Source organism: Imbroritus primus (assembly GCF_964332355.1).
Lineage (GTDB): Bacteria > Pseudomonadota > Gammaproteobacteria > Burkholderiales > Burkholderiaceae > Imbroritus > Imbroritus primus.
Genome location: NZ_OZ201293.1, coordinates 1,195,711 through 1,253,191, shown reverse-complemented (window position 1 = coordinate 1,253,191; position 57,481 = coordinate 1,195,711). Strand labels below are relative to the sequence as shown.

Here is a 57,481-nt window from a genome sequence, read left to right as displayed (position 1 = left end):
GCGTCAGCCGATCGTGGCGGTCGCCATCATGGTGAGCCAGCCTTCGTGATCCTGCGCCCACAGGCGCACGGTCTTGCCATCCTCATCCAGCGCGCCGCTAACGCGGAACACATGTGGCGTAAACGTCGGTCGTACCGCCTTGAAATCAAAGGTACGCACCGTGGCATCCGGCAGGTTGCGGCGCAACAGGTCCACCAGCAGCGTGGCGATCAGCGGGCCGTGCACCACCAGCCCGGGATAGCCCTCGACCTGCGTCACGTACGGCAAGTCGTAATGGATGCGATGGCCGTTGAAAGTCAAGGCCGAATAGCGGAACAGCAGCGTGGCATCGGCCACGATCTCGCGCGACCATTGCGCATCCTGAGGCGCCGGCTGCGGCTTGGGCGCGGGGTCGCCCGGCTGTGGCTGGGCGCGGTACACGATGTCGTGCTCCTCGCTCAGCAATACGCCCTCGGCATCGGCGACCTCATGGCGTACCAGCACGAAGGCCAGCGTACCGCTGCGGCCTGACTTGACCTGCACATCACCCACGGTCGACGTCCGTGTGACGGCACTGCCAAGCGCCGGCGCGCGATGGAATGCCAGCCGCCCGCCGGCCCACATGCGGCGCGGCAGGGGCACTGGCGGCAGGAAGCCGCCGCGGCTGGCGTGGCCGTCCGGGCCCAGTTCGGACTGGCGGTGCAGCGGCAGGAAGTAGAGCCAATGCCACAGCGGCGGCAAGGCATCGCCAGCGCGGGGCGCGGGATCATCCCGATCGAGCGTGGCCGCAAGGGCTGCCACCGGGGTCAGGGTAATCTGGTCGTCGTGCCGCTCGGTGCGGCCGATCCACTGTTGCAGGTGGGTGAGGTCCAGGTGGGTGGGGTCCATAAAGCAGCCAAAAGCACGGGAATGCGGCCACTATGCCCGCGCCCCCGAGTCTTGCCTATTCGCATGTGCCAAAGCGCGGGTTTCGCGCAGCTGAAGTCTCCCTGTGTTCCGCCGGCACGGAGACTCCGCTACACTCGGGCGTTGCTCTCATCATTTTCCCGGCACCTGCCTTCATGCACTACGACCTCACCGACCTGCGCCTCTTCCTGCACGTAGGGGACACCGAAAACCTGACACGTGCTGCCGAGCGCGCCTGCCTGTCGCTGCCGGCGGCCAGCAATCGCATCAAGCAGCTGGAGGAGGCATTCGAAACCCAGTTGCTGGTGCGCCAGGCCAAGGGCGTGCAGCTCACCCCCGCAGGCCACATGCTGTTGCAGCATGCGCGCGAGGTGTTCCGCGAACTGGAATGCCTGCACGCCGATCTGCAACCTTTTGCGCAAGGCGTCAAGGGCCGGTTGCGCGTGCTGGCCAATACCACGGCCACGCATTCCTTTCTCGCCGATGCGCTGTCGCGCTTCCTGACAGACAACCCGGGCGTCGACATCGAGCTGGAAGAACAGCTCTCGCAGGAAATCGTGGCGACACTGAATGCCGGCGGCGCCGACCTCGGCATTGTGGCCGGCAGCGTCGCCACCGAGGGGCTGGAGGTCCAATTGCTGGGTAGCGATGACCTCATCGTCATCGCCTCGATCAATCACCCATTGCCGAGCTTCAAAAAACTGCGCTTTGCTGACCTGCTCGACGCGCACCGCTTCGTCGGCCTGAACGAATTCAGCGCCATCCAGTCGTTTCTCGACGGCATGGCAGCCGGACTCGGCAAGCGCATCAGCCTGCGGGTACGCGTTGGCAGTTTCGATGCCGTGTGCCGCATGGTCGAAGCCGGCGCGGGCATCGCCATCGTGCCGCGCTCCTGTGCCATGCGCTATGCCAACCGCAAGGACCTGCGCATGGTACCGCTGACCGATACGTGGGCACGCCGCGAGATGCGCCTGTGCCGGCGCCCGGGCGGCAACCTGCCGCAGTTCGCGGACACCCTGATCCGCTACCTGACCGAGGCCGCCCAGGCGCCTGTCTGAGGTATCTGGCGCGGTTCAGCACCATCCGGCGTGGTCCGGCGCAGCGTTCAAAATCCACGAACGCAGCTTTCGAAAATGTGCGCTGGTCGCGCCACGGGCCGCTCCATATACTGCTCCGCAGAACGAATCGAGCGGAGACATCATGCTGCACAACGCCCTCCAGGGCATCAAGGTCCTGGACCTGTCACGGATCCTCGCCGGTCCCTGGTGCACCCAGAACCTGGCTGACCTTGGCGCCGAGGTGACCAAGATCGAGCGCCCCGAGGGCGGTGACGATACACGTGGCTGGGGCCCACCCTACCTCGAATCGCCCGACGGCTCGGCGCGCATGTCGAGCTATTTCATCTGCTGCAATCGCGGCAAGCGCTCCATGACGCTCGACTTCTCCACGCCGGAAGGCCTTGCCACGCTGCGTGGCCTGGCTGCCGAGGCCGACGTACTGGTCGAGAACTACAAAGCCGGCACGCTGGCGCGCTATGGCCTCGACTACGACACGCTCCGGGCGCTCAATCCACGTCTCGTCTATGTTTCGATCACGGGGTTCGGCCAGACTGGCCCGATGGCCGACAAACCCGGCTACGACTATGTCTTCCAGGGCATGGGCGGCCTGATGAGCTACACCGGCCAGCCCGATGGCATGCCGGGTGCCGGGCCCCTGCGCACAGGGGTGGCGGTGATCGACGTGACCACCGGCATGTACGCCACCACCGCCGTGCTCGCCGCGCTGTACCAGCGGCACGCCACCGGTACCGGCGCCTATCTTGACATTGCGCTGCTGGATGCGGCAGTTGCACTGAATGCCAACCAGGGCGCGAACTACCTGATCTCCGGCAAGAATCCGGAACGCAGCGGCAACGCCCATCCCAATTGCGCGCCTTATGAAGTCTTCCGCTGCGCAGACGGCTACCTGATCCTCGCCATCGGCAATGACACGCAGTTCGCCCGCTTCTGCGAGGTGGCCGGACTGGAAGCGCTGGCCGGCGACGCGCGTTATGCGCTGAACTCGGCACGCATCGAAAACCTGCCGGCCCTGCGCGCCATCCTGGCCGAGGTGTTCCCCATGCGCACACGGCAGGCCTGGACGGACGCATTCGATGCCGCCGGCGTACCGTGGGGGCCGATCAATACGCTCGAGGAAGTCTTCGCGCACCCGCAAGTCGTGCATCGCAGGCTGGTCCAGCATGCCGACCATCCGATACTCGGGCGCATCCCGATGGTACGCAACCCCATGCTGGCCGATGCACCCGAGGCCCGCTTAGAGCCGCCGCCGCTACTCGGCGAACGGTCATGAGTGATCCATTTTCTTTTTTAGTCACACAGTCACCCCCGCCCATACAACGATCGATGCAGGAGACACAATGAACAAGTACGCTGCCCTTACTGTCGCAACACTGGCCCTCGCCGGCTTCGCCACTGCCGCACAGGCGGAGTATCCGGACCGCCCAGTCAAGCTGATCGTGCCGTATGCGGCCGGCGGCACCACCGACATCGTCGCGCGCATCGTCAGCACCAAGCTGAGCACCATCCTCAAGCAGCCGTTCGTGGTAGATAACCGCCCCGGTGCAGGCGGCGCAGTGGGCAGCGCATTCGCGGCCAAGCAGACGCCTGATGGCTACACGCTGGTGATGGTGGTGGAAAGCTCGCACGCGGTGAACCCGAATGTGTACGTCAAGACCCCGTACGATCCGGTCAAGGACTTCGCGCCGATCAGCAACCTCGCTGACGTGCCGAACGTACTGGTGGTGAACCCCGATTTCCCGGCCAAGGACCTGCCGGAATTCATCAAGCTGCTGAAGGCCAATCCGGGCAAGTACTCGTTCGGTTCCTCGGGTAACGGCGGGCTGAGCAACATGAACGGCGAGCTGTTCATGCATGCCACCGGCACCAAGATGCTGCACGTCCCCTACAAGGGTCTCGGCCCGGCGTTGAACGATGCCGTCGCTGGCCAGATCCAGGTGGTGTTCGACAACATTCCGTCGTCGTCCGGCCTGATCGAAGGCAAGCGCCTCCGCCCCTTGGCCGTGGCGGCCAAGCAGCGGCTGAAATCGCTACCGAACGTGCCGACCTATGCGGAAATGGGTCTGCCGATCATGAACAACCCCTCGTGGTTCGGTCTCGGTGCGCCGGCTGGCACGCCTGGCCCGGTGCTCGATACGCTGAACAAGGCCGTGCGCCAGGCGCTGGCCGATCCGGAGGTGACCGCGGCCATCGAGAAGCAGGGCGCCTTCCCTGCTCCGATGAGCCGCAAGGCCTTCGGCGACCTGATCGAGAGCCAGAACAAGCATTGGCAGAAACTCGTGACCGACATCAAGTTCACCAAACTGCAGTAAGGCCAGCCATGACGCAGGACATCACGTTCAAGCATGCCGGCATCGCCGTCGACAGCCGTGGCATAGCCACGCTGACGATCCGTGACGCAGGCTCGCTCAATATCCTCGGCACGCCGGTCATCGACGATCTGCGCGCCGCCGTGGCGGCGCTGGCCGCCCGCGACGACATCCGCGTGCTGGTCGTGGCCGGTGCGGGCGAGAAGGGTTTCATCGGCGGCGCAGACATCAAGGAAATGGTGCAGCTGCAGCGTACGAGCGGCGAAGCCTTTATCAGCGGCTTGCGGGCCCTGTGCGATGCCTTGCGGCTGTTTCCTGCGCCGGTGATCGCACGCATGCCGGGCTGGTGCCTCGGTGGCGGGCTGGAACTGGCGCTGGCCTGCGACGTGCGGATCGCCGCCGACAACGGCCATTTCGGCATGCCCGAGGTGCGCGTCGGTATTCCGTCCGTGATCCATGCCGCGCTGCTGCCGCGCCTGGTCGGCCAGTCGCACGCCAACTGGATGCTGCTGACCGGCGAAGTCATCGACGCCGCCGAGGCCCTTTCATGGGGCCTGGTCAACCGTGTGGTGCCACTGGGCGAACTCGATGCCGAGGTCGGGCGTGTGGCCGGCATCCTGGCGGAATGCGGGCCGGTGGCGATGCGCCAGCAGAAACGCCTGCTGCGCGAGTGGGAAGACGAGCCGCTCGAAACATCCATTGGCAACAGCGTGGCGGAATTTGGCAGCGCCTTCGAGACAGGCGAGCCGCAGCACCACATGCAGACCTTCCTCAACCGCAAGCGCTGAGCACATCGCCCCGCGTCGCGACAACACGCGGATCGTTGACGAGGAACTGAATGAATGTTTCGGTAAACCCCGGCAGGCGGTCAGCCGGCGGTGCAATCAGCTGCAGTTCTCGCCGCGCCCACGGTTCGTCGAGCCTGGCAGCTGCGATACTGCCCCGCGCCAGCGCCTCGCTCGCCACGCTGCGCGGGACCAGCGCCACGCCCACGCCATCGGCTACCAGGGACAGCACGGCGTCGAAATCGTGCGCATGCAGCCGGACATTGGGATGCTTGCCGGCACGCTGCGCGGTCTCGCGCAGAAACTGAAAATTGCTGGTGCTGCGGTTGATCGACACGAAATCGCAGTCGAGCGCGGCTACGAAGCGAATCGGATCCGGGCCGGCCAGCGCATGTCCCGGCGGCGTGACGACCACCAGTTCATCGACGGCATAACGCAGCACGCGCATGTCGGCACTCTCGACCGTGCCGGCGCAAATGCCGACATCCGCTTCCTGCGCCACGATCGACGGCAGGACGGTGTGACTGGCGCGCTCCTCGAGTTCGATGTTGATATCGGGATTGGCAATCAGAAAACGGCTGACGGCCCGCGTGACGAAACCGTTCAGTGAGCTGCTGTTGGCCAGCAGGCGGATATGCCCCTTGAGTCCTGCGGAAAAGCGCCCCACTTCGCCATGCATGCGCTCGATATTGACGAACAGTTCGCGCACGTGCGCCAGCAAGGTTTCACCGGCTGGCGTCAGCTCCATGCCGCGCGCCGCCCGTACGAACAGCGGTGTATGCATGGCTTGCTCGAGATTCTTCAGGCGATAGCTGGCGGCGGATGCCGTGATGTGCACGGCCGCTGCCCCGGCAGACAGGTTCTGGGCTTCAGCAATCGCCAGGAACAGGCGCAGGTCGGTCAGTTCGTATCGCAAGACGGCTTCCGGAAGATAGGCGTACGGCGCATAGCTTAACCGAGCCCCAGCCACGCCCGCCAGCCTCCGGAGCGCGGCCGCACGTGCAACTTGCCAAATCCGTGCGGTGCACTACAGTGATAGCAGTCAACCTGTGCCATCGAGGTTCTCATGGATATCGAGTTTCCTGGCGTGGTGCCCGTCTATCATGGTGTCGATCTCCGCCTCGCCTTTCCGGCCATGGTGGATGGGCGACATGTCGAGTGCCGCATCAGTGCCGAGGCGCTGAAGGATCACTTCGGTGCCAAATCGATCCGCGAGACGGACCTGCATGATGCCTTCAAGGCACACCGCGCCGAGATCGAATCGGCCGCGCGCTGGATGCTGCTTGGCACCACCTCGAGTTGCATCGTACTGCGCAGCGGGACGCTGCGCTTCCTGAAGTGCCACTAAAAAGTCACTGAGCCGGACAACGGCTCTTCTTCGGCTGTTCGTTCGGGCCGGCCTGAAACGATACGGGCCGCCTCCTTGCGCCCGCGCCCGGAAGTTCCCCGCCTTGCTGATCGCCACCGGGCATCCATATGACCCGGACGCACTCGCCGCGGCAACGATTTGCTGGCACACTGGCGGCGGCTTACCCCTCTAAAGGATGATATTCATGACAGCCCCATGTCATCTGGCCCCCCATGCCCTTCGTGCACCCCATGCGACACATTCCTCATACGCCCTTTTTCTGCGGACATGCGCCCGCCACGCCGGACGCTGGCTGGCCGCGCTGAGCCTTGCGGCACTGGCCGCCTGCGGCGGCGGTGGCGGGGATGGTGGGACGACGAACATCGGTGGCGGGCAAGGTGGCGGTCAGAACGGCGGCGGCACGCCCCCGACGACAGTCTCGCCGCGCGGCATCGCCGTACCCGGACCTTGGGTGGCGTACTACAACACCGCGGGGGCGGCCGATCTGCCGCGCATGGCCAGTACCTTCCGGCTAATGGTCCTCGATCTCGATCCGGGCCTGCGCAACTTCAGCCCTGCGCAGGTCACGCAGCTCAAGGCCGGCGGTAACAACCGCGTGCTCAGTTATCTCAACATCGGCGCCTGCGAGCAGTTCCGTTCCTACTGGAGCACCGCGCCGGCCGGCATCGTCTCCTGCAATGCCAACACCTCGGCCAAGCGCGGCGCATACTCGGGCTTTCCCAATGAAGTCTGGATGAGCCCTGGCAATGCGGATTACCAGAAGCTCATTCTCGAGCATGTCGCGCCGGGGCTGGTCGCCATGGGCGCCGACGGCTTCTATCTCGACAATATGGAAATCGTCCAGCACAGCGCCACGGCCTCGAACGGCCCTTGCGACGCAACCTGCCGGCAAGGCGGGCTCGATCTGATCCGCAAGCTGCGCGAGAAATATCCGGACCTGACCATTGTCATGCAGAATGCGCTCGAGGACGTTACCCTGCAAGGCATGACCGGTGGCGTGCGCTTTGCCTCGCTGCTCGACGGCGTGGCCGGCGAAGGTGTGTTCGCACCGACCTACAGCGCCTACAACGACAACCGCCTGGGCCTATGGCGTGACGTGGGCTTCAAGCCCGGCGGCCAGGCGTTCTGGGTAGGAACGCTCGACTATGTCGGCAACTGCACGGACCGCACGGCGGCCAACAGCGTGATGGCGACCAGCAGTGCGCGCGGATTTTCGCCGTATGTTTCGGACTCGACCCACGGCCTGCAGGACATATGTTATTGGTAAAGCTGCATGGCCGGCGCATGCGCACCGCGGCCGCCCTGCTGGGGCTACTCATGGCGGGCGCCCCGCCCTGCGTCCACGCAGAAACGGCGCGCAGCCGCGGCATTGACGTGCCCGGCCCGTGGACCACTTACTACGGGGCAGCGTCGAAGCTCGATCTGCAACAGGTGGCGCGCACCTACCGGCTCCTGGTGATCGACGCCGACCCGGGGCAGCACAACTTCACCCCGGAACAGATTGCACAGCTGCGCGACGGCGGCCGCAACCGCGTGCTGAGCTACCTGAACATCGGCTCCTGCGAACGTTTTCGCACCTACTGGCGCACGACCGGCACGGCGATCCCCGGCTGCGGCGCGAACCGGCGGGCGCAGCGTGGCGTCTATCACGGCTACCCGGACGAAGTCTGGATGGATCCGTCCGACCCCGATCACCAGCGCCTGGTTCTCGACTACCTGGCACCCCGCCTGGTGGCGCAAGGTGTGGACGGCTTCTATCTCGACAATATGGAAATCGTCGAGCACGGGGTGCGCACCGACAATGGCCCATGCGGCGATGCCTGCCGCCGGGGCGGCCTCGAACTGGTGTACAAGCTGCGGGCGCGTTACCCCCAGCTGACCATCATCCTGCAGAACACGGCCGGCCCGGTCACGCGCATGGGTCAGGCCGGCGGGGTGCCCTTTCCGACACTGCTGGACGGTATTGCCCACGAAAGCGTGTTTGCCCCGCAGCACGATGCGGATGCCGATGCCCAACTCGCGCTCTGGCGGGCCTGGAGCAGTGAGCGCCCAGAGCAACGCTTCTGGATTGGCACGCTAGATTATGTCGGCAAGTGCGAAAACGTCGACCGTGCGCGCAAGGCAGCCGCCCGCAGCCGCGCGCGCGGCTATGTTCCCGCGGTTTCGGATGCCAGCGCCGGACAGCAGCGCATCTGCGACTGGCCGCAGCCACTGGCCGAATAGCCGGCTCCCCCGCATCGCCGGGCCTCCCTCGGGACGCCGGGGACCGCAATCCGGAACAAAGCGCGGGAAATCCCCCATATGTTGCCGCATGCGTCACTCCATACAATCAAACGTCGGTGACCGGAAGGCGATGTTCAGAAGGTCAGATGCGCCAGCTGTGGGACCGAACGGACACAGAAGACAGGGCCCGTCATAGCCCTGCATGTGTGTTTCCATCCAGCCACGAGGAGGTAGCATGTCAGCAGATCAGTCCAGGAAGGGGCGCGATTCTCGCCGCAAGTTTCTCGGTAGTGCAAGCGTCGCCACGGCAGCCGGTGCCGCCACAATGGGTTTTCCAAGCATCGTCAAGGCCCAGGGCCCGGTTACGATGCGTTGGCAAAGCACCTGGCCGCAAAAAGATATTTTCCATGAGTACGCCGCCGATTTCGTCACCAAGGTGAACGACATGACCGGCGGCGACATGAAGATCGAACTGCTGCCCGCCGGTGCGGTGGTCAAGGCCTTCGACCTGATCGACGCGGTCAGCAAGGGTACGCTGGATGGCGGCCATGGCGTATGCGCCTACTGGTACGGCAAGAACTCCGCCCTGGCGCTGTGGGGCTCGGGTCCGGCCTGGGGCATGGATCCCAACATGGTCCTGGCCTGGCACAAGTACGGCGGCGGCAAGGAACTGATGGCCGAGATCTACAAGGGCCTCAATCTCAACGTGGTGTCCTACCTGTACGGCCCAATGCCGACGCAACCGCTCGGCTGGTTCAAGAAACCGGTGACCAAGGCCGAGGACATGAAAGGGCTCAAGTTCCGCACGGTCGGCCTGTCGATCGACATCTTCTCCGGCATGGGCGCGGCGGTGAACGCGCTGCCGGGCGGCGAGATCGTGCCGGCCATGGATCGCGGCCTGCTCGACGCGGCGGAATTCAACAATGCCAGTTCCGATCGCGTGCTGGGCTTCCCCGATGTGTCCAAGGTCTGCATGCTGCGCAGTTTCCACCAGTGCTCGGAAACCTTCGAAATCCTGTTCAACAAGAGCAAGTTCGATGCGCTGCCGCCCAAGCTCAAGGCCATCATCAACAATGCCGTGGAAGCGTCGTCGGCCGATATGTCGTGGAAAGCCATCGACCGCTACTCCAAGGACTATGAGGCTATGCAGAAGCAAGGCGTGAAGTTCTACGCCACGCCAAACGCCATCCTGCAGGATCAGCTGAAGACCTGGGACGAAGTGGTCAAGAAGAAAGAAGCCGAGAACCCGATGTTCAAGAAGGTCAACGCCTCGATGAAGGCCTTCGCGCAGCGCACGACACGCTGGCAGAGCGACACGCTGGTCGACTTCCGGCTGGCCCAGACGCGCTACTTCTCGAAAAAGACCTGAGCCTGACCGGCTTCGTGTTTTGTACGACCTGCCTTCCGGCCCCGTGCCGGGAGGCAGTTTCCCGACACACTGAAGACGGCCATGCAAAAATTCCTGCTCTGTATCGATGCCATCAGCACCTTCGTTGGCAAGATCTTCGCGTGGCTGATCGTCAGCCTCACGCTGATGATCAGCTACGAAGTCTTCTCCCGCTACGCACTCGGTGAACCGCACGCCTGGGTGTTCGATGTCAGCAACATGATGTACGGCACGCTGTTCATGATGGCAGGCGCCTACACCCTGGCCAAGAAAGGCCATGTCCGCGGCGACATCTTGTACGGCTTTCTTACGCCGCGCGTCCAGGCCAGCATCGACCTGGTGCTCTACGTCGTGTTCTTCATTCCCGGCATCATCGCGCTGGTTTGGGCCGGCTGGGAATTCTTCGGCGATTCGCTGGCACAGAACGAGCGCTCATCGATTGCGGCAGACGGCCCGCCAATCTATCCATTCAAGCTCGTCATCCCGATTGCCGGAGCCTTCCTGCTGCTGCAGGGCGTGGCGGAGATCATCCGTTGCGTGATCTGCATCCGGGTGGGCGACTGGCCGCGCCGCGAGGATGACGTCGAGGAAGTGGACGTCGAAAAACTGAAGGAGAGCGTGCACGACGACATGGTGGATGTGGCCGCCCATGGCGATGCCGCGCCTCAAGCGGGAGGACGGATGTCATGAGAAAGGAACTGTGGTTCGGCTTTAGCATCATGGCACTGGTCGTCGCGCTGGCGGCGTACCTGATGCCCTCGCCCGAGAACATCACCAATGGCCACCTGGGCCTGCTCATGCTGGCCCTGATCGTCATCGCCATCATGCTCGGCTTTCCGACGGCCTTTACGCTGATGGGCATGGGTGTGTTCTTCGCCTGGCTGGCCTACCGGCATGCCAATCCGGATCTGGCCATCCAGCAGACGCTCGACCTGATGGTGCAGCGAACGTACGCGGTGATGACCAATGATGTGCTCATCTCGGTCCCGCTGTTCGTATTCATGGGCTACCTGGTCGAACGTGCCAACCTGATCGCCAAGCTGTTCAAGAGCCTGCACCTCGCGCTGGCCCGCGTTCCGGGCTCGCTCGCGGTGGCAACGCTGGTCACCTGTGCGATCTTCGCCACCGCCACCGGCATCGTGGGCGCAGTGGTCACGCTGATGGGCCTGCTGGCACTGCCGGCCATGCTCAACTCGGGCTACAACATCCGGTTGACGGCCGGCGTGATCACGGCGGGCGGTTGCCTGGGCATCCTGATCCCCCCGTCCGTGCTGCTTATTGTGTACGGCGCCACTGCCGGGGTATCGGTGGTGCAGCTATACGCGGGCGCATTCTTCCCCGGCATCATGCTCGCAGGACTGTATGTCGGCTATGTGATGCTCATCGCCAAGCTCAAGCCGGAATACGCCCCGCCGCTCTCGGAAAGCGAGCGTAAGGTGCCCCTGCCGGATTTCCTCGCCGCGATCGAACGCATGTTCAGCAGCCGTGCCCTGCCCTCGCTGGTCCGCGCCGTGGGCACGACTGGCCAGAGCTGGCGGCGCAAGGCCGCCGGCCAACTGCTGATCGCCCTGCTGCCGTTCATCGTCATCGTCGGCATGCTCGGCCTGACCTACGAAGGCGTGACTGCACCCGCGCGCATCGTCTCGACCGAAGGCCTGGTCGAAATGGGTGGGGGCATCCAGGACGAGGCACACGAGGAGCTGGACAGCCTGGCCCCGCCACCGGAGTCCGGAACCGCCACGGAGGTGGCACAGGAAGCCGCAACGCCGCCGGCCGCAGCCGCAGCGGATGCCCCGCCAGCTGCCCCAGCCGACGCCACGACAGCCAACGAGACCGCAGCCGCGGGCGACGAAGCAGCGCGCGAGCCAGTGCCGACCTGGTTGTGGATCACCTTTGCAGTTGCTGCCGTCGGCCTGCTGATCTTCTACGCCTTCTTCAATTTCGCCCAGCTTGAAGTCTTCAAGATGCTGCTGACTTCGTTCTTTCCACTGGCGATCCTGATCCTCGCAGTACTTGGCTCGATCGTGTTCGGCTTTGCCACGCCGACCGAGGCCGCGGCCATCGGCTCGCTGGGCGGTGCGCTGCTGGCGCTGATGTATCGCCAGATGACCATGCCGGTGCTGAAGGAATCGGTGTTCCTGACCGCCAAGACCAGTGCCATGGTGTGCTGGCTGTTCGTGGGCTCGTCGATCTTCTCGGCAGCTTTCGCCCTGCTCGGCGGGCAGGCGCTGGTGGAAGCCTGGGTGCTGTCGATGGACCTGACGCCGTTGCAGTTCATGATCATGGCGCAGATCATCATTTTCCTGCTCGGCTGGCCGCTGGAGTGGACCGAGATCATCGTCATCTTCATGCCGATCTTCATTCCGCTGCTGGCGCACTTCAACATCGATCCGCTGTTCTTCGGGCTGCTGGTCGCCATCAACCTGCAGACCGCCTTCCTCTCGCCGCCGGTCGCGATGTCGGCGTTCTACCTCAAGGGCGTGGCGCCGCCGCATGTCACGCTGAATCAGATTTTCGCGGGCATGATGCCATTCATGGGCATCCAGATCATTGCGCTGATCCTCCTGTACATGTTCCCGGCAATCGGCCTCTGGCTGCCTTCGGTGCTGTACAAGTAAGCTGTGCTGGGCATAGCGCGTCACGCACGGTCGCACGTGCGTGACGCCGCTTCCACACTATCCGGTCCAGCCTGCTCAGGACCGCCTGCCCACCTCTCTGGGCGTCCGGAACGCGGCCCCGGGTCAGGTATAGTTACGCCTGATTCCATGTGCAGAGGAAGCGCACCAATTGCCGCAAGTCAACCAGCTGGTAGACGCGGTGTACGTCCTGACCGTCAAGACCTACACCGACCGGATTGCCCACATCCAAGGCGAACTGCATCGTCACGGCATCGCCTTTCAGTTCATTTTCGACCATGATGTCCCCGACCTGACGGACGCCCAGCGTGCACGCTTCGTCCCGGACAGGCTGCGCCCACCGCACCAGTCGCTGGTGCTCAAGCACATCGCCGCATGGCGCGACGGCGTCGCCCATGGCCACCGGCGTATCCTGGTCTTCGAGGATGATGTCCTGCTCGTGCCGGGCTTTGCGGCCGGCCTCGCCACAGCGCTGCAAGCAGCAGATCGCCTGCCGCCTGGCTACCTGGTCTTTCTCGGCGGGGCCGACGCCAAGCTGCCGGATGCTTTTTTCCGCGAATCCGCGCCACTGTTCCCGATGCCCATCCCCACTGCCGAAGGCTATGTCGTCGATGCGCATGCCATGGCCCGGCGGCTGGCATGGCTGGATACCCATCTCATCGACCTGCCGGCCGACCACCTGCAAAACCGTATCGACCAGGAGCAGGGCATCGATCAGTACTGGAGCCGTGTACCGCTGGTGGAACAAGGCAGCGTGACCGGCATGTTCACCACTGCGCTCGACGGCAACCGGCTCAAGCATTCCCACTTGTACAACCGTCTGCGCTACCGCTGGAACAAGTTCCGCCGCCGTCGCCTGCGCGAATGGCTTTCGCACTGGAGACGGTCATGACCCCAGCCGCTTTTTCACAGCCGCGCGGCGGCTTGCGCGATCCGGTGACGCTGGCGCGCACGCTGATGATCGCACTGGTGCTGGCGCTGCTGTTTTCGCCACCGCTGGTTAACCTGTTCGAAGGCCTGCTGTTCGCCGTCGCCATCGTGTCGCATGACATCCGCAGCCGGCTTGCCGTGGTGGCACGCGAACCGATGGTCGCGGCTGCCATCGCACTGGCGCTCCTGATCGCCCTTGCCGCGACCTATAGCGTTGCCCCGCCAGCCGATGCCTGGCAGGCCGTCATCGGCTGGCGCAAGATCCTGCTGCTGCCACTCGGCGCCGCCCTGTTCGACGACAGTGCGTGGAAGGCACGGGTGGTGCACTGGCTGGTAGGCGCAGTGCTGGCCTGCATGGTGGCATCGTTTGTCTCGTGGGGACTGGGCGTGCCCCTGTACAAGCTCGATCTCGGTATCGCCATCCGCAATCATGCCACCCAGGGCATCATGTTCGCCGTCACCAGTTTCTGCATCGTGATTCTCCTGCGCGAAGGCTGGCACCGCATGGACCGGCGCCTGCGCCTGCTGCTACTCGCCGGGCTGGCCGGACTGCTGCTGAATATTGCCCTGGTGACACCGGGACGCAGCGGCTACGTGGTGCTGCTGGTCCTGGCAGCCGCCTTGCCGATGACCTGGACGCGCGCGCCGCTCGGACTGCGCCAGCTGCTGCTGGCCGGTGCCCTGTTTATCGCAGTGTGCGCGGCGCTCGCCACCATCCCGGCCACGCGCGACCGCATCATGCAGGGCGTGCACGAGATGGAGACGTACCGGCAGTCCCCCGAACTGACATCGATGGGCATCCGCGTCGTCATGCTGCAGCACACGCTGACCCTGCTGGAAGCGCGCCCGCTGCGCGGCTACGGCACGGGCAGCTTCAAGACCGCCTACCATGAACTGGTGAAGGACAAGCAAGGCTGGCAGGCAGTAGACGTGGCCGATCCGCATAACCAGTACCTGAAGATCTGGGTCGAACAGGGCATCGCAGGCCTCCTGCTGCTGTTCGCCATCCTGGTGGCCGCGCCCTTCCGCCGGGTATCGCAACCCTATCGCGCGCTCGGGCTGGCGGTAACTGCGGCATGGTGCGCCACCAGCCTGACCAGCTCGCACTTCTCCACCTTCTCGGAAGGTCGCTTCATCCTGGCGTGGATGGGTATCATGCTGGCCTTGAATTATTCCGGCAAGCCCGATCGCACGGTGTGAACCCGGGAATCGGCAGCGCTGTCAGCAACGATGTGAAGCACACCCGGAAAATCATCCATTGCGATTGCGACTGCTTCTACGCAGCCGTCGAAATGCGCGACAACCCGGCGCTTGCCGAGCTCCCGCTAGCGGTCGGCGGCCAGCCGGACCGGCGCGGCGTAATCGCTACCTGCAATTACGTCGCGCGCCGCTACGGCGTGCGCTCGGCGATGTCATCAGCGCAGGCGGTACAGCGCTGCCCCGGCCTGCTGATCCTGCCGCCGTCCATGGACAAGTACCGCGTGGCCTCGCGCACCATTCTGGCCATCTACCGCGACTACACGCCCCTGGTGCAGCCGCTGTCGCTCGACGAAGCCTACCTCGATGTCACCGACAGCCCGCATTGCCGTGGCAGCGCCACGCTCATGGCAGAGGAAATCCGCACGCGCATCCGGCAGGAAGTCGGGATTACCGCCTCGGCTGGCGTCGGCCCGAACAAGTTTATCGCCAAGATCGCCAGCGACTGGAACAAGCCGGATGGACTCTACGTAGTGCGCCCGCAGGACGCAGATGGGTTCGTCGCAGCCCTGCCGGTCGGCAAGCTGCATGGCGTCGGGCGGGTCACCGCGGCGCGTCTCGAGCGGTTGGGCATCAAGACATGCGGCGACCTGCGCAGCTGGAGCAAGCTCGATCTGCAGCAGACCTTCGGCGCCTTCGGCCTGCGCCTGCACAGCCTGTGCCGTGGAGAAGATGAGCGCCCTGTCTCGCCAGACCTGCCGCGCAAGTCGATCAGCGTGGAAACCACTTACGACGTCGACCTGGCGACACCCGAGGCCTGCCAGGCGGCGCTGGCCGAACTGCTGCCGCTGTTGACGCAGCGCATCGCCCGTGCAGCGGCAGGACCGCTGGTCCACAAGGCGTTCGTGAAGATCAAGTTCGACAATTTCCGGCAGACGACGGTGGAAACCGTGCATGGCGAGGTCACGCCGGCCGTGTTCGGTGAACTGCTGGACACCGGCTGGCAGCGGCATCGCCGGCCGGTACGTCTGCTGGGCGCGGGCGTGCGGCTGGTGGAAGCGGGAGATACCGCACAGCTCGGCCTGTTTGGCGAGCCACCGGCACCAGTCGCCTGAAACGCTTAGCGGAAGACCACGGTCTTGTGGCCGTTCAGCAGAATGCGATGCTCGGCATGCCAGCGCACGGCGCGGGCCAGCGTCACGCATTCCACGTCGCGGCCCATCGAGGTCAGCTGGTCAGGTTCCATGCTGTGATCGACACGGGCGACGTCCTGCTCGATGATCGGGCCTTCGTCCAGTTCGGCGGTCACATAGTGGGCGGTCGCGCCAATCAGCTTCACGCCACGGTCGTGCGCCTGGTAGTACGGCTTGGCACCCTTGAAGCTCGGCAGGAAAGAATGGTGGATATTGATGGCGCGGCCAGCCAGCTTACGGCACAGGTCATCGGACAGAACCTGCATGTAGCGCGCGAGCACCACCAGGTCGATGTTCTGCTCCTGCACCACTTCCCACACCTTGGCTTCTTGCTGCGCCTTCTGCTCGGGCGTCGCGCCGAGCAGCGGAAAATGCAGGAACGGCACGTCGTACGAAGCGGCCAGCTGGTAGAAATCGCGATGGTTCGAGACGATGGCCGCCACATCTACCGGCAGGCCGCCCGACTTGGCGCGGAACAGCAGGTCGTTGAGGCAGTGGCCGATCTTGGACACCATGATCAGCACACGCGGCCGCACACCCGCATCGTAGATGTTCCAGTCCATGCCGAAGCGCTCGCCCACGGGCGCAAATGCAGCCTGCAGGGCTTCCAGCCCGGTGGCCTGGTCCACGGCGAAATGCACGCGCATGAAAAAGCGGTTGGTGAAAGCGTCGCCATACTGCGCCGAATCGAGAATATTGCATTGCTGCTCGAACAGCAGGCCGGACACGGCATGCACGATGCCGGGACGGTCGGGACAGGACAGCGTCAGGATAAAGCCTGGGGTGCTCATAAATCGTATCTTTGGGTCGGATTGGTGCGAATCAATCGCGGTAACCGCACATGATAGCAAGTTGCCGGCCATTTGCTGGCATAAAGGCATCCACCGGCGCCCGCTTGTCCCCGCCGGCGGACTTCGCTACGCTAGGGCGTGCCCGCACATGAAACGCGCGCACCGGACACCCCGCATAGCGCGGCGTCCCACGCAATGCGCTGGCGCCATGCGGGGACACGGACGCGCATGGCGTATGCGGTCCGCTCCTGTGAGCACCGTTCCATTCGATTGCCGACAGGCCACCACGGAGGTTCTGCATGTCCCGCCCGCCGCCGTCACCCCTCCCAGCCGTGCCCGACGGCCAGCTCGTGCTGGCGCTCGACCAGGGCACGAGCAGCTCGCGGGCCATGCTGTTCGACCGGACCGGGACGATTGTCGCCAGCGCGCAGCGCGAGTTTGCGCAGCATTACCCCCAACCGGGCTGGGTGGAACATGACGTGCTGGCGATCTGGCAGGGCCAGCTCGACGTGGCCCGCGAGGTCCTGCGCAGCAGCGGCGTACCGTGGCAGCGCATCAGCGCCCTTGGCATCACCAACCAGCGCGAAACGACCGTGCTGTGGGACCGCGCGACCGGGCAACCGCTGGCGCCGGCCATCGTCTGGCAGGACCGGCGCACCGCCGATTTCTGCAGCGCGCTGCAGGCCGAAAGGCATGGCCCGCTATTCCAGGCACGCACCGGACTGGTGATCGACGCCTATTTTTCTGGCACCAAGCTGCGCTGGCTACTCGACCACATTCCCGATGCACGCACCCGCGCCCTGCGCGGCGAACTCGCCTTCGGCACCATCGACAGCTGGCTGGTCTGGCAACTGACCGGCGGGCAACGGCACGTGACCGATGTCTCGAATGCCTCGCGCACACTGCTATGCAATATCCATACGCTGCAATGGGATCCCGAGCTGCTGGCGCTGCTCGACATTCCACCCGGCCTGCTGCCCGAGATTGTGCCGTCCAGTGGCACGGTGGCCCACACAATGCCCGACCTGTTCGGCGGCCCCATCCCGATTGCCGGCATTGCCGGCGACCAGCAGGCAGCGACGTTCGGCCAGGCCTGCCTCACGCCCGGCATGGCCAAGAACACCTATGGCACCGGCTGCTTCGTACTCATGCATACGGGCACCGCGCCCGTGCCGTCGCGCAACCGCCTGCTGTCCACTGTCGCCTGGCAGGTCGATGGCCAGGCTGCATACGCGCTCGAGGGTTCGGTGTTCATGGGAGGCGCGACGTTGCAGTGGTTGCGCGATGAACTGCGCATCATCGACAGCGCGGCGCAAGCCGAAACACTCGCGCGACAGTGCACCGATACCGGCGGGATGGTGCTGGTGCCGGCCTTTGCCGGACTTGGCGCGCCTTACTGGGATGCGTATGCACGCGGCACGCTGATCGGCATGACACGTGGCACCGGCCGCCCGCAGATCGCCCGTGCGGCGCTTGAAGCCATTGCCCTGCAAAGCGTGGACGTACTCGACGCGATGCAGCTCGACGCATCGATTCCACTGGCCGAACTGCGTGTGGACGGCGGCGCTGCACGCAGCGATCTGCTGATGCAGATGCAGGCCGACCTGCTCGGCACGCCCGTGGTGCGCCCCCGCGTGACGGAAACCACGGCGCTCGGCGCGGCCTACCTGGCTGGCCTGGCCACCGGATACTGGCATAACACCGCCGAACTCACCGCGCAATGGCACGCCGAGCGGCGTTTCGAGCCGGCCATGTCCGCCGATCAGCGTGCAGCCGTGCGCGCCCGCTGGCATCGTGCCGTTGACCGCGCGCGTGACTGGGCACGCGAGGATGCCGCTACACCGCCAGCACCCGATACCGGCGCACCGTTACACGAGACACCCTGACATGCGCGCCGTCCTCACTGCAACGCCGCCGCCTCGGCCCATCGACCGTACCGCCCTACTGGACGAAATCCGCCAGCACAAGCGCTGGGATGTGATTGTGATCGGCGGCGGAGCCACTGGTCTGGGTACGGCCCTCGACGCCGTATCACGCGGTTATCGCACGCTGCTGGTCGAAGCCCATGATTTCGCCAAGGGCACGTCGGGCAAGGCCACCAAGCTGATTCACGGTGGCGTGCGCTACCTGGCCCAGGGCAATATCGGACTGGTACGCGAATCGCTACGCGAACGCGAGCTGCTGCTGCACAACGCCAGCCATCTGGTGTGGCCGCTCGGTTTCGTGGTGCCATCCTACAGCCATCTCGACACGGCCTTCTATGGCGCAGGACTGAAGCTCTACGACGCCATGGCCGGCCGCGACAGCCTGCCAGGCAGCCGCATCCTGTCCGCCAGCGAAGCGCAGTCCGCCGCGCCAGGGCTCGCCGCGCGCGGACCGCAAGGCACGTTGCGAGGCGGCGTGCTGTACTACGACGGACAATTCGACGATGCGCGGCTGGCCATCGCGTTGATGCGCACCATCATCGATCTTGGCGGGACCGCGCTCAACGCCATGGCGGTGCGTGCGCTGACGGTGCGCAATGGACTGGTCTGCGGTGTGGCGCTAGAGGACACCGAGAGCGGTGAACGCCTGCATGCCGTGGCGGACTGTGTCATCAACGCCACCGGCGTGTGGGTCGACGCCATCCGCCGTCTCGAGGACCCGGCCGCGCTGCCCATGGTTGCACCCAGCCAGGGCGTGCATCTCGTGGTACCGCGCCGTTTCCTGCCCGGCTCACACGCCGTGCTGGTCCCGCGTACCAACGATGGCCGCATCCTGTTCATGCTGCCATGGGGCGGACACACGCTGCTCGGCACCACCGACACGGCGCGCAGCGACCTGCCGCTGGAGCCAGTGCCGGGGGAGGCGGAAATCGATTTCATCCTGTCGACCGCCGCACGCTATCTCGCCGCACCGCCGACCCGCGACGACATCACCAGCATGTGGGCCGGGCTGCGGCCACTGGTGCGCGCCGGCGCAGACATGCCGACGCGCGCGGTATCGCGCGAGCATGCCATCCGCATGTCGCCCGGCGGTCTCTTGACCATTACCGGCGGCAAGTGGACCACCTACCGGCGCATGGCCGAGGACACAATCGACCATGCGATCCGCCATGGCCTGCTGCCGCCGCGTCCGTGCCGCACGGCCCATCTGCGCCTGCATGGGGCACCGGAAGGCGCCGGCAACGTCTATGGCACCGATGCGCCGCACCTGCTCGCACTCCCTGGGGCCGATGTGTCGCTGACGGGTGGCGGCGGCCTGACCGAGGCGCATGTCCGTTTTGCCGCGCGCTATGAGCAGGCGCGCAGCGTCGAAGATGTGCTGGCCCGCCGCTGCCGCCTGCTGCTGCTGGACGCTGCCAGCGCCCGTGCCGCCGCGCCAGCCGTGGCGCGCATTCTCGCCGACGAGCTGGAGCACGGACCGGAGTGGATCACCGGACAGCTGGCGACGTTTGCGGCCACGGCGCAAATTTATGGCAATCCGTCGCAAAACTGCCTGCAGGGCGATGCGACAGGCGATAATACGGCTGACGCAATCATCTCTGCTGGAGAACACAATGGATGAGATCGACGACTTGTCTGACCTGCCGACCCCGCGCTTCATCTGGGGCTTTGCCATCACCACGGGCAAGGGAGGCGAAGTGATGCACGACGAGTTCGAGTATCTGACACATACCCAGACGCCGCGCTTCTCCTGCCGCGTGGTCGAGCTGGAAGACATGCCGGCGGATGACGAGGAATCCGATGAAGTCGATGTGGATGGCCGCATCGTGCATTTCGACGACGCCGCACGCATGTTCTACATCACCGACATCGGCATGGCGCTGGTCAATTTCCAGCTGTTCGACCCGCCCGGCGACAAGGGCCGCCTCAAGAAGGTATGCGACGAAGCGATCCGCAACTGGCTGCTGCGCCGCGACTTTCTCGACGAAGACGATGACATGGCCGGCTGACGCCGTCCTCCTCCCCACATCGGCGGGACGCTCAGCCACAGCGTTGGCGCCCGCCCCCCCGGTTCCAGCATGCCCGGAGATCCGCCCCATGACCCAAGTGCCGCCCGCATCCGTCCGCCCAGTGCCGCTCCGCGAGGCCTTCTGGTACTGGCTACGCCTCGGGTTCATCAGTTTTGGCGGGCCGGCTGGCCAGATCGCCATCATGCATGAAGACCTGGTCGACCGGAAACGCTGGATCTCGGAAAAACGTTTCCTGCACGCCCTCAACTACTGCATGATGCTGCCTGGCCCGGAAGCCCAGCAGCTCGCCACCTACATCGGATGGCTCATGCACCGCACCTGGGGCGGCGTCATCGCTGGCGGCCTGTTCGTACTGCCCTCGCTGTTCCTGCTGATGCTGCTGACCTGGATCTACCTGCGCTTCGGCGATGTGCCAGCGGTCTCGGGCGTGCTCTATGGCATCAAGCCGGCCGTCACCGCCATCGTCATCGCAGCGGCGTGGCGCATCGGCACGCGCACGCTCAAGAACGCCTGGCTGTGGGGCATCGCCATCGCCGCCTTCGTGGCGATCTTCGCGCTGCGCCTGCCCTTCCCGGTCATCATCGCGGTCGCCGCCCTGGTCGGCTACGCCGGCAGCCGCCTCGCGCCCGGCGTGTTCCGTGGCGAGAGCGGCCACGGCACAACAGGCCACGCAGCGGCACCCAGCGCCCTGCTCGATGATGTGGCCGGCATTGCCCCGCACACGCGCTTCACCTGGCGGCGCTTCACGCTGGTCCTGCTCGCAGGGCTTGGCCTGTGGGCGGTGGCCATGCTGGTACTTGGGCTGGCATACGGATGGCGCGGCGTGCCGATGCAGATGGGATGGTTCTTCACCAAGGCCGCCCTGATGACATTCGGTGGTGCCTACGCGGTGCTGCCCTATGTCTACCAGGGCGCGGTCGAGCACTTCCAGTGGCTCAGCGCCGCCCAGATGATTGACGGGCTGGCGCTCGGCGAAACCACACCCGGGCCCCTGATCATGATCGTCGCCTTCGTCGGTTTCGTGGGCGGCTGGACGACGACCTTCCTGGGCACCGAGCACGCGCTGGCTTCAGCCATCCTGGCCGCCTGTGTCGTGACCTACTTCACGTTCCTGCCGTCGTTCATCTTCATCCTGCTGGGCGGCCCATTCATCGAGAGCACGCACGGCAACCTGTCCCTGACGGCACCCCTGACAGCCATCACGGCGGCGGTGGTCGGCGTCATCGTCAACCTGGCGGTGTTCTTTGCCTACCATGTACTGTGGCCCAACGGCGGCAGTTTCGACTGGTGGTCGGCCGCCATTGGCCTCTGCGCGGCCATCGCCCTGGTGCGGTATCGCGTGGGCGTGATTCCGGTGATCCTTGCTAGCGCCGTGGTCGGATTGGCGCTGACCCTGTTGCCAGCCATGCAGGCCGCGTAACCGCCTCGAAACAACGGCGCGCCAAACAAAACGCCACGCCAGCCCTGAACAAGCAGCTGGCGTGGCGTATCGACATGGCGACGGCCCCCGGGCCGCCGCCATGCCGGGTTCACAGATTGTTTTCGCGGTCCATTGGCGCGCTCGAAGGCGCACCGCCGCCCGCTTCCGCGCGCACCGACTGCGTGGTGCGCGAACGGCTGCTGCCATGGCTGTTACGCCCGCCGATGCGGCCGATCGCAGCCATATGCTCGCGATTCTGGCTCACGGCCTCGCCACCTTTGCGGCCCGCATCACGCGCCTCGTCGGACGTAAATTCATGTGCCGTGCCCTTGGCATGCGCTGCACGTCCACCGGCAGAAGCGATGGCGCGCTGGCGCGCCCTGTCCATCGCGGCAAAGCCCCGGTTGGACGACGGTCGGGAAGGAGTCTGCATCGGATTCTGGCTGGTATTGCTCATAAGCTCGCCCTTTCAAGGTTGTCGATGAATGAAGCGCCGATTCCGGTCCACAAGCGAAGCCGCCGGGGCATCGCCTGTCACCCGTCCTGCAACGGTATCCGGCACTGGAATCTGCTCCCTGCGATCTCGGAAGCGTGGTTTCATACTATTGGCTCTGCCGCGTCCGTCCTGTCAGACAATGACTGAAAAGGCTGTCGGACAGGTGCCCGTGCGAGTTCTGCCGTAGAGCGCCCACCGTTGGGGAGGTTCGCGCCGAACGCCTTGTATAACAAAGGGTTGTGAGTGTTCCAGGCAAAAAAAACGGCCCGGGGACAATTCCGGGCCGTTGCAGGCAATGTAGGACAAAATCGGATGTATGCCGTCAGCGCGGCCTATGGCAGTGCTATTGCAGCATGAAAGTATCGTATTCCAGCGATTCAAGCTTGCGATCCAGCACATAGACGGCCACCATCACCACGATCAACAGCGCCACGGCAAAACCGTAGCCATACCACGCGGGACCAAGCTGCAGCGTTGCCCAGGTCAGGAAGCCGTTGAGCACCACGAATGCCAGGGAAAGACCGAACACCGCGCGCCGCTGGTCAAGATAGAAGAAGATGTTGAGGACGCCCAGCAGCAACACCTGCAGGCTGGCCCCGATCACGTCCACATACAGCAGCGGCAGATACAGCTCGGAAATATCGAGCAGCCGCAGCAATGCCCCGCCGGCCGCGAACAGCACCAGCGCAGCAATGGCCTGGATCTTGAGGATTTCATACAGGCCGGTCCGTACGGTGCTCACCATCTGGTTGCGCAGCAGTTCGATCCGCTCCAGCGAGTTGCCTTCCCGCACCGCAGTGAAAAAGCCGTCGTAGGCTTCGGCAAAGTCGGTTTCGATCCGCACCAGAAACACGGCCATGCCCGGAATCACTGCCAGGTAGGCCAGGAAAACGGGAATATCGTAGATTACCGAGGCATACAGCGGACCGATTACCTGCTGGCCCGTCGCCGGGTTGTACCAGAACATCAGCTTGTCGATCCACACCCCGAGGTTGTAGAAGAGACCGACCGCCATCAGGCTGAAATAAAAGCTCTTCCGGTTGAACATCTCGAAGGAGATGAACACGCGACTGGTGTAGGAACGGTAGATCATGGTGGTTGTCGCCGCCAGCAGGACGAGTTGCCCGACCACGAAACCGAACAGCAATCCTTCCAGCCCGTACCTGCGCAGCCACAAGGCCAGCAGCACGGTCAGCGCATAGCCGCCAAAGAAGATCCAGACCACCGCGAGATATTGCTTCATGCCCGACATGAAGATGATCGCGATCCACACATTGCTCATCACCACGAAGCCGGCGACCATCAGCAGGCGGTAGAGCAACGATTGCTCGGCCATGAAGAAGCCGGCGACGACCAGTGCGAACAAGCCCGAGACAGCCGTCGCGATGAGCGACGCGCCGTGGTAATTGGGCAGGATCAGCTCTTCCTGTCGCTCGAAGATGCGGTCCGCTGCAAAGCGCGTGAATACCAGCTGCAACGGACCGGTGATGATCAGGCTACCCATGATGAGCGCTGTCACCGAGACCTGGAATTGTGTAATGAGGGTCGTGGGAATCACGAACGGCAGGCTCAGCACACCGATCATGAGGATGCCGAGAATCGACAGCACCCACGGACCTGCACTGATGATACCGGCGTAGGTGTACGCCTTCATCACCCCGAGCAGGGTGTCCTTCTGCAGCATCTTGCGCAATTCAAAACCGATGCCAGCCATCAGCGTTTCCCTCCGCCCATCGGACACACGGCGGGTGGCGTCTCGCCATCCGCATCGGCCAGATCCGGCATGGCCAGCAAACGGCTATAGCTTTCGCGATAGCTCTGCACCATGCGGTCATGCGTGTAGTAGCGCTCGACGCGGCGGATTCCCGCCTGCTGCGCAGCCTGCCAGTATTGCGGATCGCGCAGGAGTTTGAGCGCCTCCTCTGCCAAAGCGGCCGGATCGGCAATACGCACAACCCCGCCGGCTCGGCCGATATCGGCGTCGTCGCCATCCAGGCCATACACCAGCTGGCGGCATGCGCCAACATCGGTGGTCACCACCGGCACGCCGGCCGCGAACGCCTCCAGCACTACCAGCGGCAATGCCTCGCTGATCGAGCTCAGGACCAGCACGCCGACCTTCGGCAGAAGATTCTGGATCTGCTGGTAACCCAGGAACTGCAGGCTCTCGCCCATGCCCAGGCTCTTGGCAAGGTTCCGGCATTCCTGCGCGTAGTCAGGATCCTCGTTCTCGGGGCCGGCGATCCAGCACTGCGCATCCGGGAACTCGCGCGTCACCGTCAGCATGGCACGGATGAAGGTCTTGATATCCTTGATTGGCACCACTCGGCCAATCAGACATACGACACGTGGCACACCTGGGGCGCGCTGCTCGCGCAACTGCGCCAGGCGCGCCAGGTCGATGCCGTTGGGAATGCAACGCGTGCGCTCGGCCAGCGCGCCGTCAAGTACCTGGCGCTGGCGGTTGCCTTCGTACAGGGCGATGACTTCCTCGCTGGCGTCATAGCAGACACGCCCAAGCGTCTCGAAAAAGCGCACCCACAACTCGCGGAAGTAGCTGGTATTCGAGATATCCCGCTCGAAGATATTACGGTTATCGCGGATCCACTGGCTCTGGAACAGGTCGATCTTGCGTTCCTTCGTGTAGATACCATGCTCCGACGTGAGCAGTGGACGGCGATTGCGGTGGCGCAGCAAGGCGCCGAGAAAGCCCGCGTACCCCGTCGACACCGTGTGGTACATGCGCGCCGGGATCAGGTTGTCGGCAATCTTCACCAGTTGCCATAGCGGCTTGTGCATGATCCGCACCGACCAGAAATAATCGGTGAACGACGGGTCGGTGCAATGCTCGCGATACTGCTCGGTGATGTAATCCCACGCCTTGCGACTGAAGAGGAATTCTTCCTCGTTCAGTGCGCCGGTTTCCTTGAGCAGCGGAATGCTCTCGCGGATCAGGCGGCCCGATTCGCCGCGCGCGGCGGGATTGCGCAGCGACTCGTGAAGCCGCGCGGAATGCGCGAATGCGGCTTCGTCGCCGGCGCTGCGATGCACGGCCGGCGGCGCGGGAAAATCATAGAGATAGTGCTGCTCCATGTGCACGACATTGGATGGCAGCTCATAAAGCATTTCCTTGTAATCTTCCGCCCGGCTACCGATAAAGACGACGGCAAAGCGGTACTCGGGAAACGCCCGGATCATGTCGGCAACCCAGCTCGAGACCCCACCGCTGACGTATGGGAACGTGCCTTCGAGCAACAGGGCGATATCGGCCGACTCGGCGCGTGGCAAGGTTGGGCTCATGAATTCCAGTATCGCAGGAGAGGTTTCAGCAAAGGCAGCGGCGAATGGCTGGAGAACGAACCCATGATGCTGGCTGCGCGGGAAAAGTCACGCTGCAAGAACGCGGATTCGGCCATTGCCGGCACCAGGCGTTCGCGGGCGAAACCCTGCTTCTCGGCACGTTCGAGATAGCGGTCTGCATCTGCAAACTGATGGCGCGTGACCGCCAGGCGGCCCCGCATGTACCAGAGCGCCGCGTTGTTTGGCTCGATATCCAATGCCATGCTGGCATAGCGCTCGACCTGCTCGGCGGTGTAGTCATAGACATCGCCCTGCACCAGGCCCTGGTAGATCAGTTCCCAGTAAAGATCCGCCAGCCGCTTGGCAACAGCATAGCGTTCGCTGTCGGTATGGGCGGCTTCCAGGCGCGGAAGCTCCTGCAGGATCTTGCGCGTCAGGTCCTTCTCGGCTCGGTCCAGCATGCCATAAGCCAGGAGGCGGACGTCGTCGACCGGATCACCCAGCAGGTTACGCAGCACCGGCGTCGCCATGCGCGCCGGGACAGACTGCATCGCCACCAACGCCGTCATGCGCTTGGAAATCGGGGCTTGGGCATTACCGAGCTGGGCACGCAGATGCCCACCGGAGCCGTGTCGCACACGCGTCAGCAGATGGGTGACGAACTGCGGCAGCGTGATCTGGGCAATGCCATCGCGACTCCGGAGCGACGGCAGCACGCGTGCAGCCAGCAGGCTGCCGGCGCAAACCAGCCAGCCAAAGCCCGGGATCAGGAAACAGAGCAGTGCCAGGTAGCCATAGCTCCAGGCAAATGGCTGGCGATAGGCTTTCGGCAGCATGCACCAGGCCGCCGCGGCAAGCAGGAGCGCCGCCACGATCTGCAGGGCGAGGAATGCGGTGATGTCCGCAGCCCCCGAGCCGGTTCTGAAGAGCATGGCGAACGCGGCACCCTGCGCTACCGTTCCGCCGAGCAGCCATTTAAGCATCGAGATGGCACCTCGCAAGCAAACGCCGCAACGCGTCCCCTGGTTGATCGGCGGTGACGGTCAGCTTCTCGAAGGAAATATGGGCGGCTTCGAAGTTGACCCCGAACTGCGCCTCGAGGCTGTCCTCGATCCGCACCAGATAGGCCGCCAGGGCACTCTCGCCGGCGAATGGCATCAGCGTCAGGAAGGCACGGCGCGTCGTGCCCTGGGCTGCCCATGTGACATCCAGAGCGCGCGAGCTGCGGCGCACCTGCTCGTACAGCGCATTGCGCGACTCATCCATGTCGAACACCAGCGCCACCACGGTCGATTCGATGCCGGTATCGCGCTGCATGCGCGCCAGCCGGCTGTAGTCGAGCGCAAAATCGTACGGGCACTCTGGCAGCGTCTCGAGGATGGCACGCGTTGCATCCGCATGACGCACGCCGTCGGCATAGTAGCCAAGCAGCACCATCAGGAACTGCAGGTTTTCGTGGCTGACGGACAGGAACGGCATCTGTTCGATAGCCACCATGCCGATCAATTCCTGCTCACCGCTGAGCACGGGCGCCACCGCGAGATAGCGCGTGCCCGTCATGTCGCGCAGCTCCGGCACGCGGACATGGGCCAGCGTACGCGTGGCGAGGCAATACTCCACCAGGGGATCGCGGGGGTCGAGCGTTACCTTGCCGCCCAGCGAGACCAAGGCTTCGGTCGCGGGCTGCTGGTCCTTGACCTCGAACAACGCGGCCACTTCGAGCTGGCAGGCTTGCGCCGCCAGCTTGAGGAAGGCTTCGGCGCCGGGTAGCGTGGACTGGCTGTGGTCGTTCAGCGCCACGCGACGCAGTTGCGTCAGCGTATCGCGCAGCGTCGTCGGCCGCGCCAGCAAGTCGTTTTCCAGGCGGTCGTGGGACAGGCGCAGCAGGAAATGATTCTTGGTGAGCGCCGCGAGACGGTCGCCAAGATAGCCGTTAATCTCGTTCGCCCGTGCCAGCCGGGCGCTCCAGATATCGCCAAACTGCCCCGCCACCATCACGAACAGCAGTCCGCCGAGGAAAAAACGGGTCGGGAACGGCTGCGGTGCTGCGCCCATGCCATAGAACACATACCACCCGCCCAGCAGCACGGCGGCGCCAAGCGCGCCCATGAGCGAGCCATAGCGCAGCGCGATCACGAGCGGCAACAGCCATGCCCACGGGAACCCCGTATTGAACAGCAGCGGATTATCCGGCACCAGCACCGAGCCGATGGCCAGGGCCACCACCATGATCAGGACGGTTTCGCCAACCGCCCGCCAGCCGGTCGCAGCCGGAGCGATCCAGCGCCCTGCCGCACTGCCCAGGACGACAGACTTGGCGCGCTGGTTACTATCATCGATTGTGGTGGAATCCGTCATGTCGACTTCCTTGTGGATCCGATGGGTTCTGCGGGTTTCATCCGTGCACTCAACCGCGGGTCAGCGGCGACAGCATCTGCTGCAGCAGCGACTGGGCAACGCCAGACACCGATGAACGGCTCCAACCGGTGCGATTGCCAGTCGCGGTCCAGACGACATTGCCCGTCTGCACGTCCAGCAGTTGCAGTGTCACGCCCACGGCCGGTTCACCGTCGACACCGACCTTGTAGCGCCATTCCTGCACCGAACCCGTCAACGCATAGCGTGCGCGTTCGGTACGTGCCCATTCCAGCGCACGCGTCACGGCCTGGCGCTCGGCCGGCTCAAACAGTGTTTCCTGGCTGACGGTTGCCGGATAGCGCTTGGTATTGCTGATGCCGCCAGCCTTGAGCAGGCTCTCGGCGATGGCCTCGGCGCGCAGCCCGGCCTGCGGCGTCTCGGTGTAGTTCACGATCGGCAGCACGGCGATCGTATCCGTCGCTGCAATCGTCGGCGCGCCGGTGCTCGACACGCTTGCGCATGCCGCCAGTGCCAACCCCATCGCTACTATCGCCATGCGACGCAGCAACCCGCTCATTGTCGTTTTCATCTGATGCTCCTTCAGTCAAGTTGCCGGCTTAATACAGCCATCGATAGCGAATGCCAAATTCATTCAAAGGTGCGCCGCCGCCACGCGTCACGCCTTCGCGTGCGTAATAGACGGAGGCGTGATCGTTGCCGAGTACGCTGCCGCCCACGCCGAGCTGGACGCGTGTACCCCACCCTTCGCGGCTGTCACGCAGCAGGCCGGCTTCCAGGAAGGGACGCAGGCCGCGCGAGTATTCATCCAGGTGTTCGGTGCCAAAACTGAACAGCAGGCCGGCCTGCGTGAAGCTGCGCGGCATGAAGTCAGACGCCACGGCATTGGGATCCGGCGTCAGGCTGCGCAGCACGCGGCCGGCATCCTGCTTGCTGCTGTAGTTACCGCGCGTGACGACTGCGCGCACCGTGTAATCGGGGTACTCGATGCGGAAGCGATGCCCTGCCTCGAGTTCGAAGATCGTGCCGTGGCCGATGGACGTCCGGTCCTGGCCGAAGAAGCGGTTGCCTTCGACCCGCGCCGCCAGGTAATCGCGCGTCGAGACGCGCCAGTTGGCGCCGATGCCAGCCACGTCCTTCACGCCGCCGACCCGCAGGTAGGCGTTCTCGGTGGCCGCCTGGTTGACGCCCACGAAACCAGTGAAGCTGACGGGAATCTCCGGATTCCACGCAATATCGAAACGACCCGTGGTCACATCCTCGACACCCATGCGGCGACCCGCAGCGAGCTGCCAGTTCACGGCATTGATGCGATAACCAAGCACGGCCTCGAGATTGTGGTCAGCCGACGGCACGTTGACGAGGTTCTGCCCATCCGTGCTGCGCTGCTGGCGATAGCCGTAGCGTGCGCCGAGCGTGAAGCGGTCCGACAGGCGCACGCCCGCCCCCACTACCGTCTCGGTAAAGGCCAGCGGACGCTGGCGCGAGAAAGTCGTACCGATGGACAAGGCCTGGGCATTGACCAGCATGCTTTCGCGCAGGCGTTGATGCATCTCCTCGCTGTCCGGCGCGGTATCGAGCCCATTGAAGGCCAGGCGCTGCGCTTCACCGAGGCGATCAACATAGCGATTGGCATCGATACGGGTCGTCAGCGGCAGGCGGTCCGGCAGTTCGTCGAGGATCTTCTCCACGGCCGGGCGGTCGCGGTCCCCCAGCGCAATCGCCAGGTCGGCATACGCCGGGCGATCAAGGGTTTCGGCATAGTGGCGCGCCAGCCAGGCACGTCCCAGTTCGTTCTGCTCGCGCGACATGGCCCACGACAGGGCGACCTCGCGTGCGGTCTGCGAGTAACGCTCGGTCTGCGCGCCTTCCTGGGCACTGGCCGACTTGTCGCCCGCAGCGCGGTCAGCGCGCAGGAACTCAATCAGGATGCGCCGCGACAGGTCACCGGACTCGAACACCTGGGCCAGCGTCACGCTCTGCGCGCGCAGCTGTTCGCGGATATCGGCATCCTCGGCTTCCGAGGCACCACCCAGGCTCTGGCTGGCAACCTTGTTTGAGCGTGGATCGAGCACGCCCTGCGGAATGCCGGCAGCGCGCATGTCGAGCCACACCTTGCGGCGCACGGCCCATGCAACATCCACGTATCCAACCATCTCGGCGGCATCGGCATAGGCCAGCATCCACAACGGGTCCTGGCTGCGTTGCGCGGCATTCTTGCGCAGGTAGTGGAAGGCACGGCGACCATCGTTCAGACGCAGGTAGGCAGCACCGTAGGGGCCCCACAGATCAGGGTCGTCCTCGGCATCGGCGGCCCAGTTCTTCATCGCTGCCTTCAGGTCTTCGGTCTTGCCCTGGTCGACGAGCATCCACAGCAGGGCAGCCCGTGCATCCGTGCCGGCGGCATCCAGCGCGTTGGCCGCGGTCAGGTCAGCCAGTGCCGCGCTGCGCTGGCCGGTGGCACGCAAGTATTCCGCCCGTTGCACGAGCACCAGGGGCGATTTTTCGGCGGCGGCTCGCTGCTCTGGCGTCATGGAAGCGAACAGTGCCTCGATGCGGCCGTAGGCGCGTGCCTGGTTGTAGTACATCAGCGCCTGCTGGAGCATGAACATGTCACCGCTCATGCGGTAGCTCTGCTCCGCGACCCGACCTGCATCCAGCGGCCGGTCGGCATAGAGGTTGGCCATCTCACCGAGTTCCTTGGCATTGGCCTTGCCCGTTTCGGCCAGCTTGCCGTAGGCCTCGCGCGCGAGCGCTTCGCGGCGTGTCAGGGTGGCCATGCGGGCAAGCTGGCGCCAGTATTCTTCGTCCGTGGCCGTTGCCCGGTTACGCACCTGCACCAGCACGTCGGTGGCACCCTTGAGATCGCCACGGATATAGAGCATCCGCGACAAGCGGGTGGCGGCGACAGTGCCGCTACCGGGCTCCTTCGCCAGATCGCGATAGGTCTGGATGGCAATATCGTCCTTGCCGGCACGCTCTGCCAGCTCGCCGTAGCGCTCGAGCACTTCGCGGCGGCGCGGACCGGTGGCAGATTCCTTGAGAAAGGCCAGTGCAGCCTCGGGTTCGCCAAGACGTTCATAGGCGCTGGAAATCTGATCCACCAGTTCGAGATTACCCCGTTCCGTGCGCACACGATGCCGCAGGGCAGCCAGGTAGGCGCGGTCGTCGTTCAGCCCCGGCGCCAGACGTAGCACCGCCTGCCAGGCCTTGGTGCCACCGCCGTGCTCGGCCAGCCACAACCATTGTTCCAGCGCCTGCCCCGGCGAACCGCTCCACTCCGCCGTCTGCGCAAGCCGTTCGCGCCAGACGAGGGAGTTTGGCTGGTAACGCACGGCTGCCTCGGCGATGCGGCGGGCATCAACCGGCTTGCCGTTGCCGATGAAGACGTTATAGGCGAGCTCGTAGTCTTCCTGGTTGAAGCTCTTGCCGGGGGCCAGCACATCGCCCGCTCCAGCCTGGACATGGCGCACGCCGTGCTGCCCCATGGCTTCACGCATGGCCAGTCCGCGCGGGCCATCGAGGAAGACGAAACCGCGCTGCTCAAGCGGGGTCTGGCCGCGTGAGGAAATCTGCGGTTGGGCGCCGATCGACAGCAGGCGGCGCGCATAGCGCTCGGCCAGATCCGGTCGATTGGCTGACATGGCAAGGCGCGTGAGGAAGCGTAGCGTTTCCGCATCATTGCGCAGATCGCCCAGGCGGGCTTCGGCCTGCCGCATGGCTTCGTCCAGCATGTTGCCGGATTGCAGCACGCGCAGTCCATCGATGAAATAGCGACGACGCAGCGGCAGCGTATCGGCAGCGGCCTGCTGCGCGAACATGGCTTGCGCGGCGGACCGGTAGTCGCCAGTACCGAGGGCCATCTCGCCCACGGTTTTCTGCCACATCTCGGCGCGCGCCGTGTCGGTCTGGACCAGCTGCTTGTAGAAACCCAGGGCCAGGTCGCCGAGGCCAAGCGCCCGGGCGCGTGTCGCCAGGCCTTCCAGCTCGCCCACGCTCCAGTCCTTGTTGGCGGTCTCGCGCATCAGGCTGCGCACTGTATTGAGCGCCGCTGCGCGTTGGGGTGCGTCGGGTTCGATGGCGTAGGCACGCTGCTCGGCAATGCCGATCTGCGCCAGCAAGGCGCCACGACGCACCACCGGCTGCGGCATGGCACGCATGTGGCGGATCAGCGCTTCGGCATCGTCGAGACGGCCGATACTGACATACTGCTGGGCCAGGATCGCCAGGAACTCGGGATCGTCCGGAACGATCTGCAGCCATGCCTCGAGATAGGCAATACTCAGGCCATTGACGCCGCCTTCTTGCTTGAGCAGGCGCTGCTGGAGCGTTTCACGCGGAAACGCCAACGCCAGACCTACACCGATCAGCGCTCCGAAGATGCCGATCATCCACGGCGGCAGCAGCCGCGTCCGCTTATTCCGCGCAGTCAACATGTACTCGCCTGAAAGTCTGGGAAGATTGCTCGGAAGCCGCGACTTCGACACGTGTGCCACGCTGTGCCACGCCGTCGACGGTTACGCGGCATTGCGAACCGCCCGCGACCCGGAAGAAGGGCTTGTAATCACCACGAAAATCGAAACGCATGCTGTTGCCCGTGCGCACGAGGTTGCGCGTCACGCCACTGGCTTCCGCGATATACGGTTGCGCTGGCGTATTGCTGCCCACGCGGAAACGCGCGGTGCCGCCGTCGAGGTGGACATAGGTACCCTGCCCGCCGTTGGCCGTCGAGAAACCAACGACGCCTTGCGAGCCCGCGAGCTGAGGCGTAGCCTGGCCCGGTACACGCACGGTACGCAGATCACCGGCCCCACGTACGATCCATGTGTCACCATCACGCGCCACGGCAAACGTCTGGAAATCGAGCGCCTTGCGAATGTAGTCGGAAGCGTAGATCGGCATCACCGGCTGCGACATCGCATAGTCGTACACCTTGCGCAGCGCACGCATCGAAGCTGCCTTGGTGCCCGAATAGGTGTGGTAGTAGATGTTGAGCGGCTTGAAGCGGATCGGCTTGTCCGTCATCTCGAAGGTTTCGATCACGCGCTCGAAACCATAGTACGGGCCGCTCCACTCGTTGGTGTAGATGTTCTCGTTCTGGTGCGGCGCGAACACCTGGAAGGCGCCCTCGCCCTTGTTCAGGCCGATCGGAGCGATGGCGGTCCAGCTCGGATTGCTGCGCGAGATCAGCGTATCGCCACCATTCATATTGAGCATGCCGGCAGCATAGGCCTTGCGCACAGCCTCGGCAGGCGGCTGGCAATCGCCGCTCCATAGCAGCACCTTGACCTTCTTGCCCGGCGGAATCAGGTTCTGGTTGATGTAATCGCGCGTGCCGGTGATTTCGCGATCGAGATCCATGGAATAGCCAGGAATCTCGAGATGGAAACTGTCATAGCCAGCCGTGCTCCTGTCCTTCTCTTTCTCCAGCGTCCGCGCCCAGTCATACGGGTGCGAGAAGGTGTGGCTCGCTACCTCCACGTACGGCAACGCATAGATCTTGCGGGCGAGCGGCTCGAGTACCGGCGCCAGCTGCGGATACATGCCGGTCGCCGCGATCTCGCCCTCGATGACCGACCAGGTGGTCGGCACGCGGTAACGTTCGAGAATGTCCTTGAGGAGCGCGTCGGCACCATACTGCGCACCCGGGAATTCTGCACGGGAGGCAAAACCATCGCCATCGATGTGCGACAGCATCAGGCGGCGGCCGTTCTCGGTGGTGACATCGGGCACCGGCATGGGCTGCAGCGCCAGCGCCTGACGCAGGAAGTCGAGCGGCTGCACGACCCAGCGGTTCTGGTTGACGTCGTCCATGGTCATCACCACGAACGGTGCGAGCACGTATCCACCCCAGCGGGTGATCGCGGCAGCGTCCACCTCATACTGGCCGGCGCGCAGGCGCAGCAAAGAACGAGCATCGTCGCGCACGCGCACGCTCACGGCTTCGCGCCGGTCCGGCATGGGCTGCGTCTCAAAACCGATCATCGGGTCGCGCGATACGATCTCGAGCTCGCGCGTTGCCCGGCCACGTACGGCATCGAGGCCCAGGGCCTGCCCCATCGCGCCATCCACCGACATGCCGAAGCGTCCCATGAACGCGACACGGATGCCGTTATCCATCTGCTGGCGGATCCACTGCGCATAGCGTGCCTGGTTCGGTACGATGCTGTTGTTGAGCCAGACCACGATACCGGCGTAGCGGTCGTTCAGCACGCCTTCGGGCAACTGCTGCGATACATGCGCGTATTCAACGCTGTAACCCAGGTAGTTGAGCGGCATTGCGCCGATGCGATTGGCGGATGAATCATCGAGCGAGATATCGGACGGTGTGTCGATCACCATCAGGATCCGCCGCGGCATGACCTCGATCTGGCCAATGCCCACCTGGGACAAAGCCGGATCCGCAACGTACGGGATGATGCCAAGCGCCTTGATCTGGGCTGCCGTATTGCGCGCGCAGGCCCGGTCGGCCGGCGGGCAGTAGTCGATGGAGATCACAGGCAGGCGATAGGATTCGCGGATGGTGCGCGCCTGGCCGAGCAGCCAGTCACGATCGCTCGCCGAAACCTCGGTGAAACGGTTGCCACCCTGGTCCCAGCCGCGGAACAGCGACTCGAAGGCCACGGCCTGCACCAGCGTGTGGACCTGCGGCAGGATCTCGAAGCCGCGGTTCAGTACCAGCCTGGCCTCCGGATACTTGGCCTTGATGGCGCGAATGACCGCGACCATCCCGGCCTCCTGCTTGCGGCGGTCATCATCCGACTTGGCGACGAGCTGGTAGGAATCGAGCGTATCCAGGAAGAAGCCACGGAAGCCGCGTTGCCACAGCGGCGTGATGACCTGGTCCACATAGAAGGCTGGCCACTCGGGCGCAGCCTGATCGACCACGTGCGAGTTCCAGGCGGTGTTGCCGCCGATCAGCCAGGACTGGGGGATGGACTTGAAGTAGCTGCGCGACGGCAGGACTTCACCGAGGCTGACGTAGCTCAGCCACTGCGTGCTGGCCAAGGCGTGCTGGGTAGGATCGAAACCGCTGTCCGGCTCCACCACCACCATGTCGAAAGCCTGGAGCTCTGCCACAGGAGGCTTGGCGCCATAGTAAAAGGCGATGCTAGGCTGCTGCGCCGTCGTGGGCGCCCCTGGCGCTGCTGGCGCCTGTGCTTGCGATCTTGCAACATACCCCACGCCGAACACCGATGCGGTCAACGCAACGATGCACGCACACAGTCGGCATCGAGCCCACAGGCCCCCCCGTATCCGTGGCATACCCTCTCCCTGGCAGCTTATTCTTCGTTTTTTGCAAACGGAGCACAGTGTTTCAGGTCTGCTGGCTGGCGTCCTCCAAATCCAGCAGAAACTACCGTGTTCCGCCCTCTCCTCCAATGCGCATGGGCATCGCGGAGCGGTTTGATTTTTGACTTATGGAAACAGCGCGCTTTCTGATAATCGGTTGTCTATCACCTATATAGGTGAAAATATGTGAACGGCAGCCGCATGAACCCGCAACCACCATCCGAAATCAGAAAATTCTTGGTTCCCGGGCAGTATGCCTTGTAAGACATTGCAAAATCAAGTCACTACAGTGGGAAATGCTTGCCAGGCAGGCCTGCCGCCGATCAGGCCGCGTCGATATTGCGCCCAGAATATCAGAATAAGGAATACGCGCAGCGCGATTGCAGTGCACCTTGCCGGGTAATGATGAGTCCGCTGAATATGGTTTGATTTCAGGGCATTATTGGCGTTTTCTTCCGCGATTCATCATATATGTATCGATGCGTCACCCCACCGGTCGAAACCTGACTTCATCAAGCCGCCTGAACAGCGTGACATGCCAACAACAACGCCCCGATCTCCGGCACACACGAACCGCAGTTTCCACCGGCTTTGATACAGGCTGTCACCTCGGCGGCGGTCGACAGCCCATGCTGCCGGATCGCGCGACAGATCGTTTCGCGTCCGACGCCAAAGCAGGCGCAGACAATCTGACCGGTATCTGTCCCCGCCTCGAGCGGCTCGCCAGCGAGCAGGCTGGCACGTTCCGGCGTGGCCAGGGCATCGTTCTCCATCAAAACTGACAGCCATGTGCGTGCCGGCAGGTCAGGCCGCGGCGACAGAAACACACAAGCTTCGAGACGGCCGGCCACCACGCAGGCGGCACGGTAGACGCCGGCCGTGGCGTCCTCATACTCAAGCCATTCCGCTCCTGCAGCCTTGACATCCAGCAGCGCGCGCGCCCAGGCGCCCGCGTCGGCAATGGCCTCGCGGCCAGCCAGTTCGTAGCGGACAAACTGCCGGCCCTGGATACGCGTCCAGTAGGTCGCCGGCGTGGCCAACTCCTGCGTTCGCGTCAGCACGAAGGCATGCCAGGAGACTGGAAACGGCTCGACCTGCACGGGTGTGTGCTTGAATTCCGGCTCGCCCGACACCGCATCCACCGCCGCATTGACGACCGCGCCCACGCGCGCGTCGGAGGCAAACTGCGCATTCCAGTGAATCGGCACGAACACGCTGCCACGCGGCATGCCGCCGCCATGCCGTACGCGCGCCACCATCGCCCCCCAGCGCGAGCGCACGCGTGCCAGCTCGCCTTCGCGCACGCCGCATAGCAAGGCGTCATGAGGATGCATATCGACTGCCGCTTCGCTGGTATGGCCGGCAAGCCTGGGCACCTTGCCGGTACGCGTCATGGTATGCCAGTGGTCGCGCACACGGCCGGTATTGAGCACCAGCGGATAGTCGTTATCGATACCATGCGCAGGCCAGCAGCCCCGCACCGGGACGAAACGCGCCCGGCCATCGGCATGGCTGAAGCGGCCATCGGCATAGAGGCGCGCCGTGCCAGTCGGCCCTGTCCCCGTGGCCGGGCACGGTACAGGCCACTGGATCGAGGCAAGGGCATCGTAGGCAGCGCGGGACAGGCCCGTGAGGCCTGCCAGATTGAACTGGCGAGGTGCCACGCCGCCGGTCCCGTTGCCGACCGTACTCAGACGCGCATGCTCATCAAAGATGGCGTGCGGCCCTGGATAGTCAAAGCCGCGATAACCCATGCGCCGCGCCACATCGCAGAGCAGGTCCCAGTCCGCACGGGCTGCGCCCGGCGGGGGCAGGAACGGCCGCTGACGCGAGATGCGGCGCTCCGAATTGGTCACGGTGCCATCCTTCTCGCCCCAGGCCAGCGCGGGCAGCAGCACGTGCGCGAGATCCGCGGTATCGGTCCGCGCCATCACATCCGACACCACCACCAGCTCGCAGCGCGCCAGCGCCGCGCGCACGCGGTCGGCCTCGGGCATGCTGACGACGGGATTGGTGCCCATAATCCAGATCGCCTTCACGCGCCCGGCCTCGATGGCCTCGAACAGCGGCACGGCCTTGAGTCCCGGCTGCACCGCCATGCATGGCGCGCCCCAGAAATCCTGCACCAGAGCGCGGTGCGCGGCGTTGTCGAGTTCCAGATGCGCCGCCAGCATATTGGCGAGCCCGCCCACTTCCCGCCCGCCCATGGCATTCGGCTGGCCGGTGATCGAGAACGGCCCGGCACCCGGCTTGCCGATCCGGCCCGTCAGCAGGTGGCAATTGATGATGCTGTTCACTTTGTCCGTCCCCGAGGACGACTGGTTGACGCCCTGGGAGAACACGGTGACGACACGGCCGGTGGCCGCAAACATCTCATAGAAACGCCGCACGGTCTGCACAGCGAGCTTGCAGGTACGGGCCACGCTCTCGATATCGCCGCCATCCGCCGCCGCGGCGACCAGTGCCTCCGCCACGCCATGCGTGTGCGCTCCCACGAATGCCCGGTCTGTCAGACCTCGGTCGGCAAGATACGACAGCAGGCCGTTGAACAGCCACACGTCGCTGCCCGGCTTGAGCGCCACATGCAGGTCCGCGAGCTCGCAGGTCGCGGTATGGCGTGGATCGACCACCACCACGCGCACCGCCGGACGCTGCTCTTTGAGGCGAGCGATACGCTGGAACAGGACGGGATGGCACCACGCGGCATTCGACCCCACCAGAACGATCAGGTCGGCCGCTTCCAGGTCGTCGTAGCACACCGGCACCACGTCCTCGCCGAAGGCGCGCTTGTGTCCCGCCACTGCGGAGGACATGCACAGCCGTGAATTGGTATCGATATTGGCGCTGCCGATAAAGCCCTTCATCAGCTTGTTGGCCACGTAGTAGTCCTCGGTCAGCAGCTGGCCCGACACATAGAACGCCACCGCATCCGGTCCATGCTCCGCGATGACGGCGCGAAAGCCGTCGGCAACGGCATCGAGAGCCGTATCCCAGCTGACCGTGCGCGGCGTTTCCATGACATCGTTACGGGTCCGCATGGCTGGCGCGAGCAAACGCTCCTCCAGCCCGAGGGTTTCACCCAGCGCCGCCCCCTTGACGCACAGGCGGCCCGCATTGGCCGGGTGCAACGCATCGCCGCGAATCTCGGGCATCGCTGCCTGCGCATTCTGCTGCTTGTTTTCCGGCGCATGCTCCGGCGCACCTCGCCGCGCATCTCCCAGCGCCGTGACACACACCGCTTCCACGCCGCAACCGACACCGCAGTATGGGCATGTCGTGCGAACGGTGACGTGCGGCACGTCTACAGAACTAGTCGCGGAAACAAGCGGGATCACGGCGGCGTTCGACATGGTGGGACTCAGGCAGCTTGGGCTTCACAGAACAGACGGCCGAACAGCAGGCGATGGCGCCAGGCGGCAACCTCCACGCCATCGCGGATCAGGTCGGCGTACCACGCGCCATCGGCCACGTCGCCGTACAGCACCGCGCCGACCAGGCGCTGCTGCCGCAGCACGAGGCGCTTGTAGATGCCGCGACCCGGATCACGCATCACCAGATCCTCGCTGTCGGGTCCGCCGATGAAATCGCCGACCGAATACAGGTCGATGCCGGTCACCTTCAGCTTGGTGGCCGTGGCCCGCTGCACATAGCGGCGATGCCCCGCTCCGGCAAGATGCGTGGCGCATACCCGCGCCTGCTCCCAGAGCGGCGTGACCAGCCCGAACGTGGCCGCGCGATGCTGCACACATTCGCCGACGGCGTAGATACGCGGATCGTACGTCTGCAGCGTGTCGTCCACCACGATGCCGCGTTCGCAATGCAGGTGCGCCGCTTGTGCGAGGGCGATATTGGGACGCACTCCCGCCGCCATCACGACCAGATCGGCCGGGATCTGCTGGCCATTGGAGAACTGCACGGCATGGACATGGCCCTCTCCGAGCAAAGCAGTGGTGTTCATGCCCAGCATGAAGTGCAAGCCGCGCGCTTCCAGGGCTTGCTTGAGCAATGCGGCGGCTGGCGCGTCGAGCTGTCGGTCGAGCAGGTTGTCGCCGAGATGCACGACGGTCGCCTCCATCCCTTGGCGCAACAGGCCGTTGGCCGCTTCGAGCCCAAGCAGGCCGCCGCCGATGACCACCGCACGGCGCCGCGGGCTGCGCGCCACGCACAGCATGGCTTCGACATCAGCGATATCGCGAAACGACACGACGCCGGGAAGATCACTGCCAGGCACGGGCAGCATGAACGGTGACGAACCGGTCGCCATCAGCAAGCGGTCATAGCGCACTTCAAGCCCGGAGCGGGCGCGCACGATGCGCCGCCCGCGGTCGATCGCCACGACGGGATCGCCAGCGTGCAGTGCAATGCCGTGCTCGTCATACCACGCACGTGGATGAATCATGATGTCGGCCAGCGTCTTCTCGCCTGCCAGCACCGGCGACAGCAGGATACGGTTGTAGTTGCCATGCGGCTCCGCGCCGAAGACAGTGATGTCGTACAGCTCCGGGGCGAAGGCAAGCAGTTCCTCGACCGTACGCATGCCGGCCATGCCATTGCCAATCACCACCAATGAAGGTCTACGGATTGAAGGAATCATGCGCAGATCCACACCTTGCCCTCGGCGGTGCGCACCGGAAAGACGCGTACGGCATGCTCCGGCATCTCGAGGCATTGCCCGGTTTCCAGGTCGAAGTGATGCTTATAGAGCGGCGACGCCACCACCGTGCGCTCGCCAAGGTTGCCGACCAGCCCACGTGACAATACCGCGACACAGGCATGTGGATCATAGTTGTCGATCGCGAACAGCTGGCCACCGCGTCCGGCCACATGGAAGATGGCGACCTGCAGGCCATTGACCAGCGCGCAAACGCCGGTATCCGGAACGATCTCGTCGATGGCACAGACGGCGGTCCAGTGAAGATGCGATGTCATGGTGTACTCCGCTTATGCGTTGCGTTTGGGTGTTTCATCTCTGCCCCGAGCCTCATGCCGCCTTGACGACGCCGAGGCCGGATGCCTGCGTGCGTTCGTCCACGGTGGCCGGGCGGATCTGCCCGCGCGATTCGACGCACATCACATGTTCGTCAACCGCCTCGCTGTTGACGAAATGGCGGAAGCGGCGGCGCACGGCCGGCTCGCTCACGGCGCGCTGCCATTCGCAGGCATAGTTCGCGATTACATGCTGCATCTCCGCCTCGAGTTCGGCGCCGATTCCCAGGGTGTCGTCGATAATCACCGCCTTCAGGTAATCGAGCCCGCCTACAAGGCTCTCGCGCCATGTGCTGGTGCGCTGCAGGCGGTCAGCGGTCCGCACGTAGAACATCAGGAAGCGGTCGATATAGCGCAGCAGCGTGGTCTTATCAAGATCGCTGGCGAACAGTTCGGCATGGCGCGGTTTCATTCCACCATTGCCGCATACGTACAGGTTCCAGCCGCGTTCGGTGGCGATGATGCCGATATCCTTGCTTTGCGCCTCGGCGCACTCGCGCGTGCAGCCGGACACGCCGAACTTGAGCTTGTGCGGCGCGCGTAGCCCCTTGTAGCGGTGCTCCAGCTCAACCGCGAGACCAGCGCTGTCGCCCACGCCGTAGCGGCACCAGGTGGAGCCCACGCACGATTTCACCGTGCGCAGCGACTTTCCATAGGCGTGGCCGGTCTCGAACCCAGCGGCGATCAACTCCTCCCAGATCAACGGCAGCTGATCGACGCGCGCGCCAAAAAGATCTACCCGCTGACCACCTGTGATCTTGGTGTAGAGGCCATACTTGCGCGCGACCTGCCCCACCGCGATCAGGCCTTCGGGGGTGACTTCGCCGCCCGGCATGCGCGGCACCACCGAGTACGTGCCGTCCTTCTGGATATTGCCGAGGAAATAGTCGTTGGTGTCCTGCACGCTGGCATGCTCTGGCCGCAGAACGAAGTCATTCCAGCATGAGGCGAGAATGCTGGCGACGGCTGGCTTGCAGATGTCGCAGCCGAGGCCATGGCCATGTCGCTGCAGGAGTTCCGCGAAGGTGCGGATCCCCTCCACGCGTACGAGGTGGTACAGCGCCTGCCGCGAATGAGCAAAGTGCTCGCACAGGTGGTTGTTCACCGCCATGCCCTGCTTCTGCATTTCGGCTTTCATGATCTGCGTGGCCAGCGGCACACAGCCGCCGCAGGTCGTGCCCGCCCGTGTGCAATCCTTGAGTGCACCGATAGTCGTCGCGCCTGCCGCCACAGCAGCACACAGATCCCCGCGGGAAACGTTGTTGCAGGAGCAGATCTGCGCGCTGTCGGGCAGCGCGTCCACGCCCAGCGCCTGACGGACGGCCCTGTCAGTCTGCGGCAGGATAAGGATCTCGGGCGTCTCTGGCAGTTCGATGCGGTTGAGCATCATCTGCAGCAAGGTGCCATACTCCGCCGTCTCACCCACCATGACGCCACCCAACAGATACTTGCCACAGCCCGAGACCACGATCTTCTTGTACACCTGCCGCCGCTCGTCGGTGTACTGGTAGGCCCGGCTACCTTCGGTGTGGCCGTGCGCATCGCCCAGGCTCGCCACATCCACACCCAGCAGCTTGAGCTTGGTGCTCATGTCGGCGCCCCCAAAGCTTGCTGGTTTGCCCTGCAAGGCAGCGGCGACCGTGCGTGCCATTTCATAGCCAGGCGCCACGAGTCCGTAGACGCGGCCACCGGCGAGCGCGCATTCACCAATGGCGAAGATGTCCGGATCACTGGTCCGGCAGGATGCATCGACCACAATGCCACCACGCATCCCCACTTCCAGTCCGCAAGCGCGCGCGAGTTCGTCACGCGGCCGGATGCCAGCCGAGAAGACGATCATGTCAGTGTCGAGATGGGTGCCATCGCTGAATATCATGCGATGCCTGCCATGTTCACCGTCAACGATCTGCTGCGTGTTCTTGCCGGTATGCACGGCGACGCCAAGTTCCTCGATACGACCGCGTAGCACGCGCCCGCCAGCGGCATCAACCTGCACCGCCATGAGCGACGGGGCGAATTCGACCACATGTGTTTCCAGCCTGAGGTCGCGCAGGGCTTTGGCGCATTCGAGTCCCAGCAGGCCGCCGCCAAGTACCGCACCAACGCGAGCCCGCACAGCACAGGCCTGCATCGCTTCGAGGTCTTCGATGGTGCGATAGACGAAGCAGTCGGCTCGGTCGTTGCCGGGAATCGGCGGCACGAACGGCGCCGAGCCAGTGGCAATCACCAGCTTGTCGTAGGCCAGTACCTCGCCGGTGGATACCGTCACGGTCCGGGCCTGGCGATCGATGTACGCCGCGCGCGCATTCAGGCGCAGCAGTAGGTTGGCACGCGCGAAGAAGCCTTCCGGCACCAGCGACAGGTCCGCCGCTGACTTGCCCGCGAAAAATTCGGACAGATGCACACGGTCATAAGCGGGCCGGAGTTCTTCACCCAGTACGGTGATGTCGTAGTCCTGGGCGCCAGCCTCCACCAGCAGCTCCAGAAGCTTGTGGCCAACCATGCCGTGGCCGATGACGATGAGTTTCATGGAAGGCTCCTTGATTGGGGCGATATGCATGGGACGAGCTGCGTAATGCCCAGTGCATGAGACCGAATGCACGAGGCCACGACAGCGAATGGGTGTTGGGCGGGAGATTCATGTGGCGGCACCTGTCACAGACTCACCCGCGCGCCCCGGCACGCCACGCAGCGCGTTGCGGTCAATGAAGGTCAGCAGATCGATTCGGGTGGCTTTGCCATTCACGGTGGGTGGCCCACAAAAACAAAAAGCGTCCGCCAGACCGGTCACAGACCTTGCTGGGGGACGCCGTTGTCCGGGGCCTTGCGGCCCATCTCAGGAAATGAATCGTCGTTGATTCGTGCTTCAACGTTTGCAAGAGGTATGCCAGCGAATGCCCGGCACGATAGATCAAGGCTGCAGCAGGAATTCGCCGTTCCGCATTCGCCGGCCAGGGGAACGGCATGGCAAGATCCCCGGGCGTCACGCCCAGCGTTGGTGCAAGCGCAGCGCAATCGCGGTGCAGTGCCCGAGGCTGGCAGCGCGCGCCGGCCAGCGCGAACTCATTGATCGCCAGCCGGCGACGGGGTGCGATAATCAGCGCTTTATCTGCCGGCGCTACGCCACTGCCTCATACCCCCATGGAAACTGTCGCCGTTCTCGATTTCGAAACCACCGGACTCTCACCAGGCATGGGTGACCGCGCCACGGAGATTGCGGTGACGCTGGTGCGTGACGGTCACATCGTGGACCGCTACCAGAGCCTGATGAATGCGGGCAAGCGCATTCCTGCAGCCATCACCGCCCTCACAGGTATCACCAATGCCATGATCGATGCGGCGCCACCAGCGGCGACCGTGATGCGCGAGGCAGCGCGCTTTGTTGGCGACTGTCCGGTAGTCGCCCACAATGCGGCGTTCGATCGCAAGTTCTGGCAGGCTGAACTCGCCAGGGTGGATATGCATGCTCCGCAACGCTTCGCGTGTACCTTGCTGGTCTCGCGCCGGCTGTTTCCGCACGCCCCCGACCACAAGCTCGGGACCCTGATACGCCTGCTGGACCTGCCGCAGGCGGGGCGCGCCCACCGCGCATTGGCCGATGCTGAAATGGCGAGCCACCTGTGGGTGCGCATGCAGGAGGAAATCTGCCAGACCTACCGGATGCCGCGTGCCGACTTCGACCTGCTGGCACAGATACAAGCCACCAGCCGTGCGCACGTGCCGGCGCTGCTGCGCGGTCTGGCCAGCATACGCTGAAAGCTCAGCCAGGCAGTTCGGCGCTCGCCGAGGAAGCAGGCCAGGAATTATCACCATAGCGCGCCAGGCAGTGCCACACCTGCTTGAGGTGCTGCGGATCGTACCTGCCGGTGCGCGCCGCTTCACCGATCTGCAGCGGAGTGAGGACGCCGCCATTCGCCAGTGTCAGTCCAAGTTCCGCAATGTGCTCACCGCGATATGCGCCCAGATCGCACCATGCAGAAGCATCGAGGGCGAAACCGGCATGCCATTCCACCGCGCATCCCAGCCGCGCGGCCAGTGTTTCGATGGAGGTACCGCGATAGCAGGGATCGAGTACCAGCGCCTCGATGTCGCCCGGTATGCGCAGCGTGCCATGCACGTGGGCTTCGACGTAGTGATCGAGCCGGTCGCGCCGATCCCCGGCGGCGATCTCAACCAAGCCGCAGCGTGCGGCAACGCCGAACCGGGTCGGTTCGAATACGCTATCGGGAAAACAGAAGGTGGAGCGTTGCACAACGGACGCGGCCAGCCGCAGGTGCGCCGAACCGAAACGCGGCGAGCCGCCCACCCCGGTCCGCCGGTGATCGAGGGCGCCATACTTCGGCCGCTCGTGCGCCGGCGCGCCATCGTAGGCCCCGCCGAAGATACGGCTTTCCCACAGCCAGCGTGCGCCACCTGCATGCGCGGTAAGGCCGCCGTTGCTCGTGCCGGTCTCGAATTGCGAGCGATAGCACGCATCGTGCGCCAGCCAGTGCAGGACGGGTTGGCCCCGGTGAAGGCGGTCAGGATGGAAATTGATGGTCACACGCAGCTGCGGGTCCAGCGCGGGGCCGTCGCACCGATCGGCAAGAATCGCCAGCGCGTGCCGTTGCGTTGGACTCAGGCCGGTGGGTCTGTCGGTCGAGTCGCGCATCCCCGCATGGTACACCGCGACCGCTCGCCGGCGTCCACAAACCAGGTCAGGCAGGCTCCCGCCATGCCACCACGGAGGTAGTCCCTCAAGCCGATACCGGCTTGCAGCCGTGCGCGCTACGCTGTCTCAGGAAAGCGGCATGGAATCGGCTCCGCACCACGAAAGCATTCTCGGCGACGCTCAGGGGACATGCACGAAGACATGCCAGGCTGCTCGGCTGCCCTGCCCCACTGACAAGGATCTCTGCATGAAAGTCTGGTTGTTCCTGGTCATCGCCATCGTCGCGGAAGTCATTGCGACCTCCTGCCTGAAGTCGAGCGAGGGATTCACACGGCTGCTCCCTTCGCTGGCGACGATTACCGGCTATGCGATCGCGTTCTTCTTCCTGTCGCTCGCGCTCAAGGCCATTCCGGTGGGCATCGCCTATGCGATCTGGTCGGGGGTCGGGATCGTGCTGATCTCCACGATCGGCTGGCTGCTCTTCAAGCAGTCGCTGGACACGCCCGCGCTGCTGGGAATGGGATTGATCCTGTCAGGCGTGCTGATCATCAACCTGTTTTCGACATCCACGGCCTGAGCGAGCATATCAGCCCTAGGTCAGCAACCTGGCGCGATATTCTTCCAGCACCTTCTGCAAGGCTGGTTCGGCGGCCAGGGGAAAATCATCCATCCGCCGCAACTCGCCGAGCCGGTCGAGCAGATGCACGGCCTCCCAACGATGGCCGGCGTCAATCTCGGCGGCTATCCGTTTTTCGTACTCGGCAATCAGGGGAAGATATTTGGCAGGCATGGTGGCTCGGTCAAAGGGGGTACTTCATCATAGCCGATCCACCCCCGCGCGAGGCCATATTGCCGGCCTCGCACCTGTAAATATACAGCCACCCCCTCCTTCATGCGGGGAGGAGATGCACGCCGCGCGGGTCCTCTCCAGGACCACGATGCCAGTCACGCGCAGCAACCGCAGCCCCAAGCCATGTGTCGTCTAGAACATCACGCGCATGCCTAGCACGATGTTGCGCCCCATGAGCGGAGCAGCATTCTTGATGAATGACGTGTGCCGGTAGGCCAGCCTGTCGGTGAGGTTGTTGGCGCGCAGGTAAACCTGATAACCGGTCGACTGGAAGGTACCGTTGTATCCCACGCCGACATTGAGCATGCCATAGCCGGCCGTTTCCGTTTCGAAGTCCGCAACCTTGGACTGGCGACCCACCTGGATCCACTCGACCTGTCCGCTCCAGGCCTGCCACCTGGCGTCGACACGCAGGCCATAGCGGTGCGGCGCGATGCGCGGCAGATTGCGGTTGCCGCCTGGGTTACCGCTGGCGTCGTCCAGCCTGGCGCGTACGTAGTCGCCGAACAGGGTCACGCCGAACACCGGCGTAAGCTGGTGCCGCACCTGCCCCTCCACGCCGGTGAAGGTCGCATCCTGCTGCACGTAGTCGATCAGTTGCAGGCGATCCGAGGTCGCGGTGGTGCGGCCGTAGATGTAGTCGCCGATGCGGTTATGGAAAGCGCTGAGCGCGAATGTCGTGGGGCCTGCATGCTTGCGCAGCGTGATGTCGATGTTGCTGGCCGTCTCGCGCTTCAGGTTGGCATTGCCACGCTCGTAGGTCGTGGTGGCCAGGTGCAAGCCGTTGGCATACAACTCTTCGGCCGTCGGCAAGCGCTGCGAGCGCGACAGCGACATGCCGAGCGAATACTGGGGCGCGAAACTCCACACCACGCCCACGGATCCCGAGGTGCCGCGGTGGCTGGCGTCTGGCTGGTTCGATTCGCTCGTCACGGTTTGCCATTCATGGCGCAAACCGGCTTCGAAGCGCCAGTTGCCCATGCGGTATTCCTCCAGCACGAACACGCCGTGGTTACTGGTGACTGTCGGCAGAACATAGGCTTCCTCGCCAATGGCGCTGAAATCGCGGCGTGATGTCTGCGCACCGAACACGCCGCGCAAATTGCCGACCGGAACGTGCTCCAGCTCGACACGGGCATCGTGCGATTTATTGCGGAACGTCGTGCTGATGATGTCGTCGTCGATCTCGTCGTGCTTGTAGTTCGTCAGCCCCGCGCGAAAGCGGATCTTCGCGATGCCTGCAAACGGATTACGGGTCTCGCCGCGCACATCCCAGCGATCGCTCTGCATACGGACATACGGCGCGCCATGGACGTGATCATGATCGTGGTCGTCATGGTCGTCGCCATGATCATGGTCCTCATGGTCTTCGTCGCTGCCAGGGCAGTGCAAGCTGGCGCCGTGCGGGTGGCAGCCTTCGTAGCTATGATCGTGGCCAGCCAGACCGTAGCGGTTGCGCTGACGCGTGTAGGACACCCCCACAAAACCGCTGTCGCCGATATAGGACATGCCAAGACTCGCGGTTTCCGTCTTGTTGTAGGAACCGTCGACGCGCTTGCCGCCGGACCAGCCACGCCCAACCTCGTAGTCGCCGCTGTCGCGCTTGAGTCCTTCCGCGCGGATCGCGAAGCGCCCCGTGCCGGCCGTCAGGCCGAACGCCCCGGCGCCCTCGTTCGCGCCGGTATTGCCACGCACTTCGACTTCCCCCTCCACGCCGTTTTCCGGCACGGCGGTCGGGATCTTGCGGTCCAGCACGTTCACCACCCCGCCCACCGCGCCGCCGCCATACAGCAGCGCCGAGGGGCCGCGCAGGACCTCGATGCGCTCGGCCAGCATCGGCTCCAGCCCGACTGCATGGTCGGGACTGATCGACGAAGCGTCCTGAACCTCGGAACCGTCGGACAACACCTTGACGCGCGCCGCATCCTGGCCCCGGATGATCGGCCGGCTGGCGCCGCCGCCAAAATGCGTCGACGTGATACCGGGTTCGGAGGACAAGGTCTCGCCAAGCGTGGCAGAACGCCGGGCCATCAACGCCTGACCATCCAGCACGGTAACCGGCGTGGTCATGTCGCTGCTCGACAGCGACAACGCACTGGCGGACACAGTGACGGGTGCCAGCGTCACCGGCGCAGTGACGGGTGCGGTGACCGTGAGCGGCGCCTGCCCGTCGACCTGGACGGTCTCCTGGAAATGCTGGCCGTCACGCATGATGACCTCGATCACGTGGCGACCAGGCGGCAACTGCGGCAAGAGTGCCACGCCACGCGCATCCGTGGTGGCCGAACCATGCGGCGTCGACACGCGCGCGCCGCTTGCCGGTACACCGGCGTCGCGCACCATGATTTCCACCGCAAGCGCTGGGACGGATGACAATGCCAGCGCCAGGGCCAGCGCCAAGGGTTTTTTCTTGTGCTTCATATTGCGGCGTGTTCCTCATGTCGGGTTGCACGGCACCCATATCCGCCCTCCTCCAGGCAGATACCGGCTCATGGCCCTGCATTCTGCCGAACTCGCCGACTTAATGCAACTGTGTTGCTTTAGTATTTTTGTTGCATCAGTAACATAGTTGCATCCTTGCGGCAGCGTGGAATCCCTGCACTGCGTGTCCGCCCACGCCAACGCCCGACCATGCTTCGAGTGCCGTTATTCCAGGTGCCGGAAAAGTTTTGCCTAGAATCGAAAGACGTACCTGCGCTGGCGGCACCTGTCCGCCGTTGCCGGCGCGTCCGGTTGACGATTCGTTCTAGCTAGGGACACATGCTCGAATTCATCGAGACGCTCCATTGGGGCGCCATATTCCAGATCATCCTGATCGACATCCTGCTCGGCGGCGACAACGCGGTTGTCATCGCCCTGGCCTGCCGCAATCTCCCTGCGCAGCAACGCATGAAGGGTATTCTCTGGGGCACGGCTGGCGCCATCCTGTTGCGCGTGCTGCTGATCGCGTTTGCGCTGGCGCTGCTGGATATCCCCTACCTGAAGGTAGCAGGCGGGATCCTGCTTATCTGGGTGGGTATCAAGCTGCTTGTCCAAGACGACGATGACCACGGCAATATCGCCGGCGGTGCATCCATCCTGTCGGCAGTGAAGACCATCATCGTCGCCGACTTCGCGATGAGCCTCGACAATGTCATAGCGATTGCCGGAGCCGCGCAGAATGCCGATGCGGCGCATCAGCTGTATTACGTGATCTTTGGCCTGTGCGTGAGCGTGCCGATCATCATCTGGGGCAGCACGCTGGTGCTGAAGCTGATCGACCGTTTCCCCATCGTCATCATGCTGGGTGCGGGGCTGCTGGGCTGGATCGCCGGCGGCATGCTGGTCACCGATGTCTCGGTCGCCGAACACTTCGGCTCGCCGAGCCCGATGCTGAAGCTGATCGTGGAAAGCACCACCGCCGTGCTTGTCATGGCGGTGGGTAAATGGCTTGCCGTGCGCAAGCGGCGCACCCTTGAAGCCCGCGGCGCCCTTGCTGCAATCCAGGCGGCTTCGCACAAGCACCCTGAGCGCCGATAATATCCGACAAACTCATATGTGCTCCACGCGCATGCCAATAAAAAAGACCCGCTCGGGGAGCGGGCCTGCACAAAGCATGGTGAAGCCTTTGAAGGCTTCCGATGTCGGCACGCAAGTGAGCTGAATTGCTACAAGGACCGCACCAGGCATTCTGGCGGAGAGAGGGGCAGTTCATTGATGCCCGGAGAGCCGCGCTGGTTATGGATCCCCATAGCGCAGCCAGTCCCTACCCTCATTCCTACCCACATTCCGAGGAATGCAGGAAAGGCCGCATATTAGCACAAGGATTGCGTTTCCCAAGCCGAATCTTCACATCGCATATACTGTACAAACATACAGTTGTATTCGTGTGATGAATAAGATACCCCTACCCCTCACAAAGCGCGACCTCGATGACATGAAGAGGCACGCCAAGAAAATTGAAGATCCGTTCCAACGGCGCATGGTCACGCATCTGCTCTGGGAAGTCTGGCGCCTTCGGCAGCTCGCCCTGCGGTTCGGCCAGTTCGCCATGTCCCATCCTGAGATGTTCCAGGTCGGGCTGGGGAATGCCGCGCTGGGCGAAATGACGCACGAACCTATCGTCATGCACCACTACCCCGAAATCAGAGACATGTTCTACAACGCCAGCCGCTTGCCCCCGAGCCCGGAGGGCGAGGAAAAGCAGTGCAACACGCCCTACCCGCATCCGCGCACGGAAGTCACCCCCCAACCAGCATATGCGCCGCCTGACGTATCATCGGATGTCCTCGACCCCACGCGAGACCAGCCATGTGCAACAACTACCGACCCAGCAGCCGGGAAGATCTCGAGTCCTTTTATGGAGTGACGCCCGACCGGGACTATCCGGCCGAGACGTGGCCGGACTATATGGCACCGATCATCCGGCGCGGCGAGCGCCAGCGTGAGTGCGTGGTGGCGAATTTCGGGATGATGCCCAAGAAGCGGATCCCGCCAGGCGTCAGGGCGTGGGATTCGACCAATGCGCGATCAGAAACTGTCGGGGAGAAACGCACCTTCTCAGGCGCTTGGAAGGCTCTACAGCTATGTCTTGTGCCGGCTCAGCACTTCTACGAGCCGTACTACGCGCCAGGCGCTACCAAATCGGTCCGGCACCGGATCTGGGTCAAGGATGCCCCAACCCTGGCCATCGCCGGACTGTGGCGCGGCTGGCCAGACGGCGAAGCCTCGTTCACCATGCTCACGGTCAACAGCGACGAACACCCGCTGATGCGCAAGTTTCACAAGCCGGGGAAGGAGAAGCGATCGGTGGTGATACTGCCGCCCGACCAGTGGGACGACTGGCTGACATGCTCGAACACGGACGAGGCGCGGAGCTTCCTCAATCTCTACCCTGCTGACGAGATGGATTCGGAGCCTGCTCCAAAGTAGATGAGCCCATGCGGTGCGCATGGATAATCCCGTCGAAACGCACAAGGACATCACGCAGCCGAGGCTCGACCATAGGCGGGAAATCAGGCATGTTGGGAAGCTCTCGAATGCAATCAAGCAAGTGCACTGCTTCGGCAGTGTCACCATCTTCGAGAGCTCTTTCTATTCGGCTCTCATAGTCGGCAATGAGGGGAAGGTATTTCGCAGGCATAGCTACTCCAATAGTTTTGCGTGCGCCATTCTTGAAGTCAGCAGATTGTCAGACCGCGGGTGTCACACCTCAAGCTTGGGGTGGGTGTGCTGAACAGCACTTGCCTTCATTCTACCCAGGGAAAACGAAAGCACAATCATTATCGTTGCCGCGCTTGCTTGACACCAATTTTGGCAAACGTTAATTTTGACGCACATCTCTGTGGCTAGATTGCCAAGGTTGGGCCGCACCTGAGTGCGGCTTTTTTTTGCCCGTAGACATGCCAGACGCCTCAGTCAGTCAACTCAGACTGACAATCTCCGCTGCATTCGCCAGCATCGGCCCACAGAGGATTTTGTAGCCGTCTGCATCGAATCCGCTTGCGACGTTGGTCAACGCCGCGGCTTCCTCCACGCTGCCAGCGCTGCCCAGGTAGCACCAATTGCGGACAACATGAATCTGGGTCATGGGGCCAGGCTGCCCCTCGAAGCGCTCCACCAGGCCCACGGCGCCCACGTGCGGCCAGCACTGGACTCGCAAGCGCTCCAGCGCCACCATGAGGCGTGCATGATGGGCCTCCAGCGACTCCTCGCCACCACAGGCACCAAGGCATTGCCGCAACATCGAGCGGAAGCAGCCCCGCCCTTTGGTCAGCCTCTCCAACCCAAGCACGCCGTAACAAAGCTGGTTCTCATCGGCCAGGGCGCGCAGGCTATTCAGCGCAGACGTCCGGCTGCCGAACAAGCCAAACAGATCGGGCGTGGTAGCGAAGTCGATGTCCTTCGAATAGACAACCTCTGGCCGCCCGCGACTATCGATCCTTAGGGAGCACAGTTGCCGCGTGCGCCGCAGCCGCTGATTCAGGAGGGGGAACTGCTGCTTGATCATCGTGGCCTCGAGCAACAAGGCCCCGATCTCGCCCGCGGTGCGCTGGTGGCTGATCCTTACCGTCTGCCGCAGCATGCGGGCTTCATCGACGGTGCGCAGGTGGGCCAGGACGCGGGAACGCAGATTGACGCTCTTCCCGATGTACAAGGGCAAGTCGCCGTCTTCACCATGGAAGACATAGACCCCCGGCGCGGCCGGCAAATCGCTGATGGCGTCCCGCAGATGCTGGGGATACTCGTACAGCAAACTATCGTCGAACTCCGGCCTTGTTACCCGTCTTACCAAACCGCGTGATCCTTGATTCGCTGATTCCCCACGAACTTAGGGGGTAGATGGGGAGAATACCATGCCTCTCCGAGCGTTCTCCTGGACGGTCAGCGCGTCGTAGGAGCGCTCGAAGGCCTGGCCGGCGATTCGGGCGGCGTCAGCCTCTTCAGCCAGTTTTCCCGCTCGCGTCAGCTCTGCCAATTCGGCACAAGTACTCACTACAGCGGCCAGCGTTCCAATGCCTCGGCTACCAATTCATCAAACGTTGCTTCATTTGCCGCGTGGCGTTCTGCAATAAAGATCACCCGGGTTGTGTACTGTGCATTCTTCAACTGAGCCTCCTTCGTTCGCTCTCGCGAAAAATACTCCAAGAACTTGACGAAAGTCTCGCCTTTCAGATGGTGAAGCGCTCGGAGTTGATCCTCCGTGAATCCGTGTGCCTGCAAATAGGTGGCCGCAACTACAGCGCGAACGCGCATGTCACATGGCGGAAGTTCGAGTGCATCGTACACAGACATGCCGTCTCCTAGTCTTGGCCTCACTGCCAATATTAAACTAACGGCACCAGCTCTCTGCCTACTTCGGCCACGCCTCCACAACTTTTCTGTGCCTTGCCGCACAATCACCAAGCGCGCCCAGCACCTTAGCAATCCAGTCCTGCCACACGTCATAGTCAGCAGCCTCCGGCGCGTCCGGCACCACGCAGGGAGCTGCCAGCGCACTATCGAGTGGCGGCGGCCTGCTTGGCCGCGGCGACTGCATCGGAGAGCTTGCGCACCCGGAAATCATCAGGGCGGCAATCAGGAGGTAAAGGCTTCGCATTTTTCATGTCCTTCCGAATGGCCGCGATCTGGCCGCCGAGCGTGGATTGGATGCCCAGCAGTTCCGTGGCCTTCTGGTTGATGTTGGCGGTATCCTGGCGCAGACCGATGATTTCCTGCTGTGCGGCGGAGAGGTCTGCTCTGGCCTGCTCTTCGTTGATCGTGGCAATCTGCCGCTCGTAGGCATTGGCTTGCCACTGCCACGCCGCCCAGCCAGCGAACAGGCCCGCCGCGATGGCCACGGCTGCATAGCCTTTCCAGCCAAGAAGCCAGTTCATGTCACTCTCCCCATGAACAGATCACACTCAGCAGCACGGCGGCGGGCAAGGCCTGGGAGTGGTATGCCCTTGGCGTACTTCCATTTCGCCAGCTCGCCGCACACCGCACCGTACTGGCCAGCGTTCAACTTACGCACCAATGTGCTGGTACAGTAAGCCGCACCACCGACGTTGTATGTGAAGCTGACCAACGCCGCACGCTGCTTGTCATTCAGCGGCACATCAGTGCACTGGCTTACCTGGCGATTGGCGATCTGGAGGGAATCGGCAAGCATGGCTTCGCATTCGGCCAGGGTAGCGCGGTCGCCCATCTTGACGCCCTTGGTCTCCCCGAAGCAGATCGTAGGAATACCAACCGGATCACGATACGCGACAGTGCGCAGGCCTTCGAATGTCCCGACGATGGCCACAGCGATACCTATCCATCCAGCCTTAGTTTTGCTGTTCATCGGCAGGCTCCTCTTTCTTATGCAGGCCGTCTTGCGCGATGAACCGCGCCACATACGCGCCGCCAGTCACAGCCATGGACAGCCCCGCAAACATTCCCTTAGGGAACGCTGCCTCATACAGTGGGAGCACCACCTCCAATCCGCTCAGGACCACGGCAAGTAGCATCAACCAAGGCGAAAAGCCTTTCAGGGCGACAGCCTTGGCGTTCTCGATCAGCTTCATACGAACCTCACTTAGGAATGATCCAGCCCTTGCCTGTAGCAAACGCGACCGCTGCGATACCAACCCAGATCAACACCTTTTGGATCAGCGTTTTCCCGACCTGCATGTAGAACTCATTGCTAATTTCCTCGACTGCTATGCGGGCAGCCTGCTTTGCAATGGCCAGTTCTCGCTCTGTGAGGGTTATCGGTGGCTCTGTCATATGGACCCCGGAGAATGCGCCCGTCAGGGCAAAAAGAAAGCCGCCCGATGGCGGCTGAAACTGAAAGCGGTTGCGTTACCCGACGACCTCGACGGTCTCAACATCTGCGACCCATTTGATGTTTGTCGAGGCGGCACCCATCGCATCAACACGAAGGCATCCATTTGACGTATCCGCGACAGCTGCTACATCCCATGACGCAGCGCCAGTGCTCTCTGCAACAACCGTGACGGTCGGCGTTCCGACGAGCGCCGTCGTACCAGCGCTTGCGCCACGCTTGATCAATCCAGTGATGAGGTAGGCCGCTTCATCCGCGCTACTGCGAGCCACGACGCGGATGGTGAAGTGGAATGCGCTGGTGTTGGGCAGTACAACCTGGTTTGTCGTGCCTGCTGCAGCGCCGTCGGCCGTCAATTCGGTTGCCGAGGCACTGGCAGACGCGCGGCGCAGCACAAATCGCCGTCGCTGCGCATCGCCATTGGCTGCGTAGCGGCCAGACGCATGCGCCTGTGCACCGTAGATGCCTCGCACGCTCCCGTAATAACCGCCCAGGATCGAGGAATACGCGCCATCAGCCGTATTGTTCCGGCCGCCACCGACCGCTGCGTAGCCGCCGGAGTTCTCCGCGATGTTCGCCTCGCCGCCGAGCACCGCATTGCCGACGCCATACCAGATCCGGTTAGAGACGCCGCCGCAGATCACGCCATAGGACGTGTACGCAGCATTGTTCTGGCCGCCGCCGATGAAGCAATATGCGCCGAGCGCCACGCTGTCCTTGTCGGTACGGGATCGTTGCAGGTCTGTCGAAAAGTTGCCGCGCTTCGATCCGCCGGCCGTTGTGTTGTCCGCCACCTGGGCGACCAAGGCACCAGCACCTTTCGGCACCAAGGCTGCGTCGACGTTGGTCGCCGCATTTGTCGCTGTCAGGGACGTGACCGGAATCGAGGCATTCACGCCTGATGCGTTGACACCATCGGTCCAGTTCGTCAGTCCGCCGCCAGAACTGGCCAGCGCGGTGCCATTGGCCCGCTGATACACGGCGCAGCGCCAGTTACCGCTGCCTTCGGAGACGAAGATCGCCACGTCACCCGCCGCGGTGGTGATATTGGCACTTGTCGGCAGGATCAGCGACGTGGCATTGTGCGTCAGGGTCAAGATGCCATCGAATACCACGACTCGACGGGTGCCAGCCTGCACCGTGCCGAGTGCCGTGATGGTCGTCGTGCCGGTGACGTGCACCAGGTTGCCAGTCGCTGCACCGATATTGGTCGTGGCGGCCGAGGCGATGTTTGCGCCCTTGGCCTCATCCAGCGCAGCTGTCAGTGCCCCACCAGTGAACGTTCCGCCGCCACCGCTGCCACCGGCCGCTTCTCGGTGGTCCTCGTAGGACGTGACTGTGGCCGAGCCGGTAATGACTTTGTAGAGCCGCCGATAAGTCGCGTCATCGTCCCAGTTCGTGGTTGTCGTCGCGACCGACACAGCGCCGGTCGACAGATCCGCAACGATGTAGTTGGTCGCGCTGGCGGTGAGTGTCACTGTCCCGTTGGAAATCAGTGTGCTGGCCACCCGGCCGCCGTAATACCCCCAGGTAAGGCCTCCTGTTGCGGAGGCGCGCCGCGCGTACAGCATGGCTGGTGATGCCGCGTCAAACAGGTCATTCGCGGTCGTGGCTTTACCTGCCTGGGCCTCGCTGATGAGGTCAAGCAGTGATGTGCTGTCGGACATGGGATTTCCTAAACGGTAAAGGTAGCCGGGAAGCCCCGGCCCACGATTTCGGACATCTGGTACACGGTGACGGTGTTGCCGGCGGCAAGGCCTGCAAGATCGACGGACGGCCATTCGCCAGGCGAAGGAGCCGCGACAGCCAGCACCCGCAGCACGTCCTCACCCGACCGTACCTCGACCTCGTAGCGCTCGATCGCCTCCCCGAGCGGTGCGTCGACACCATCGCGCCATTCCGCGGAGAAGCGCGTGCGACGCTCCCAGCGTGCGCGATGCGTGCCATCGCCGAGCGGAATCACGGCCAGGCGCAGGGGCGCCAGCGGCTTGAGGCCGGCCGCCGTGTTGGTGAAGTCGTCCTGCATGGCGCTGGAGAGCGGCTGTCCGAGCGTCACCGCCTTGTATGCCGCAGGCTGGCCGATCTGGCTGCTCAGTTGGGCAATGCGGTGGGTGGTGGTCGGGCTGAGCAGCACGAACCGCTCATTGATCGCGTGCGTACCCATGTGCTGCTCGGTGCCGCGCCGGGCGCGCAGCAGGCCGCTGAGACGGTACGTGAGGCCTGAAACCAACGATGCGGTGCGGAACTGGATCAGCTCATCGCCCAGCAACGCCGTGTTCGCGCCGGCCAGCATCTGCTCGCGCGTCACGCTGGTCAGCTCACCACGATACAGGGTCACCTGCACGGAATTAAGTTCGTCGACCGTGTTCTGACCGGCGAACGTTCCTAGCACATCCAAGGCGTAGCCGATCGTGGCCGGCGTGTTGAAGATCTCGACCGCCGACCAGGTAGCCCCATCGTCCGCGCTCCGGAACAACTGGCCGCCGCGCCATTCCGGCCGGTAGCCGCCGGCTGCCGCGTAGAACCCCGGATCATTGGTATCGTCGACCAACATGGGGATGTCCATCAGCTCGACCATCGTTGGACCGTCAAAGCGGATCAGCTGGCCGCCGGCGACCGGCGCCGCGGTGACGTTGGGAGCATAGACACTCGGGCCATCATCCTCGGCCACCCAGTCAATGCGCCCGCCCGCCTCGGTCTTTTCGACCAGACGCACCGGCGTGAGCATGCCGTCACGTGGCAGACGCACCACGTCCGTGGGCTCGTAGAACGCGTATTTCCGTGTGGTTGAGAACGTGCGCTGGCTGCGCGATGCCCAGCCGGTGTACATCAACACATTGGCGACCTCGGCGGCCTTCTGGTCGGACAGCACAAGCGGCAGCTCAACACCAATCACCTGTTGGCTTTCACAGGTCATGCGCAGCGCGCTCTGCGCTCCGGTCTGGTAATCGGCATCCTTGGCCATGTAAGCCACATTGATGCGCGCCGGCAGTTCCGCTTCCTGAGTGCGAGTCGTGCTCACGAGCGTGGTGGGCTTCTCGTTGTCGGATGCGCCCAGATCGTCAGCCTCGATGTCGATCACGGGA

The 57,481-nt window shown here is 63.9% G+C and carries 48 protein-coding genes and 1 pseudogene (1 of these 49 cut by a window edge); 21 read left to right on the top strand and 28 right to left on the bottom strand.

All coding sequences use genetic code 11. The features are described 5' to 3' along the window. Positions 1–3 precede the first annotated feature (3 nt). A complete protein-coding gene (locus tag ACQ3C8_RS05765; RefSeq protein WP_428852787.1) occupies positions 4–867 on the bottom strand; it encodes an FAS1-like dehydratase domain-containing protein in 864 nt (287 codons plus the stop codon). Between the two features lie 173 nt (positions 868–1,040). Between ACQ3C8_RS05765 and ACQ3C8_RS05760 the strand changes: the two genes are divergently transcribed. From ACQ3C8_RS05760 to ACQ3C8_RS05745, 4 genes are all read left to right on the top strand, one after another. Then, complete coding sequence (locus ACQ3C8_RS05760) at positions 1,041–1,943, top strand: LysR family transcriptional regulator (protein ID WP_009522380.1); 903 nt, start codon at positions 1,041–1,043, stop codon at positions 1,941–1,943. 142 nt (positions 1,944–2,085) lie between these two features. Next, positions 2,086–3,234, top strand: a complete 1,149-nt coding sequence (locus tag ACQ3C8_RS05755; protein ID WP_428852786.1) for a CaiB/BaiF CoA transferase family protein — start codon at positions 2,086–2,088, stop codon at positions 3,232–3,234. 67 nt (positions 3,235–3,301) lie between these two features. Beyond that, positions 3,302–4,273 (top strand): Bug family tripartite tricarboxylate transporter substrate binding protein, encoded by a 972-nt coding sequence (locus tag ACQ3C8_RS05750; protein ID WP_428852785.1) that lies wholly within the window; start codon positions 3,302–3,304, stop codon positions 4,271–4,273. 8 nt (positions 4,274–4,281) lie between these two features. Continuing rightward, positions 4,282–5,058: an enoyl-CoA hydratase gene (locus ACQ3C8_RS05745; RefSeq protein ID WP_428852784.1), complete on the top strand. Its 777-nt coding sequence runs from the start codon at positions 4,282–4,284 to the stop codon at positions 5,056–5,058. On the opposite strand, the gene ACQ3C8_RS05740 is transcribed toward ACQ3C8_RS05745, so the two are convergent. Then, positions 5,042–5,971 (bottom strand): LysR family transcriptional regulator, encoded by a 930-nt coding sequence (locus tag ACQ3C8_RS05740; RefSeq protein WP_037029851.1) that lies wholly within the window; start codon positions 5,969–5,971, stop codon positions 5,042–5,044. The two genes, ACQ3C8_RS05745 and ACQ3C8_RS05740, sit on opposite strands and share 17 nt — an antisense overlap. A 150-nt stretch (positions 5,972–6,121) precedes the next feature. Between ACQ3C8_RS05740 and ACQ3C8_RS05735 the strand changes: the two genes are divergently transcribed. The 9 genes from ACQ3C8_RS05735 to dinB all read left to right on the top strand — a co-directional run bounded on the left by ACQ3C8_RS05735 (position 6,122) and on the right by dinB (position 15,912). Then, complete coding sequence (locus tag ACQ3C8_RS05735) at positions 6,122–6,403, top strand: DUF1488 domain-containing protein (protein ID WP_428852783.1); 282 nt, start codon at positions 6,122–6,124, stop codon at positions 6,401–6,403. 205 nt (positions 6,404–6,608) lie between these two features. After that, entirely contained in the window at positions 6,609–7,691 is a 1,083-nt protein-coding gene (locus tag ACQ3C8_RS05730) for an endo alpha-1,4 polygalactosaminidase (RefSeq protein WP_428852782.1), read from the top strand. Then, on the top strand, positions 7,679–8,647 hold the full coding sequence (locus ACQ3C8_RS05725; protein ID WP_428852781.1) for an endo alpha-1,4 polygalactosaminidase: 969 nt from the start codon (positions 7,679–7,681) through the stop codon (positions 8,645–8,647). The genes ACQ3C8_RS05730 and ACQ3C8_RS05725 overlap by 13 nt, the downstream gene beginning before the upstream one ends. 235 nt (positions 8,648–8,882) lie before the next feature. Beyond that, positions 8,883–10,016 (top strand): TRAP transporter substrate-binding protein, encoded by a 1,134-nt coding sequence (locus tag ACQ3C8_RS05720; protein WP_009522372.1) that lies wholly within the window; start codon positions 8,883–8,885, stop codon positions 10,014–10,016. Between the two features lie 81 nt (positions 10,017–10,097). Next, a complete protein-coding gene (locus tag ACQ3C8_RS05715) occupies positions 10,098–10,724 on the top strand; it encodes a TRAP transporter small permease subunit (RefSeq protein WP_009522371.1) in 627 nt (208 codons plus the stop codon). Next, positions 10,721–12,652 carry a TRAP transporter large permease gene (locus tag ACQ3C8_RS05710; RefSeq protein ID WP_009522370.1) on the top strand — a complete coding sequence of 644 codons (1,932 nt, stop codon included), beginning with the start codon at positions 10,721–10,723 and terminating at the stop codon, positions 12,650–12,652. Before ACQ3C8_RS05715 ends, ACQ3C8_RS05710 begins: the two co-directional genes overlap by 4 nt. 169 nt (positions 12,653–12,821) lie before the next feature. Further along, complete coding sequence (locus tag ACQ3C8_RS05705; RefSeq protein ID WP_428852780.1) at positions 12,822–13,562, top strand: glycosyltransferase family 25 protein; 741 nt, start codon at positions 12,822–12,824, stop codon at positions 13,560–13,562. Next, the gene (locus ACQ3C8_RS05700; RefSeq protein ID WP_428852779.1) at positions 13,559–14,800 is read left to right on the top strand and encodes an O-antigen ligase family protein; all 1,242 of its coding nucleotides are present in this window, start codon (positions 13,559–13,561) and stop codon (positions 14,798–14,800) included. The genes ACQ3C8_RS05705 and ACQ3C8_RS05700 overlap by 4 nt, the downstream gene beginning before the upstream one ends. Beyond that, positions 14,797–15,912 (top strand): DNA polymerase IV, encoded by a 1,116-nt coding sequence (gene dinB, locus ACQ3C8_RS05695; RefSeq protein WP_428852778.1) that lies wholly within the window; start codon positions 14,797–14,799, stop codon positions 15,910–15,912. The genes ACQ3C8_RS05700 and dinB overlap by 4 nt, the downstream gene beginning before the upstream one ends. Positions 15,913–15,917: 5 nt before the next feature. Here dinB and purU read toward each other — a convergent pair whose 3' ends face one another. After that, complete coding sequence (gene purU / locus ACQ3C8_RS05690; RefSeq protein ID WP_009522365.1) at positions 15,918–16,781, bottom strand: formyltetrahydrofolate deformylase; 864 nt, start codon at positions 16,779–16,781, stop codon at positions 15,918–15,920. A gap of 299 nt (positions 16,782–17,080) precedes the next feature. On the opposite strand from purU, the gene glpK reads away from it, so the two are divergent. From glpK to chrA, 4 genes are all read left to right on the top strand, one after another. Continuing rightward, on the top strand, positions 17,081–18,667 hold the full coding sequence (glpK, locus tag ACQ3C8_RS05685) for a glycerol kinase GlpK (protein WP_428852777.1): 1,587 nt from the start codon (positions 17,081–17,083) through the stop codon (positions 18,665–18,667). A 1-nt stretch (position 18,668) separates the two neighbouring features. Next, positions 18,669–20,327, top strand: a complete 1,659-nt coding sequence (locus ACQ3C8_RS05680; protein ID WP_428852776.1) for a glycerol-3-phosphate dehydrogenase/oxidase — start codon at positions 18,669–18,671, stop codon at positions 20,325–20,327. Further along, on the top strand, positions 20,320–20,715 hold the full coding sequence (locus tag ACQ3C8_RS05675; RefSeq protein ID WP_428852775.1) for a hypothetical protein: 396 nt from the start codon (positions 20,320–20,322) through the stop codon (positions 20,713–20,715). The genes ACQ3C8_RS05680 and ACQ3C8_RS05675 overlap by 8 nt, the downstream gene beginning before the upstream one ends. A gap of 88 nt (positions 20,716–20,803) precedes the next feature. Further along, entirely contained in the window at positions 20,804–22,156 is a 1,353-nt protein-coding gene (chrA, locus tag ACQ3C8_RS05670) for a chromate efflux transporter (RefSeq protein ID WP_428852774.1), read from the top strand. A 109-nt stretch (positions 22,157–22,265) separates the two neighbouring features. Here the strand turns inward: chrA and ACQ3C8_RS05665 are convergent, their stop codons facing one another. The 12 genes and pseudogenes from ACQ3C8_RS05665 to nirB form a co-directional block, all read right to left on the bottom strand. After that, positions 22,266–22,613, bottom strand: a complete 348-nt coding sequence (locus ACQ3C8_RS05665; protein ID WP_009522360.1) for a KGG domain-containing protein — start codon at positions 22,611–22,613, stop codon at positions 22,266–22,268. Positions 22,614–22,995: 382 nt separating this feature from the next. Further along, a complete protein-coding gene (pelG, locus tag ACQ3C8_RS05660; RefSeq protein ID WP_428852773.1) occupies positions 22,996–24,366 on the bottom strand; it encodes an exopolysaccharide Pel transporter PelG in 1,371 nt (456 codons plus the stop codon). Next, positions 24,366–25,952 (bottom strand): GT4 family glycosyltransferase PelF, encoded by a 1,587-nt coding sequence (gene pelF, locus ACQ3C8_RS05655; protein WP_428852772.1) that lies wholly within the window; start codon positions 25,950–25,952, stop codon positions 24,366–24,368. The genes pelG and pelF overlap by 1 nt, the downstream gene beginning before the upstream one ends. Beyond that, a complete protein-coding gene (locus tag ACQ3C8_RS05650) occupies positions 25,949–26,935 on the bottom strand; it encodes a tetratricopeptide repeat protein (protein WP_009522357.1) in 987 nt (328 codons plus the stop codon). Before ACQ3C8_RS05650 ends, pelF begins: the two co-directional genes overlap by 4 nt. After that, a pseudogene (locus tag ACQ3C8_RS05645) lies at positions 26,928–28,351 on the bottom strand (PelD GGDEF domain-containing protein). Before ACQ3C8_RS05645 ends, ACQ3C8_RS05650 begins: the two are co-directional and overlap by 8 nt. Before the next feature lie 8 nt (positions 28,352–28,359). Then, positions 28,360–28,899: a penicillin-binding protein activator LpoB gene (locus tag ACQ3C8_RS05640; RefSeq protein ID WP_428852771.1), complete on the bottom strand. Its 540-nt coding sequence runs from the start codon at positions 28,897–28,899 to the stop codon at positions 28,360–28,362. A 28-nt stretch (positions 28,900–28,927) separates the two neighbouring features. Continuing rightward, positions 28,928–32,764 (bottom strand): tetratricopeptide repeat protein, encoded by a 3,837-nt coding sequence (locus ACQ3C8_RS05635; protein ID WP_428852770.1) that lies wholly within the window; start codon positions 32,762–32,764, stop codon positions 28,928–28,930. Next, a complete protein-coding gene (locus ACQ3C8_RS05630) occupies positions 32,745–35,594 on the bottom strand; it encodes a bifunctional glycoside hydrolase 114/ polysaccharide deacetylase family protein (RefSeq protein ID WP_428852769.1) in 2,850 nt (949 codons plus the stop codon). The genes ACQ3C8_RS05635 and ACQ3C8_RS05630 overlap by 20 nt, the downstream gene beginning before the upstream one ends. A gap of 539 nt (positions 35,595–36,133) precedes the next feature. Further along, positions 36,134–38,971 carry a molybdopterin-dependent oxidoreductase gene (locus ACQ3C8_RS05625; protein WP_428852768.1) on the bottom strand — a complete coding sequence of 946 codons (2,838 nt, stop codon included), beginning with the start codon at positions 38,969–38,971 and terminating at the stop codon, positions 36,134–36,136. 8 nt (positions 38,972–38,979) lie between these two features. Further along, on the bottom strand, positions 38,980–40,215 hold the full coding sequence (locus ACQ3C8_RS05620) for an NAD(P)/FAD-dependent oxidoreductase (protein ID WP_428852767.1): 1,236 nt from the start codon (positions 40,213–40,215) through the stop codon (positions 38,980–38,982). Further along, entirely contained in the window at positions 40,212–40,550 is a 339-nt protein-coding gene (nirD, locus tag ACQ3C8_RS05615) for a nitrite reductase small subunit NirD (protein ID WP_428852766.1), read from the bottom strand. Before nirD ends, ACQ3C8_RS05620 begins: the two co-directional genes overlap by 4 nt. A gap of 52 nt (positions 40,551–40,602) precedes the next feature. Continuing rightward, positions 40,603–43,137, bottom strand: a complete 2,535-nt coding sequence (nirB, locus tag ACQ3C8_RS05610; RefSeq protein WP_428852765.1) for a nitrite reductase large subunit NirB — start codon at positions 43,135–43,137, stop codon at positions 40,603–40,605. A 611-nt stretch (positions 43,138–43,748) separates the two neighbouring features. Here nirB and ACQ3C8_RS05605 point away from each other — a divergent pair. Next, on the top strand, positions 43,749–44,363 hold the full coding sequence (locus ACQ3C8_RS05605; RefSeq protein WP_009522348.1) for a 3'-5' exonuclease: 615 nt from the start codon (positions 43,749–43,751) through the stop codon (positions 44,361–44,363). 4 nt (positions 44,364–44,367) lie between these two features. Here ACQ3C8_RS05605 and ACQ3C8_RS05600 read toward each other — a convergent pair whose 3' ends face one another. Further along, positions 44,368–45,258, bottom strand: coding sequence for a DUF3626 domain-containing protein (locus ACQ3C8_RS05600; RefSeq protein WP_428852764.1), 891 nt, complete (start codon positions 45,256–45,258; stop codon positions 44,368–44,370). 247 nt (positions 45,259–45,505) lie between these two features. Between ACQ3C8_RS05600 and ACQ3C8_RS05595 the strand changes: the two genes are divergently transcribed. After that, positions 45,506–45,835 carry a DMT family transporter gene (locus ACQ3C8_RS05595; RefSeq protein ID WP_009522346.1) on the top strand — a complete coding sequence of 110 codons (330 nt, stop codon included), beginning with the start codon at positions 45,506–45,508 and terminating at the stop codon, positions 45,833–45,835. Positions 45,836–45,850: 15 nt separating this feature from the next. Here the strand turns inward: ACQ3C8_RS05595 and ACQ3C8_RS05590 are convergent, their stop codons facing one another. Both ACQ3C8_RS05590 and ACQ3C8_RS05585 read right to left on the bottom strand, forming a co-directional pair. Then, the gene (locus tag ACQ3C8_RS05590) at positions 45,851–46,048 is read right to left on the bottom strand and encodes a hypothetical protein (protein ID WP_428852763.1); all 198 of its coding nucleotides are present in this window, start codon (positions 46,046–46,048) and stop codon (positions 45,851–45,853) included. A 192-nt stretch (positions 46,049–46,240) separates the two neighbouring features. Then, the gene (locus ACQ3C8_RS05585) at positions 46,241–48,529 is read right to left on the bottom strand and encodes a TonB-dependent receptor (RefSeq protein ID WP_428852762.1); all 2,289 of its coding nucleotides are present in this window, start codon (positions 48,527–48,529) and stop codon (positions 46,241–46,243) included. 339 nt (positions 48,530–48,868) lie between these two features. Here ACQ3C8_RS05585 and ACQ3C8_RS05580 point away from each other — a divergent pair, with 339 nt between their 5' ends. Next, complete coding sequence (locus ACQ3C8_RS05580; RefSeq protein WP_428852761.1) at positions 48,869–49,627, top strand: TerC family protein; 759 nt, start codon at positions 48,869–48,871, stop codon at positions 49,625–49,627. A gap of 367 nt (positions 49,628–49,994) precedes the next feature. Here ACQ3C8_RS05580 and ACQ3C8_RS05575 read toward each other — a convergent pair whose 3' ends face one another. Next, positions 49,995–50,201: a hypothetical protein gene (locus ACQ3C8_RS05575; RefSeq protein ID WP_138750477.1), complete on the bottom strand. Its 207-nt coding sequence runs from the start codon at positions 50,199–50,201 to the stop codon at positions 49,995–49,997. Positions 50,202–50,398: 197 nt separating this feature from the next. On the opposite strand from ACQ3C8_RS05575, the gene ACQ3C8_RS05570 reads away from it, so the two are divergent. After that, entirely contained in the window at positions 50,399–51,019 is a 621-nt protein-coding gene (locus ACQ3C8_RS05570) for an SOS response-associated peptidase (protein ID WP_428852760.1), read from the top strand. 490 nt (positions 51,020–51,509) lie between these two features. Here the strand turns inward: ACQ3C8_RS05570 and cho are convergent, their stop codons facing one another. The 9 genes from cho to ACQ3C8_RS05525 all read right to left on the bottom strand — a co-directional run. Continuing rightward, entirely contained in the window at positions 51,510–52,382 is an 873-nt protein-coding gene (gene cho / locus ACQ3C8_RS05565) for an excinuclease Cho (RefSeq protein WP_009522339.1), read from the bottom strand. 200 nt (positions 52,383–52,582) lie between these two features. Then, entirely contained in the window at positions 52,583–52,882 is a 300-nt protein-coding gene (locus ACQ3C8_RS05560; protein ID WP_009522338.1) for a hypothetical protein, read from the bottom strand. A 58-nt stretch (positions 52,883–52,940) separates the two neighbouring features. After that, positions 52,941–53,126 carry a hypothetical protein gene (locus tag ACQ3C8_RS05555; RefSeq protein ID WP_428852759.1) on the bottom strand — a complete coding sequence of 62 codons (186 nt, stop codon included), beginning with the start codon at positions 53,124–53,126 and terminating at the stop codon, positions 52,941–52,943. Next, positions 53,086–53,463: a hypothetical protein gene (locus tag ACQ3C8_RS05550; protein ID WP_428852758.1), complete on the bottom strand. Its 378-nt coding sequence runs from the start codon at positions 53,461–53,463 to the stop codon at positions 53,086–53,088. The genes ACQ3C8_RS05555 and ACQ3C8_RS05550 overlap by 41 nt, the downstream gene beginning before the upstream one ends. After that, on the bottom strand, positions 53,460–53,912 hold the full coding sequence (locus tag ACQ3C8_RS05545) for a lysozyme (protein ID WP_428852757.1): 453 nt from the start codon (positions 53,910–53,912) through the stop codon (positions 53,460–53,462). The genes ACQ3C8_RS05550 and ACQ3C8_RS05545 overlap by 4 nt, the downstream gene beginning before the upstream one ends. Next, entirely contained in the window at positions 53,896–54,135 is a 240-nt protein-coding gene (locus tag ACQ3C8_RS05540) for a hypothetical protein (RefSeq protein ID WP_009522335.1), read from the bottom strand. The genes ACQ3C8_RS05545 and ACQ3C8_RS05540 overlap by 17 nt, the downstream gene beginning before the upstream one ends. A 7-nt stretch (positions 54,136–54,142) precedes the next feature. Continuing rightward, positions 54,143–54,337 carry a hypothetical protein gene (locus ACQ3C8_RS05535; RefSeq protein WP_428852756.1) on the bottom strand — a complete coding sequence of 65 codons (195 nt, stop codon included), beginning with the start codon at positions 54,335–54,337 and terminating at the stop codon, positions 54,143–54,145. Between the two features lie 75 nt (positions 54,338–54,412). Next, entirely contained in the window at positions 54,413–56,062 is a 1,650-nt protein-coding gene (locus ACQ3C8_RS05530; protein WP_428852755.1) for a hypothetical protein, read from the bottom strand. An 8-nt stretch (positions 56,063–56,070) separates the two neighbouring features. Further along, on the bottom strand, positions 56,071–57,481 hold the 3' portion of the coding sequence (locus ACQ3C8_RS05525; RefSeq protein ID WP_428852754.1) for a phage tail protein. The gene runs 1,559 nt beyond the window's last position; the window shows 1,411 of its 2,970 coding nt (coding positions 1,560–2,970); the start codon falls outside the window, past its right edge; the stop codon is at positions 56,071–56,073.

What these genes read in the sequence shown, in the direction of transcription:
- ACQ3C8_RS05765 (WP_428852787.1), bottom strand. Translation starts at nt 867, where the DNA reads ATGGACCCCACCCACCTGGACCTCACCCACCTGCAACAGTGGATCGGC.
- ACQ3C8_RS05760 (WP_009522380.1), top strand. Translation starts at nt 1,041, where the DNA reads ATGCACTACGACCTCACCGACCTGCGCCTCTTCCTGCACGTAGGGGAC.
- ACQ3C8_RS05755 (WP_428852786.1), top strand. Translation starts at nt 2,086, where the DNA reads ATGCTGCACAACGCCCTCCAGGGCATCAAGGTCCTGGACCTGTCACGG.
- ACQ3C8_RS05750 (WP_428852785.1), top strand. Translation starts at nt 3,302, where the DNA reads ATGAACAAGTACGCTGCCCTTACTGTCGCAACACTGGCCCTCGCCGGC.
- ACQ3C8_RS05745 (WP_428852784.1), top strand. Translation starts at nt 4,282, where the DNA reads ATGACGCAGGACATCACGTTCAAGCATGCCGGCATCGCCGTCGACAGC.
- ACQ3C8_RS05735 (WP_428852783.1), top strand. Translation starts at nt 6,122, where the DNA reads ATGGATATCGAGTTTCCTGGCGTGGTGCCCGTCTATCATGGTGTCGAT.
- ACQ3C8_RS05730 (WP_428852782.1), top strand. Translation starts at nt 6,609, where the DNA reads ATGACAGCCCCATGTCATCTGGCCCCCCATGCCCTTCGTGCACCCCAT.
- ACQ3C8_RS05725 (WP_428852781.1), top strand. Translation starts at nt 7,679, where the DNA reads ATGTTATTGGTAAAGCTGCATGGCCGGCGCATGCGCACCGCGGCCGCC.
- ACQ3C8_RS05720 (WP_009522372.1), top strand. Translation starts at nt 8,883, where the DNA reads ATGTCAGCAGATCAGTCCAGGAAGGGGCGCGATTCTCGCCGCAAGTTT.
- ACQ3C8_RS05715 (WP_009522371.1), top strand. Translation starts at nt 10,098, where the DNA reads ATGCAAAAATTCCTGCTCTGTATCGATGCCATCAGCACCTTCGTTGGC.
- ACQ3C8_RS05710 (WP_009522370.1), top strand. Translation starts at nt 10,721, where the DNA reads ATGAGAAAGGAACTGTGGTTCGGCTTTAGCATCATGGCACTGGTCGTC.
- ACQ3C8_RS05700 (WP_428852779.1), top strand. Translation starts at nt 13,559, where the DNA reads ATGACCCCAGCCGCTTTTTCACAGCCGCGCGGCGGCTTGCGCGATCCG.
- purU (WP_009522365.1), bottom strand. Translation starts at nt 16,781, where the DNA reads ATGAGCACCCCAGGCTTTATCCTGACGCTGTCCTGTCCCGACCGTCCC.
- glpK (WP_428852777.1), top strand. Translation starts at nt 17,081, where the DNA reads ATGTCCCGCCCGCCGCCGTCACCCCTCCCAGCCGTGCCCGACGGCCAG.
- ACQ3C8_RS05680 (WP_428852776.1), top strand. Translation starts at nt 18,669, where the DNA reads ATGCGCGCCGTCCTCACTGCAACGCCGCCGCCTCGGCCCATCGACCGT.
- ACQ3C8_RS05675 (WP_428852775.1), top strand. Translation starts at nt 20,320, where the DNA reads ATGGATGAGATCGACGACTTGTCTGACCTGCCGACCCCGCGCTTCATC.
- chrA (WP_428852774.1), top strand. Translation starts at nt 20,804, where the DNA reads ATGACCCAAGTGCCGCCCGCATCCGTCCGCCCAGTGCCGCTCCGCGAG.
- ACQ3C8_RS05665 (WP_009522360.1), bottom strand. Translation starts at nt 22,613, where the DNA reads ATGAGCAATACCAGCCAGAATCCGATGCAGACTCCTTCCCGACCGTCG.
- pelG (WP_428852773.1), bottom strand. Translation starts at nt 24,366, where the DNA reads ATGGCTGGCATCGGTTTTGAATTGCGCAAGATGCTGCAGAAGGACACC.
- pelF (WP_428852772.1), bottom strand. Translation starts at nt 25,952, where the DNA reads ATGAGCCCAACCTTGCCACGCGCCGAGTCGGCCGATATCGCCCTGTTG.
- ACQ3C8_RS05650 (WP_009522357.1), bottom strand. Translation starts at nt 26,935, where the DNA reads ATGCTTAAATGGCTGCTCGGCGGAACGGTAGCGCAGGGTGCCGCGTTC.
- ACQ3C8_RS05640 (WP_428852771.1), bottom strand. Translation starts at nt 28,899, where the DNA reads ATGAAAACGACAATGAGCGGGTTGCTGCGTCGCATGGCGATAGTAGCG.
- ACQ3C8_RS05635 (WP_428852770.1), bottom strand. Translation starts at nt 32,764, where the DNA reads ATGTTGACTGCGCGGAATAAGCGGACGCGGCTGCTGCCGCCGTGGATG.
- ACQ3C8_RS05630 (WP_428852769.1), bottom strand. Translation starts at nt 35,594, where the DNA reads ATGCCACGGATACGGGGGGGCCTGTGGGCTCGATGCCGACTGTGTGCG.
- ACQ3C8_RS05625 (WP_428852768.1), bottom strand. Translation starts at nt 38,971, where the DNA reads ATGTCGAACGCCGCCGTGATCCCGCTTGTTTCCGCGACTAGTTCTGTA.
- ACQ3C8_RS05620 (WP_428852767.1), bottom strand. Translation starts at nt 40,215, where the DNA reads ATGATTCCTTCAATCCGTAGACCTTCATTGGTGGTGATTGGCAATGGC.
- nirD (WP_428852766.1), bottom strand. Translation starts at nt 40,550, where the DNA reads ATGACATCGCATCTTCACTGGACCGCCGTCTGTGCCATCGACGAGATC.
- nirB (WP_428852765.1), bottom strand. Translation starts at nt 43,137, where the DNA reads ATGAAACTCATCGTCATCGGCCACGGCATGGTTGGCCACAAGCTTCTG.
- ACQ3C8_RS05605 (WP_009522348.1), top strand. Translation starts at nt 43,749, where the DNA reads ATGGAAACTGTCGCCGTTCTCGATTTCGAAACCACCGGACTCTCACCA.
- ACQ3C8_RS05600 (WP_428852764.1), bottom strand. Translation starts at nt 45,258, where the DNA reads ATGCGCGACTCGACCGACAGACCCACCGGCCTGAGTCCAACGCAACGG.
- ACQ3C8_RS05595 (WP_009522346.1), top strand. Translation starts at nt 45,506, where the DNA reads ATGAAAGTCTGGTTGTTCCTGGTCATCGCCATCGTCGCGGAAGTCATT.
- ACQ3C8_RS05590 (WP_428852763.1), bottom strand. Translation starts at nt 46,048, where the DNA reads ATGCCTGCCAAATATCTTCCCCTGATTGCCGAGTACGAAAAACGGATA.
- ACQ3C8_RS05585 (WP_428852762.1), bottom strand. Translation starts at nt 48,529, where the DNA reads ATGAAGCACAAGAAAAAACCCTTGGCGCTGGCCCTGGCGCTGGCATTG.
- ACQ3C8_RS05580 (WP_428852761.1), top strand. Translation starts at nt 48,869, where the DNA reads ATGCTCGAATTCATCGAGACGCTCCATTGGGGCGCCATATTCCAGATC.
- ACQ3C8_RS05570 (WP_428852760.1), top strand. Translation starts at nt 50,399, where the DNA reads ATGTGCAACAACTACCGACCCAGCAGCCGGGAAGATCTCGAGTCCTTT.
- ACQ3C8_RS05560 (WP_009522338.1), bottom strand. Translation starts at nt 52,882, where the DNA reads ATGTCTGTGTACGATGCACTCGAACTTCCGCCATGTGACATGCGCGTT.
- ACQ3C8_RS05555 (WP_428852759.1), bottom strand. Translation starts at nt 53,126, where the DNA reads ATGCAGTCGCCGCGGCCAAGCAGGCCGCCGCCACTCGATAGTGCGCTG.
- ACQ3C8_RS05550 (WP_428852758.1), bottom strand. Translation starts at nt 53,463, where the DNA reads ATGAACTGGCTTCTTGGCTGGAAAGGCTATGCAGCCGTGGCCATCGCG.
- ACQ3C8_RS05545 (WP_428852757.1), bottom strand. Translation starts at nt 53,912, where the DNA reads ATGAACAGCAAAACTAAGGCTGGATGGATAGGTATCGCTGTGGCCATC.
- ACQ3C8_RS05540 (WP_009522335.1), bottom strand. Translation starts at nt 54,135, where the DNA reads ATGAAGCTGATCGAGAACGCCAAGGCTGTCGCCCTGAAAGGCTTTTCG.
- ACQ3C8_RS05535 (WP_428852756.1), bottom strand. Translation starts at nt 54,337, where the DNA reads ATGACAGAGCCACCGATAACCCTCACAGAGCGAGAACTGGCCATTGCA.
- ACQ3C8_RS05530 (WP_428852755.1), bottom strand. Translation starts at nt 56,062, where the DNA reads ATGTCCGACAGCACATCACTGCTTGACCTCATCAGCGAGGCCCAGGCA.